This is a genomic window from Clostridium tagluense (assembly GCF_003865095.1).
In the GTDB taxonomy this organism is placed as follows: domain Bacteria; phylum Bacillota; class Clostridia; order Clostridiales; family Clostridiaceae; genus Clostridium_AD; species Clostridium_AD tagluense.
Window position 1 is genome coordinate 168,369 of the sequence record NZ_BHYK01000006.1, and the last position, 46,382, is coordinate 214,750.

A 46,382-nucleotide genomic window follows, 5' to 3' on the forward strand; every position below is an offset into this window, starting at 1 on the left:
CTCTATCCAACTGAGCTAAAGACACTTGTGTATTTATTATATGCCTAAGCATATTGGAGCGGGTAGAGGGAATCGAACCCTCGTAATTAGCTTGGAAGGCTAACACTCTACCATTGAGTTATACCCGCGTATTATTTTTTAATGGTCGGGGTGACAGGGATTGAACCTGCGACCTCATGGTCCCAAACCACGCGCGCTCCCAGCTGCGCTACACCCCGATATACATTAAGTCTTTATAAAACTATTAAATACGCTAAATTTACTCTAACCTCATAAACTTTTGTTTTTAATGTTTTTTTGTGACGACATGGATTATTGTACACCACATATACTAATACGTCAATACTTTTTCAAAGTTTTTCTCTTGAATATTTAAATAAGTTTTACCAAAGCATCTTTTTTTTGTTTTAACACGTAATTAAAGGCTATTAAAAAAACTGTAGTTTTGAAGGTACAGTTTTAAAAAACTATTTACAAAAAAAACTAAATTCTTATTAAATTAGGTCCTATGGATTCCCCCTGGATATCTATAATAGCAAAGCTCGGGGCTGCATCTCTTGGCTCCGATGCGCTGCCAGGATTTATATACCATATCCCTTCTTCAAAATCTATTTTCCCAATATGAGTGTGACCATATAGAACTATATTAGCTCCTGTTTCTAGAGCCTTATATCTTAATTTTAACAATCCTTCTTTTACATTATACCTATGACCATGAGTTAAGAAAATCCTTTTTCCACAAATATCTTCTACCCTATCATAGGGCGTACTTGTAGAAAAATCACAATTGCCTTTCACACTAATTATTCTTCCCTTAAAATACTTCTCTATAATTAATATATCATCTACATTATCACCTAAATGTATAATCACGTCTAATGCCTTTATTTTGCCTGCTAGCTGCTCTATGCAGCTAGCATTCCTATGTGTGTCACTTATAACACCTATACGCATTTAAAATCACCCTCTTTATTAATATTCGACCCTATATTAATTTTTCAAGCTCACTTTTTAATTTATCTAATGCCCTTCCCCTATGACTAATAGAATTTTTTTCCTTAGTGCTTATCTGTGCAAAAGTTTTATTAAATTCTTTCACAAAAAATAGTGGATCGTATCCAAAGCCTTCTTCCTCTCTAAATTCAGCTGTAATCATTCCTTCTACTTCCCCTTGCACTTTTACTATTTTATCTTCATTAACAATAAGTACCATTGCGCAAATGAACTTAGCTTTTCTCTGTGACTCTTTAGCACCATCTAAAAGATATAATAATTTTTCATTATTTGCTTTAGTATCTCCATGAACACCTGCAAACCTAGCTGAAAAAACGCCTGGCTCACCATTTAATGATTCCACTGATAAGCCTGAGTCATCTGCAAGTACCATATTACCATCAGCTATTTTAAAAATTTCACTGGCTTTTATCTCTGCATTGTCCATAAAGGTACTTCCCGTTTCCTCTACATCAATATTAATTTTAGCTTCTTTCAAAGATAATACTTCAAAAGGAAATTGTGATAACATTTCCTTTATCTCTATAACTTTATGATCATTATTACTAGCAACTATTAATTTTTTCATTTTTTTCCTCCTCGTAGTTTCCTAATTGTAAATAACTATATACTAAATAACTCATCTCTAGTAGGTGGCAAAACATCTTTTTGGATCTCATCTGTTACTAATATACCTCTAGATTCAGTTATATTTCCTATTACTGTAGCTTGTATTCCTTTACTAATTAATTCCTCTACTAGTTTTTTTCCACAAGTAGCAGTTATTAACATGCTTCCTGAGGATATAAACTTCAAAGGATCAATATTAAGTCTTTCACAAATTTTAATTGTAATATCACTAATTGGCATTTTATTATTATATACCTTAAAGCCTAAATTACTAGCCTCTGCAACCTCCCACAAGGCTCCAAGCACTCCACCCTCTGTTATATCATGCATTGAATTAACACCAAGCTCTCCAGCTATACGACCCTCATTAACCACACTAATACTATTCACATAGTCTTTTGCTTGTTCTATTTCCTTATGAGTTAAAAGATCTCTTACCCTATCTAGGTGATCATTTACTATAATTGAAGTTCCTTCCATGCATAATAGTTTGGTAACAACAATTTCATCTCCAAGCTTTGCTCCTGAAGTTGCAACTGCACCACATGCTTTTCCTTTACCTATTGCTGTACAGGAAACTACTATTCTATTCACAGCGGCCGTAACCTCAGTATGCCCGCCTAATATTTCCACGTTAAGTTTTTTTGTTTCTTCATCAATTTCTCGCATAATATTTTTTATGTCTTGAAGGGTGGATGTAGGCGGCACAAGAATCGTAACTAAAATACCTACAGGTTCAACTCCACAAGAAGCTATATCGTTGCAGTTTATATTAACTGCCAATTTACCTATATTTTTATCTGCTCCTGTTATTGGGTCAGTGGATACTACGCACTCATATTCGCCAAAATTTATGACACTGCAGTCTTCTCCTATTCCGCTTCTAATTCTTACGTCACCTCTAACAACACTTTTATTATTGTCGATTATTTGTTTTAAATCATCCCAATTTAATTTTCCAATTTTCATATAAATTCTTCCTTTCTAATTTTATAAAACTAGCACATTTTAACAATTGTAATCATATTATCTATATAAGGACTAATTTATGGTGGTGATATTTTGAAATTTCTAGGACCTTTTTTAAGAATCAATACATTAAGCCAAAATAACATAAAAAATCAATTCTTTTACTTATCAAAAGAATCATTAAAAGATATAGTTTTCGACTCTAAATGTGGGATATATATTCCCGCACGGGATTTAAAATCTAAATCTTTTTCTAAGATTGATATTAACACAATTAATTTAAATTCTCCACTTTTATGTATTTATAAAAAAGCAGATGCTAAATTAAAGTCGCAAGACGGCACGTTACTTTGGAATGAAAACAAGGTAAAAAAAGAAATAACCATTAACAGCAATGCCTTCATGACTTTATCACTTTTAGAGCTTGTGGACTATTATAGTAACTTTAAGAACATTGATAATTCCAAATATGCTTTAAGCCCTTTGTACCTTAAGCTATGCAAAGAACAATTAGAATTTTATGCTTCTTATTTTCGAAATAAAGATGGGCTCTTTGTTGATAAAGTGGATTTAACTGATCCCATGAACCAAGAATTTAATTTTGAAAATAAAAACAATAAATTTAAATTTTCTGATCAAGCTTTCATGATGGCTGCTTACTACAAATATTCTTCTTATGATAAAGATAACCTTGAACACGAGTATGAAAAATTTGCTCTGGATATCCTAAATATGTTTATTCAATATAAAGAAGAAATTTATAATGTTTCTTTTGAGGAGCTCAACAAGATATGTCTCGCCTTAAACGTTTTCTACAAATACTCTGGTCTAGAAAAATGCGAAAATTTATTGCTAGATTTTTCAGACTTACTTATAGAGCAATATAATACTAAGCCCTCTATAATTATTAATGCCAAATTGGATTATTCCTGTATGCTTTTTATAAACTGCACACTTTTATATAATAATACTTCATTGCACAAATTTAAAGCCACTAGCGATGATCTATATGAAAAGCTCACAAAATTATATGAAAGTAATAAAGGTATTTTACTAAAGGAAAGTAATGATAAAGAAATAAATTACACTTGTGATGAACTCTTACTATATATGTATAGCTTAATGATTTATTCTAATTTTAATAATGTGGAAGAAAATTCTTATATGCTTCAAGATATTTTTAAACATCAAATAATAGACTCTGGCCTAGTTTTAAGTTGGCCTGATTCTCCTTCTTTAGATAGTACGGAGCACTACAGAAATTTTTCACTAAAATCAGAAGACTTACTCCAAGAAGAAGATTTTAGAATGTCTACTATAGCAACCCCTGAAAGTAATGAGCTAGCGTCTGTCTTCATTAAAAACGTGGTATATAATAAACGAAAAGATACCTTTAAACAAAGTAAATCATCTTTTGATAGCAGTAAAAATATGTTTCTATTCTTCTTAACAATATTTTTCCGAAATCAATAATATTAAATCTGTTTGGCTACAGTAGTTTTTCTTAGATTATGCTAACAAAAGTATATATTGCATAGAATGCGTTAATAAGCTTTAGTAATTCTAATTTATTTTAGAATTACTTAGAGTCATGAATGCATTTTAGCAATATATACTTTTCCTTATAGCATAATATAATAAAAATCGCTTAGTTCCTAATTTCTACTTGGTTATCTCTATTTCCTCTAATCTTTTCACTATATGTTTGAACCCCTTCTGTAGTTTTATTGTTATTTCATTTAAAATACTTTTCAATGCATCCACTAATTTCCCCCCCTTTAATTTTCTTACAACTTGATATGATCTACAACTTCCAATTATATCACAATAGTGTAAAAATGTAATACTTTTTATGATTTAACATATATTGGTGTTAAATTAAAGGTATAAAAACACAGCCTAAGTTTATTGCAACTTTTTAAGGCTGTGTTTTATTTATAGTTATTTTTTAATAAGTTCCACCTTATTAAATCGAGTAATAACGCAATTGTTATTAAATTCATTTAAAGTAAGTTGCCCCCCAACTTCCTCTACTTTGTCACAGTAGCATCCTCTTTATAAGCATAATCAAATATTAAATTCCCACCTTTAGTGGTATAAATATCTTTAACATTTTCTTTCTTACAAATAACTGTATTAACTATGTATACAGGTATACATGGCAAATCTTTTGCTAATATTTCTTGTGCTTCATTATAGAGTTTTATTTTGTTTTTTTTATCCTTCTCTAGTAGCGCACTTTTAATTATTTTATCATATTCTAAATCCTTGTATCCATAAATGTTATAGCTTGAGCTGGATGTCCATCTTGAAAGTAATTTATAAATATCTCCATATTCTTCATCAATTCTTGAGAATAATATATTATAGTCTCCCTGCTTTGTGACTTTATTAAGTTCATCTTTTGCATATCCTTTGCAAACTACATTTACATCTAAATAATCTTTTAAATCTAAATATCCTTTAATCTTTTTAGCTATTTCATCTAAGTTTTCTTTAATGTTTTTAGCTATCTCTTTTGCTATCCTATCATCAAGGTTTTTATTTTCATATACTATAATTAATTCTGCTTTCTTTTCATAGTTGTGGGTCTTTAAATACTCCTTTAAATATTTTGCACCTTTATCTTTACTCCCGAACACATCAAATATCGGTTTACTACTATCCTCATTAACCACGCTAGAAGTGGTATAATTTATTGCTGGAACCGCCAAATCTTTTGATATAGTTTGTATAATAAATTCCTTAGATATTATTGCACTAATTGCATTTCTAAAATTATTATCTTTCACTGTATCTTTAGTATTTAAATTAAAAGTTAGATAATACATGCTCTTTGTAGGCACAGCTATAGTTTTCTTTTTTATATTAAGAGATTTTCCTTCGCTTATTGGTGGACTAACAAATACATCAATCTTCGAGGTATCACTAACCCTAGTAGTTTCAAAGTCTGCTAATGTTTTTTCCTCATCCTTTATAGTTGTAAACAGCATTTCATTGCTAACAATCTCACTTTTCCTCCAATACTTTTCATTCCTTAATAGATATATTTCTCCATATTCATTTATCTCTTTTATAATGAATGGACCGCTATATTGAATGTCTTCGTAGCTATTTTTCCAGTTTCTCTTATTCATATTAGTTTCCCTTAAAGTGAAAACTGGATTACTAAGAATATTTAGAAAATAATCATTAGGACTATTTAGTCTTATCTCTAAAGTTAAATCATCCTTTGCTGAAATAGCAACTTTGTCAGATTTTACTTTTCCCATGCTAAAATCCTTAGCTCCAAATATACAGTATAATTGCTCAGCAAATACATTGTTTTTTTCCAATAGAATATTGTGAAAAAGCCTTACAAAATCTATGGCTTTTATAGACTTTCCATCGCTATAATGAAGGTCCTTTCTTAATTTAAAGGTATACCCTATTTTATCTACTGAAATATCAAATCTTTCTGCCATAGCAGGGACTAATTCTCCATATTTATCTTCACGTACCAACCCTTCAAATAAGGCTAACAACAAATCTTTTTCTCTGACATTATCACTATTTAGCATTAACAAATCTGAAGGCACCTCTCCCAAGTTATAAACTAAATATTTTCTAGAATTTGTAGGCTTTACTTTCTTCTCAACACATCCGCTACTTAACATCATTATAAAAATTAATATTATGCATAATAACCTTTTCATAATTACCTCCAATTGGGTCTTATTAAAAGTATTAACCTTTCATGTATGAAGTAATCATATTTGTAATAAAAAGATTGAAATTCTATTTAAAGTCATGAACTTATGGCTGTTACTGAAAAAACTCTTAATCATTGTGTTAGCTTTTTGTACTTTAATTATGCTATAATATACACATATATATTTACATAATTTATGTAATTAAAAGGTATATAGGGGGAATTTTTTATGCTAATCTTAACTATTAAAATAATTGCTATATGTGCCATGTTAACTTTTATGTTTATCGGAATTTGGGGTTTCATTTTATTAATTAAAATATATGACCAGTTAAGATATAAAAATTATTTAATGGAGAAACTTATACAAAGCACCTCTAAATTATCTTTAACCCATGAAAATATAGCCCAACCTAAAAAGGATATTGAAACTTACGATACTTTCAATCTCACTGAAAAATAAATATTAGACCTTAACATAAAAAAAGACGCCATTTGACGTCTTTTTATTTATAAACTATTATAAATATCTAGGGGTTATTTACTAAGCCCATAAATTAATTTATTGCTGCTGTATCTTTTACTACTGGTGTTGCAGCCGGTTCTGCATTTGGTGCTACTTCCTTTACTACTGGTGATGTAACTAGTTCTGTAGCCGGTACTACTTCCTTTACCACCGGAATATCTTTTGTTGGTACTGGTGTTGGCACTGTTGTAGTTGTTGGTGTTACTATTGGCGTCGTCACTGGTATTGGTTTTGGCGTTGGTGTTGGTGTTGCTGGTGTTGCTGGTGGTGTTGCTGGTGTCAATATGACTTTAATTATTTTGTCTATATCACCATTTAATTTTACTAACTTTGCATTTCTGTCCTTTAATTTTGTTATATGGGCATCTAGAACTTTTTCAAAGTTTTTCTCTCCTTCGTTTATTAACTTTAATTCAATACCTTTACCCAAAATTTTAAACCTTTCTTTTAATGATTTTTTTTGTTCTTCTATTTTATCTATCTTATTTTTTTTCACAACACTTCCTACTTTAATTAGCTTTACATCTATCTGTTTTTTAAGTTCATAATTAGCCATTTCTAGGCCTTTTATTTGATTCTTTTTAAAAGTTATTTCTGTTTTAAATTCTACATTACTTTTAGGCTTTTCCTGATTTTTCCTACCCACTATATTTTTAAGGTTTTGTAAATCAGTTGCTAGTTTTTGTTCTAACTTATTTGGATGTTCTATTATTTTTAGAGTCCTAGCACTAACTGTTAGTGTTGGTACTGTAAATGATGACACTGCAATTGCTATTACTAAGTTACACATTTTTTTATTCATAATAATACTCCCCCTTGTTTTTTGATAGTGTTAACACTATCTTTGTTTTATTTAAAAAAACATTTAAATATTCACATTACATCACCCCCTTTTACCCTTGTAAATCAATTTATTTTTTTAATAGGTTATTTCGATTATATTTTTATTTCTTATCGATTTACTTAAATCCCATACCTTTGATAAAATCAAAGATATGGGATTTAAAGGTACATAATTTAAAAGCTCATTTCTAATAACATCGTTAATATATTCTCTTTGTTCCTTATCTACTTGTCCTAAGTAAAATTATATGCATATATTTATTATACATAAAATCGCAGTTTTTTGCCATGCATTTCACAAGATTTACTTTTGTTACATTATTTATAAGTTGACATTGCTTTTAGGATAAAACAAAAGCACCAGATAAACTAGATGCTTTTTCTTATGCTTTTCAAACTATGTTCATTACTTCGCATATTATCTATTTTAACATATTTACTAATTCCTCTTCAGATATAACTGTAACTCCGAGTTCCTCCGCTTTTGCACGCTTACTTCCGGCATTCTCTCCTGCTACCACATAACTGGTTTTACTCGAAACAGAACCTGCTACTTTTCCTCCGTGCTTCTCTATCACTTCTGTAGCTTCATTTCTCCCCATAGTAGTCAATGTTCCAGTTACAACAAAGGTTAATCCATCAAATCGATTATCCACCTGTTTTAAGTCTTCTACAGCCATATTTACACCATAATCTTTTAACCTGTTAATTATTTCACAGTTTTTATCATCTTCAAAAAATCTTAGTATATTTAAAGCACTTATTTCACCTATATCAGAAACTTCTTGTAGGTCTTCCAAAGATGCATTTTGCAAATTTTCAATAGATTTATAATGATTCATTATTGTTTTAGCTGCTACTTTTCCAATGCTAGGAATTCCGAGACCCGTCATTAGTTTTTGCGCTTCATTTCCCTTTGATTTTTCTATAGCCTCTAGCAACTTATCTGTATTCTTTTCTTTTCCAATTATACCTTGCTCTATAAGTTCTTCTCGATAGTTAAACAGTGAATATACATCAGCAATATCTTTAATATATCCAAAACGAATAAGTTCTTTAACATATGCCGTGCCAAAACCTTTTATATCCATAGCAGTCCTACCAACAAAATTAATAATGTGTCTTTCTAATTGCGCCAAACAATTAGGATTTGTACATTTGATGTCAGCTGTATCTTTTTCACGGACAGTGGGTGCCCCGCATACCGGACAAATTCCAGGAATCTTAAATCTATCTAATTCGCCAGCACGTTTTTCTTTAACTACAGACTTAATCTTTGGGATAATCTCTCCTGATTTGTATACAACAATTGTGTCTCCAATTCTTATATCTAAATCATCTATAAAATCTTGATTGTGAAGGATTGCTCTAGATACAGATGTTCCACATAAACGAATTGGCTCAAATATTGCTGTAGGAGTAATTCTTCCCGTTCTTCCTACTGATACTTCGATATCGATTAATTTTGTTTCTTTTTCTTCTGGAGGGAATTTATAGGCGATAGCCCATTTCGGAACTTTTGAAGTATTTCCAAGTTTTTCTCTCTCCTCCAAATTATCGATTTTTATAACAACTCCATCAATGTCATATTCTAAATTCCCTCTATCCTCTCCGATAACCTGAATAGCATTCCATACTTCATCAGCTGTTTTACATTTCACATAATTCTCAATAACTTTTATGCCTTGCTTTTTTAGCCACTCATAACCTTCTGTATGGGACTTAAATTCAATTCCTTTGATATCTTGAATATTAAAAATAAATAGAGATAATTCTCTTTCCTTTGTTATTTTACTATCCAACTGTCTTAATGTGCCTGCAGCGCAGTTTCTAGGATTGGCAAATATTTTTTTATCTAATAACTCCTGCTGCTGATTAACCTTATCAAAGGCTTCATTTGCCATATATACTTCACCACGAATTTCCAGGTATGGAATAGGGTCTTTTAACTTCCGTACAACATCCTTAATTGCTTTAGCATTTTCAGTGACATCCTCACCTTGAATGATTCCATCACCGCGAGTCACGGCTACGGTTAAAATGCCCTCTACATAACGCAGTGCCATTGACAAACCATCAATTTTAAGCTCAACAACAAAAGTTGGACTCTCTAGTTCTACAATCTTTTTATTTACATAAGCATAGACTTCTTCTTTGGTAAATACGTCTTGCAAACTAAGCATTGGGACATTATGTTTTACGAGTACCCCAGCTTTCCTTTTAGCGTTTCCACCTACTCTTTGAGTTGGCGAATCTGAGGTGATAAGTTCTGGATGCTCTTTCTCTATTGCTTTAAGCGTAAGCATTAATTGATCGTATTCATAATCTGATATTTCCGGATTATCTTCGTTGTAATATCTATCACTGTGATATTTAATTATCTTTTTTATTTCGTTAATTCTATCTTCCACACTCATACACTACACCCTTTCCCATAAAATCTAAACCTTACCACTGCGTATACCAAATAAAATAACTAGCATACTCACTAGTTATTTTATGAAACATGTTTTATAACATTTCTATAGGTGCCTTATCTAATACCAACTTTTTTATCCCCATATTATCAAAGGCTATTGAGATTAATGTGTCACCATTTGAACTTGATATCGACACAATGGTGCCTATTCCAAATTTACCATGTTTAACTTTTCTACCTATGGTAGCTTCACTTTTCATACTTTGCTGTTGCAGATTACTACCTTGCGTCGTAACTGATAGGTACTCTTGCGTGTTAGTATTACTCTCTTCAGCATTTGAACTCATAAGTCCATGAGGATTATACTTTTGTGGCGCCTTAATTTTATTTCTTTTTAAGACTTGCACAGTCCTATTTTTATTTCCCCCGATAATTTCTTTTAACCCTTCTGAGATTTCACTTATAAAATCAGAAGGAGCGTACCCAACAGTTCTTCCAAATACCATCCTACTTTCTGCAGATGTTATATAAAGCTTTTCTTCTGCTCTTGTTATAGCAACATAACATAGACGCCTTGATTCTTCCATTTCCGTAAAGTTGTTAAAGGAAGACATTCCTGGGAATATACCATTTTCCATACCAACCATGAATACCACTGGAAACTCTAAACCTTTTGCACTGTGAACCGTCATCATTGCTACAGTATCTACAATTTCATCAGGATTCTCAGGATTCTCTCCACTTGACCCTAAACTAACCCCTTCTAAGAAGGCTAAAAGTGATTTATCTTCTGAAGTTCTTTCAAATTCTACAGCATCTGATACTAATTCCTTTATATTTTCTACTCTGCTCTCATCCTCTGGTTCCTTAGATGTTTCTAATTGCTTTAAATATCCTGTATCACTCAAAATAGACTTAATTAACTCAGATACAGTGATTTCATCCTTTTTAGCCATAAAACTATTCATAAGACTAACAAACTTATTTATAGATGATGTATTTCTGGTGGTCAGCGACGGTATAAACTCCACATCTAAAATAGCACTATACATACATTGGTCTATATCAGTTGCAAACTCTTGAATCTTTTGAATAGTTGCATCACCTATATTTCTTTTAGGTACATTTATAATTCTTTTTAATGCAATATCATCAAGAGGATTATTCATAAGCTTTAAATATGCCATTATATCCTTTATTTCTTTTCTATCATAAAACTTTAGTCCTCCTACTATTCTATATGGAATTAAAGACTTCCTAAAACTTTCCTCAAAAATACGAGATTGGGAATTCATCCTATATAAAATTGCAAAATCCTTAAAGCTCTTATTTTCTTCCTTCATAATTTCCTTAATCTGACTTGCTACAAAATTTGCCTCATCCCTATCTGAAAATGCTCTATACAAATTGATTTTGTCTCCACTTTCTTTTTCAGTCCTTAGTGCTTTGTCTTTTCTCTGCGAATTATTTCTTATTACTTCGTTAGCTGCCGTAAGTATATTTCCATAAGATCTATAATTTTGCTCAAGCTTAACCACTTTTGCCCCTGGATAATCACTTTCAAAATCTAAAATATTAGTAACATCAGCACCCCTCCATGCATAGATGCACTGATCATCATCTCCAACTACGCATATATTTTCCTTTTCATCTACTAAAAGCTTTATAAGCATATACTGTGCCTTATTCGTATCTTGATACTCGTCTACCATAATATATCTAAACTTTTTATGGTAAAAATCTAAAACATCCTTATTATTTTTAAGTAGTTCTACTGCTTTAAAAATCAAATCATCAAAATCTAGTGCATTATTACCCTTTAGCTTTTTTTGATAAAGAACATATATATCAGCAATTTTATTTTTCCTAAAATCATGTTCATTTTCTTTTTTATATATTTCCGGAGAAATTAGTTCGTTTTTAGCATTTGATATTTTATTTAGAATTTCTGAATCTGTTAAATCTTTTTCATTTATCTGAAGCTCTTTCATACACTGTTTAATCAAACTTTTCTGATCATAACTATCGTATATAGTAAAGTTCTTATTATATCCTAGTTTATCTATTTCCCTACGAAGTATCCTAACACAGCTAGAGTGGAAGGTAGAAATCCACATATTATCTGCTATATTACCTACAAGCGCACGCACTCTATCCTTCATTTCACCAGCTGCTTTATTCGTAAAAGTTATGGCTAAAATTTGCGAAGGGTATATATTTAAATCTTGAATCATATGGGCAATTCTATAAGTTAAAACTCTAGTTTTTCCAGAGCCCGCACCTGCCAAAATGAGTAGCGGACCATCCACTGTTATTGCAGCCTCACACTGCTCTTTGTTTAATAAATTTTCTAAATCCATAAAAACACTCCTTATATATATTATATTAATACTAGATACATCTAGCATTACTTATGTTTCTCTCAAGACGCATTTAAACAAATAATAAGTTAGTATACTATTTGTTTATTTGCAACAGACATACCTATAATTATATCACAATGTGTGTAAACTTAAACAATTTTAAAAATAGAGATGGCTAATTTATGTTCACTCCTTTAACGACATTTCATAAGGGAAGCCAGATACTTTTATATATGAGTGCTCCTACTATAATATATAAAAAACTTCAGCAAGAGCATAAATCTCCTTCTGAAGTCGTTAATATTGTGGCATCGAAGATGATCCACGGCTACGCAAGTGATGATTAACCTTAGTTATACTGAGTAAATATATGTTAACCATCTCTTTTTATACCAATCTATAAGGCACATCAAAATAAATATACTTATTTTTTTAATTTCAAGCGTTCTAATATAAGTTTATACCCATCACTACCATAGTTTAATGATCTATTTATTCTACTTATTGTGGCGGTACTTGCACCTGTAGTACTAGCTATATCCAAATAGGTCCTTTTTTCTGCTAACATTTTCGCTACCTGAAGTCTTTGCTCAAATGCTTGAATTTCATTTATAGTGCATATATCCTCAAAAAATCTATAGCACTCTTCCTTATTTTGCAGGCTTAAAATACCATCAAAAAGAAAATCCATATCTTCACTTTCTAATTTAGAACTATATTCACTCATCATCCTTCACCTCTAATAATCATTGATTACTTTAAACAATTTTAACATTTATATTATATTTATACTATTAAAATTTAAAAAAATCCAAAAAAATCACATATCCTACAAGTATTTTGCCTCATTCAAGTGATTTTACAATTCACTGTGAAATAAAAAAATGCAGTTTATTAAAAATTATTTAAATAAACTGCTACAAGCCCAAAATATTTATTTGAATGTGCCTAACTGTGATTTAGATAATTATATTATTTAACTAAATTTAACATAACCGTAGTTAAAATAAAGCAAACTGCTGAGACTGCTGTGATTCTTGCTAGTACCGATTCTGCAGTTTTTGTTTTATTTTTTGCAAAGAAAGTCTCAGAACTTCCTGCTATAAGACCACTTAATCCATTTGATTTACTAGGTTGCATCATAACTGAAACAATTATAATAATTGATGTTATAACCTGTAAAACTGTTAGAAAACTATGCATGTGAACACCCCCCTATTCATGGAATACAACATTATTTTAGCATACTCTGAGGTAGCTTGCAATAAAATGCAAGAGCATAGCCTATAAAGACTATACTCTTATTTAGCATTGATTATCTTTTGATGTTATAGAATGCTTTTATCCCTCTATATTCAGCCATTTCTTCTAGTTCTTCTTCTATTCTTAATAGCTGATTATATTTAGCAACTCTTTCGGTTCTAGCTGGTGCACCAGTTTTAATTTGTCCTGCATTCACAGCTACAACCAGGTCTGCTATGCTCGTATCTTCTGTTTCTCCTGATCTATGAGAAACTACTGCAGTAAATCCTGCCCTTTCAGCCATTTCTATAGCATTTAATGTTTCAGTAAGTGTTCCTATTTGGTTTAATTTTATAAGAATTGAATTTGCAGTTTTTCTTTCAATTCCCATTTTTAATCTATCAGTATTAGTTACAAATAAATCGTCTCCAACTAATTGAATTCTATCTCCTATTTTATCAGTTAAGTACTTCCAACCTTCCCAATCTTCTTCAGCCATTCCATCTTCTATAGAAATAATTGGATATTTGTTAACTAATTCTACATAGTAGTCAGCCATTTGCTCTGGAGTTAATATTCTTCCTTCTGAAGATAAGTTGTATGTTCCATCTTCAAAGAATTCAGAAGCTGCTGGGTCAAGAGCTATATATATATCTTTTCCTGGAACATATCCTGCTTTTTCTATAGCTTCGATTATAATCTTTATAGCTTCTTCATTTGATGATAAGTCTGGAGCGAATCCACCTTCATCACCAACACCAGTAGCGAGGCCCTTAGATTTTAATAATGCTTTTAATGAATGGTAAACTTCTGCACTCATTCTTAGCGCTTCGCTGAAAGAAGTTGCTCCAACTGGCATAATCATAAACTCTTGTAAGTCTACATTATTGTCAGCATGGCTTCCACCATTTATAATGTTCATCATTGGAACTGGTAAAACTTTAGCGTTTACTCCACCAATATATTGATATAATCCAAGACCTAGTGATTCAGCTGCAGCTCTAGCGCAAGCTAGGGATACTCCAAGAGTTGCATTAGCACCTAGTTTGCTCTTATTGTCTGTTCCATCAAGAGCTATCATTGCTTTATCTATAGCTATTTGATCATATACATTCATTCCAATTAACTCTTCAGCTATTAAATTATTTACATTATCAATAGCTTTTAAAACGCCTTTTCCGTTATATATATCTTTGTCTCCATCTCTGAGTTCTACGGCTTCAAACATACCAGTGGAAGCTCCTGATGGAACTGCTGCTCTTGCTACTGTTCCATCTTCCAGAGTTACTTCAACCTCAACAGTTGGAAATGCTCTTGAATCTAAAATTTGTCTTGCGTAAACATCAATAATTTCAATATAGTTCTTCATATATTATTACCTCCAATTTTTTTTATGTTATTATTTTCTAAGTTAATAGAATACTCCACTAGTCTTTGAAACTATTTGTTTAACTTAGATAATATAATAATCTTATTTATTTTTTAATGTTAATCTATGATTAATGATTTTCCTGTCATTTCCACCGGTACAGGCAGACCCATAACTGAAAGCATTGTAGGTGCCATATCTGCTAAGATGCCACTATCCTTTAGTTCTTTACTATGGTTTGAAATATAAGTAAATGGAACTAAATTCGTAGTATGTGCTGTCATAGGCTTTCCTGAGGAAAAGTCAATCATTTGCTCAGAATTTCCATGGTCTGCAGTTATAAATATACTACCATCTTTCTCTAGAACATTTTTAACAATTTTACCAAGACATATATCCACTGCTTCTATTGCTTTTTTAGCAGCTTCAAAATCTCCTGTATGACCTACCATATCTGGATTAGCAAAATTAAGTATAATCATGTCATAAAGGCCCGAATCCAATCTTTTTAATAATTCCTCGGTAACCTCATAGGCACTCATTTCTGGCTTTAAATCATAAGTAGCTACCTTAGGTGATGGAATAAGCGCTCTATCTTCATTGGCATTTGGAGCCTCAACTCCTCCATTGAAGAAGAATGTAACATGAGCATATTTTTCAGTTTCAGCTATTCGGAGCTGTCTTTTGCCCATTTTACTAACATATTCTCCTAGTGTATTGGTGAAACTTTCTGGTGTATATGCCACATCAACGTTTTCTAGGGACATATCATATTGAGTAGTACATACATAGTTTAAATTTAGTGTTTCTCTTTCAAATCCAAGGAATACTTTATCATTTATTGCCCTAGTAATTTCGCGAGCTCTGTCTGGTCTAAAATTAAAGAATATAACACTATCATTATTACTTATAGCGGATACTGGTTTATTATTCTCCATGATAACCGTTGGAAGAACAAACTCATCTGTCTTATTATCATGAAAAGCACGTTTAACTGCTTCTGCCGCTGATGTACTCTCTTCACCTTTAGACAAAACCATAGCATCATATGCAAGCTTAACTCTTTCCCATCTCTGATCTCTATCCATAGCATAATATCTACCACTTACAGTAGCAATTTTCCCCACACCTATTTCATTCATATATTCTTCGAGTTCTGCTATGTATTCCAGCGCTGAACCTGGTTGTACATCCCTGCCATCTAGGAAAGCATGCACATAAACCTTTTTAGCACCTTTATCCATAGCAAGCTTTAATAATGCCTTTAAATGATTAATATGAGAGTGAACTCCACCATCAGACAACAATCCTAAAAGATGTATTGAAGAATTTGCTTTAATAGCTTTATCTATAGCACTATTAAAAGCAGGATTTTTAAAGAAGTCTCCTTCCTTAATTTCTTTTGTTATCCTTGTAAGTTCTTGGTATATAATTCTACCAGAACCTATATTTAGATGACCAACTTCTGAGTTTCCCATCTGACCCTCTGGTAGTCCTACTTCTAGGCCACTTGCCTTCAATTTTGTACTTGGATATTTCTTTAATATTGCGTCATAGTTTGGTTTATTTGCAGAGTATACTGCATTTCCATCTAAGTGATCTGATAATCCAAATCCATCTAAAATCATTAGCATTACTGGTTTCTTTGGCATTTTTGTTCCTCCCACCCGCTTTGTTTCTAATATATATCTGTTTATTTATATTTTAATAGTTTACTATTCCTGCAAAATCTTCTGCTTTAAGACTAGCTCCTCCAATTAATCCACCATCTATATCTGATTTGCCCATTTGCTCACTTATAGTTGATGGTTTAACTGAACCGCCATATTGGATTCTAAGTTTATCCGAAACATCAGATCCAAACATAGCAGAAACAGTCTTTCTTATAAATCCAATTGTTTCATTAGCCTCATCTGCAGTTGCAGTTTTTCCTGTGCCAATAGCCCATATTGGTTCATAAGCTATAACCAATTTTTCCACTTGCTCTCTTGTAAGTCCTGCTAAATCTAACTTTATTTGATTATCTAATACTTTTTCTGTAATATTTGATTCTCTTTGTGCAAGAGTTTCTCCCATGCAAAGTATAGGTGAAATGCTATGATTATAAGCAGCTTTAAGTTTTTTATTTACACTTTCGTCTGTTTCATTGAAATACTGTCTTCTCTCACTATGGCCAATTATAACATAATCAACGCCCATATCTTTTAACATTCCTGGTGAAACTTCACCTGTAAAAGCACCATTTTCCTCGAAATGCATGTTTTGAGCTCCTACTTTTATATTTGATCCCTTAGCTGCTTTTATTACTGCATCTAAGCATAAAAATGTAGGACAAACTACAACTTCACATTGTGCATTTTTAACTAAAGGCTTTATTTCCTGGATTAAACTTACAGCTTCACCTACAGTTTTATTCATTTTCCAATTACCTGCAATTATACCTTTTCTCATAAAAAACCCTCCTAATTATTGCTTTGTGATATATGTGAAATATTAATTGTTATCTCCCTCGTTTGTCTTTAAAAAGACTTTTGAGGAAGGCAACAGCTAATATTAATTTATGACTTTAAAATAAAAATTTTTATTTAATTATTTGTTTGTAAGAGCTTCGATTCCTGGTAACAATTTACCCTCTAAAAACTCAAGAGATGCTCCACCACCTGTAGATATGTGAGTCATTTTATCTCCAAATCCTAATTGGTTAACTGCCGCTGCACTATCTCCACCACCTATTACAGTAGTTCCGTCAACTTTTGACATGCCTTCTGCTACTGCTATAGTTCCTTTTGCAAAATTTGCAAATTCAAATACTCCCATTGGTCCATTCCAAATAATAGTTTTGGCTATACTTATAGCACCTTTGTAAATCTCACAAGTCTTAGGTCCAATATCAAGTCCCATATATCCATCTGGAATATTTTGATTATCAGTAACTACAGGCTTTGCCTCAGCTGAAAATCTATCCGCAACAATATGATCCACTGGTAATAAGAATTTAACTCCTTTTGCCTCCGCTCTTTGCATCATATCTTTAGCATATTCTACTTTATCTTCTTCAACTAATGAACTTCCTATAGAATAACCACCAGCTTTTAAGAAAGTGAAAGCCATTCCTCCACCAATTATTAAAGTATCTACCTTTTCAAGCAAATTAGCAATAACATCTATTTTATCTGAAACCTTAGCTCCACCTAAAATTGCTACAAAAGGTCTAACTGGCTGATCTACTGCTTCTCCTAAGAATTTCAATTCTTTTTGAATTAAGTATCCACATACTGAAGTCTCAATAAACTGTGTTACCCCAACTGTAGAACAATGAGCTCTATGAGCCGTTCCAAAGGCATCATTTACAAATATATCTGCAAGAGATGCCAGTTCCTTTGAAAAATTCTCACTATTTTTAGTTTCTTCTTTTCTATATCTTGTGTTTTCTAATAACAAAACATCTCCGTCTTTCATTTTTGCTACTTCAGATTTCACATTATCACTAACTACATTTGAATCTGCCGCAAAAACTACTTCGGATCCTAACATTTCACTTAATTTCTTAGCAACTGGTGCTAGTGAAAGTTCAGGTCTTGGCTCTCCATTTGGTTTTCCAAGGTGTGAACATAAAATAACCTTTGCTCCATTTTTAATTAAATAATTTATTGTAGGCATAGCACCTACTAATCTATTTACATCAGTGATTGCTCCCTCACTTAATGGTACGTTGAAATCACATCTTACTAACACCTTTTTACCTTTAACCTGGATATCTTCTATGGTTTTTTTATTAAATTTCATACACATTCTCCTCTCATATTGTTTATTATGCAAAATCTTTTTAACTTATAATAATTGTACTTGTATCAATTATTGTTTGTGATAAATTTTAAATGATGTAATTATTAAAAAGGCTTGGTTCTATAGATTAACTATAAAACCAACCCTTAATATTTTACTTACTGTTTGCTTACAGTTAATTTATAGTTTGCTTACAGTTTTATAGTAAAATTAATTTTATAGTCTGTCTGCAACATATTTAGTTAAATCTGCGAGTCTATTTGAATAACCCCATTCATTATCGTACCAAGCTACAACTTTAACCATGTTATCTCCAATAACCATAGTTGATGGTGCATCAACTATAGAAGATCTTTCGTCTCCTCTAAAGTCAATTGAAACCAATGGTTCTTCGCAGAATCCAAGAATTCCTTTCATTGTAGTTTCAGCAGCAGTCTTAAACGCTGCATTTACTTGCTCTACAGTAACATTTTTTGAAAGTTCACAAACTAAATCTGTGCATGATACTGTTGGAGTTGGAACTCTTAATGAGAATCCATTTAATTTTCCTTTTAATTGTGGTAGCACAAGTGCTACCGCTTTTGCAGCTCCAGTTGTAGTTGGAATCATTGATTCACAAGCAGCTCTTGCACGTCTCATATCGCTATGTGGAGCATCTAATAATCTTTGATCTCCAGTATATGAATGAATTGTAGTCATAAGACCCTTAACTATTCCAAATTCTTGATCTAAAACTTTAGCAAATGGTGCTAAGCAATTTGTTGTGCATGATGCATTTGAAATTATGTTATGTTTAGCTGCATCGTACTTTTCTTCGTTAACTCCTAGTACTATTGTTATATCTTCATTTTTTGCTGGTGCAGATATAAGAACTTTTTTAACACTTCCACCTAAATGAGCATTTGCTTTAGTAGCATCTGTAAAGAATCCTGTAGATTCTATTACTATTTCTGCTCCAAGTGAATTCCAATCTATATTTTTTGGATCTCTTTCTGCGAATATCTTAATTTCTTTTCCATTAACAACTATTGAATTTTGTTTAGCTTCTACAGTTCCGTTAAATTTTCCATAAAGTGAATCATATTTTAAAAGGTGAGCAAGTGTTGCAGCATCTGTTAAGTCATTAATTCCTACTACCTGTAATTCTGTAGCATAGTTTGCCACTAGTGCTTTAAATACATTTCTTCCTATTCTACCAAATCCATTTATTCCTACTTTTATCATTTTGACAAAACCTCCTAAATTTTTAAAAATAATTATATGTAAATATATAATTTTTCCTTCTACAAAATCATTATATAGTTTACTCTGTTTTCTCTATAATATTTATAATTTCTTTTGCAGCTGCTTCATCAATTATTAAAACGGTACTTGAACGATTGATTTCAGTGGCTATGATGGCCCTAGCTTTATTTCTTCCAGCTGCTACTGCAATTAGAGTTTTTATGTTTTTAACATCTTCATTTTTCACCCCAATAGTAGGTGTAGAATGAACTATTTTACCTAATTCATTGTAATAATGGCCAAAAGTCTCTCCTACAGCACCTAATTCTTCTAGGTCTCTTATATCTTCTTCCGATAGACCTCTTTTCCTAGCCATGTCTGTAGCAATACCTATACCATAAATAAGAACCTCAGCACTTCGGATCTTATCAATTATGCTTTTTATTTCTTTTTCATTTAATATAGTTTCTAGTGCTACATTGCTCAAATTATCCGGGGCATGAAGTAATTCATAATTGCCACCAATTTTATCTGCAAGCCTTGCCACTAATGTATTGGCTTGAATTTCTACATTTCTTGCCATACCACCTCTAGCCGGAAGCACTAAAATATTACTATATTTATTATTTTTAGTAAAGCCATCTACAACTTGTTTAACTGTTAATCCACCTGTTAATGCAATTATACTATTATCTTTAATAATATCCATAGCATAAGTGGCAGCTGCCTTTCCAAGTTCTTTAAGCACACTTTTATCATTGTCTACATCTCCAGGAACAACTATAACTTGGTGAATATTCAAATGCTTCTCAATAAACTTTTCGATTTGAGACAATCCTTTAATTTCATGAATAAATCCTTTTAACTTATTTATAATTTCTTCCCCATCAGCTGTTATAAACATGCCTGATGTATTAACCTCAATTAAATTCTGAGATTTTAAAAAGTTTATTTCATTTCTTACTATTCTTTCACTTATATTCATGTCATTTGCCAAAATTCTTCGTCCTATAGGTCCATTATAATATATCACTCTTAATATATCATACCTCTTTTGGAGAAGCTCTATGAGTTCTGGAACTACCTTTTGTTGTAATTTTAATATGTTCTGCACTTAAACACCTCTATGGACTTTTTAAGTCCCAGCTTATATTTTTTGTTCCCACTTACATTATAAATGAAATACCAACTTTTTTAAATTAGTATTTGAAAAAAACTTGTTAACATTGTGTTAACAAGACTTTTAAAAGTAATATTTCACTTAAAATCTTTTTCGTTTACTGGAACTCTTAATTTGGAGTTCTTCTCTATATTTTGCTACAGTTCTTCTTGAAATATTCATCCCTTCTATATTTAATCGATTACAAATAATTTGATCTGATAAGGGTTTTTTTTGATCTTCCGTGTCAACCATTTCCTTAATAGCACTCTTAATATTAATTGTAGATATATCTTCTCCACCTATGACTGACGCAATTCCATTAGTAAATAAATCTTTTATTTTAATGACTTTACCACTATTCACACTAACATATTTTTCTCTAATTGCACGACTTATAGTGGATTCATGCATTTCTAAATTGTCAGCAATTTTTTTAAGTGTCATTGGTTTTAAGTATTCGTCTCCGTTATCGAAATACTCCTTTTGAACTACTAAAATCTCTTCTAAAACTCTATATACAGTATTTTTCCTTTGTTCAATACTTTTAATAAGAAACATTGCACTATTAAGTTTTTCTTTTACATATTCTACTGCTTCTACGTCTTTTCCATTTTTAATAATTTCCTTGTACATTGAATTTATATTCAATTTAGGTAGCATATCTTCGTTCATAGAAATAAAATATTGCTCATTAATCTTATTGATATAAGCATCAGGTACAATATATTTAACCGTCTCTCCAGTATAAAATCCTCTTGAGGGCTTTGGCTCTAAAGTTTTTATTATGTCTACATATTTTTGAACATGAGGAATCGTTATTTTTAGTTCTTTAGCTATGATATTATATTTATTTTCTGCCAATAATTCTAAATGCTCCTCAATTATTTTATAAATATTTTCATCATTATTGCCCAGGTTATATAATTGAATTTTCAAGCATTCTCTTAAGTCCCTAGCTCCTATTCCCTCCGGCTCCAAAGATTGAATAATTTTAAGTGCATTTTCAGCCTGTTCATTTGATATTGTAAGCTCCTTGCATATGTCAGATAATTTTACAGATAAATATCCTTTTGCGTCTAAATTTTCCACCATGTATTTACATATATCCAGTGTTTCAGGTTTTTCAGTTAATTCTCCTATTTGCTCCACAAGATAATCTTTAAGAGATTTTTCTTGTGCAATATAATAAAAAGGAGAAACTTCTTCACTTTCAGACTTTGCACTATAATTTTTTATTTTATAATCGTCTTTTTCAAGATATTTAATTATTTCTTTATATTCATTTGTTTCAGTGTTATTATTTTTAGGATTTTGTAAATCTCTTTCTTCAAGCACCGGATTTTCTTGCATTTCTTTATTTACATATTGACCCAGCTCGTATGCGGACATTTGAAGAAGTTTAACAGACATCTGCATTTCTTGTGTCATTATTAATTTTTGTTCTTGGATCAAATTCAAAGCAAAATTAATGTTCATTTTATCATCACCTCATATAAATCACCTTATAAATATTATAACATAGCATAGACTATAAATATAGATTATGTCTTAATGCACATTCTATTAAAATAAAAAAACCTTAGCAAAAGCTAAGACTTTTTATTTTTAAAATTTTATCTTGATCCTTTATCATAGGGTTTTCCACTAGCCAAAGGCCCTGTTGTTTTCCCAACAAATCCTGCAAGTGCAAGCATAGTAAGTACATATGGAATAACATCATATACTTCTGAAGGTAAATTCCAGCTAAGCCCCTGTGCAAAAATACTAAATGAATTACCAAAAGCAAATAGTAAACTAGCACCAAGCGCTCCAAAAGGCTTCCAATTACCAAATATAACGGCCGCTAAGGCAATAAATCCTTTTCCTGCAACCATTCCTTCTCTGTAAAGCGGAGCAGAAGAAAGTGATAATGCTGCTCCACCCAATCCTGCAAGCATTCCGGATATTATAACACATAAATATCTTATTTTATAAACATTTATTCCTAATGTATCAGCGGCCTTTGGATGCTCTCCTACAGCTCTAATTCTTAGGCCCAATGGGGTTTTATATAATACATAGTGTGACACAAATACTAAAATAACTGCTACTATAACAAACCAGTTTAACTCAGCTATTAATTTACCTATTATTGGTATATTTTTAATGCCCTCTGGTATGTTATATGAAAGTCCTTTTACTATATCTGTTTGGCCACCCTTGCCACCAAATAGCTTAAATATTAAGAAACTAGCAAGGGCCGTGGCAAAAAGATTTATAGCTGTACCGGAAATTACTTGATCTGCACGCAAATGTATACTGAGCACTGCATGTATTAACCCCAAAACCCCACCAGCTATAACTCCGAAAAGTATTCCTACTACAGGACCAAATAGAGAACTTCCAAATACCGCAAAGAAAGCACCTATTACCATCATGCCTTCAAGGCCTATATTAACCACCCCTGATTTTTCAGAAAATATACCACCCAGAGCTGCAAAAATTAGAGGCGTTGCTATTCTTAGAGTTTGGGCTAACAAATTTATTAAAATAATACTACTCATTTGTAATCGCCCCCTTCTTTCTCTTTTCAGAGAAGTACTTAACAATATAATCTGTAGCTACAAATGTAATAATTATAGCTTGGATTAAATAAACTATGTCTTTTGGTATTCCATTTAATTGAAGAGTTCTAGCACTACTATTTAAAGTTCCGAATAATAGTGCCGAGGCTATACATCCAACAGGATTACTCTTGGCAAGTAGCGCAACTGCAATACCATCAAAACCATAAGAGGGAAGCGCCATAAAGTCTTTTACATTATGAAGAACACCTGCAATCTGTGTTGCCCCACCAATTCCTGCAATTGCACCAGAAATCACCATAGCTAGTATTGTATTTTTTGCTACATTAATTCCACCATATTCTGCAGCATGTGGATTTATGCCAACAGCTCTTATTTCATATCCAACAGTGGTTTTCCATAATAACCAAAATATAAAAATAGCCACTGCTATAGCAAGGAATATACTAATATTAGCTCCACTACCGGACACGAACCTAGGTAACTGAGCACTCTCTTGTATAGTTGCCGTACTTGATTTACCTGCCACTCCAAAGCTAGTTCTTAATATAAAGAAATTAGCGAGTGCCATAGATATATAATTCATCATAATTGTATTAATAACTTCATGAGTACCTACTTTAGCCTTTAAATATCCAGGTATAGCTCCCCATAATCCTCCGGCTACAGAGCCTGCAAGAATAATTAGTAATATATGAATTACAGGGTTTAGGCCTGGAATAGTTCCTACAAAAGCTGCTGCTAGCATTCCTAGTATAAATTGACCAGCAACACCTATGTTAAATAGTCCACATTTAAATGCTACTGCATTTGCAACCCCTGTAAATATTAATGGAGTAACTTCTGAAACAGTAACAAAGGTTACTCTTGGATTACCAAATCCACCTTTATATATAAGTCCAAACAAATCGCCTAAAGCCGAAAAGTACTGTAATATAGAATATCCTTTTGCCCACATTACAAAGAACACAGCAACAAAAATCGAAACAATTATAGAAAAGAAAGGAAAGGCTAGCGCTTTAAGGGCACTCTTTGCCGTATTAACAAGTTTACTGTCTTTACTTTTAGCTTTATTCATTATCTTTAACTCCTTTCAGTGTTTCACCAAGAGTACCACCAGCCATAAGTATACCAAGTTTTTTCTCTGTGGCATCACATCTATCTAGTATATCTACTATTTTACCATCATACATTACCGCTATTCTATCTGATAATGCTAGTATTTCATCGAGCTCTAAGGACACTAATAAAACCGCCTTACCCTTATCACGTTCACCCACTAGTCTTTTGTGAATATATTCAATTGCACCAACATCAAGACCTCTTGTAGGTTGTGCCGCTATTAACAATTCTGGATCCTTTGAGATTTCTCTAGCTGCTATAAGCTTTTGTTGATTACCACCTGATAGTGCCTGCGCGTTTACATCTGCATTTGGAGTTCTAACATCAAATTCTCGAATAAGCCCATCACAGTGTTTTCTAATTTCACTATAATTCATAACTATACCTTTACTAAAAGGTGCATTTTTATGAATTCCAAGCACAGAGTTTTCAACTAGAGAGTAATCTAATATAAGTCCTCTTTTATGTCTATCTTCTGGTATATGGCCAACACCTGATGACATAATAGCTCTTGGCGACTTACCATATATATCCTTACCATTTAAAGTAATACTTCCGCTCTTCGGCTTTCTAAGTCCAGTTAAAACCTCTAAAAATTCAGATTGACCATTGCCATCAACACCAGCTATACCAAGAATTTCTCCCCCTTGTACTGTTAAATTCAAATTATCTACAGCAGGTAATCCTCTTTGATCATTCGCACAAAGATTTTCAATTTTTAATATTTCTCCTCTAATCACAGCAGGCTGTTTGTCCACAGTTAAATTGACTTTTCTTCCTACCATAAGTTCGGCTAATTCGTCTATACTTGTTTCTTTAGTCTTTACTGTTCCAGTAACCTTACCTCGCCTTATTATAGTAACTCTATCACTCATACTCATAACTTCTTTTAATTTATGAGTTATCAGTATTACTGATTTTCCTTCTTTTTCAAGATTTCTAATTATAATCCCTAGTTCCACAATTTCTTGAGGCGTCAAAACTGCAGTAGGCTCGTCTAATATTAGTGTTTCAGCACCTCTATATAACGCCTTTAGTATCTCTACTCTTTGTTGCTGTCCTACAGAAATATCTTCTATAACTGAATTTGGATTAATAGCAAAACCATATTTTTCAGAAATCTCTTTAACATCATGTATTGCTTTGTCCATATCAATTTTAAAGCCTTTTTTAGGTTCAATGCCTAAAACTATATTTTGCGTTACAGTAAAGTTATGTATAAGCATAAAATGCTGATGAACCATTCCTATGCCAAGCTTTATAGCATCATTTGGAGTATTTATATTCACTAGGTTACCGCTTACATAAATCTCGCCTTTTTCTTGTTTGTATAGACCATAGAGAATATTCATGAGAGTTGTTTTTCCTGCACCATTTTCACCAAGAAGAACATGTGTTTCCCCTCTTAATAATTCGAAATCTATATTGTCATTGGCAATAGTACCTGGAAAAACCTTGGTTATGCCTTTCATTTCGATTACTTTTTCCATTTGATTTCCTCCTTAATAAAAATTAAATCACCACCTGTAGAGGTACAAATACCACTATTTGTAGAAAGAGCTAGATGTATTACATCTAGCTCTTATTGCATACTAAAAATCACAAGCCAGTAAATAACAAATTTTTTATTTAAAACTCATTACTCCTTTTCTATCTGATGGAACAACTATTTCTCCAGCTATAACCTTATCTTCATATGTTTTAACTAAAGTTAAAACATCCTTTTGTACATTTTTAACAGATGTTGGAGCTATTCCTACGCCTTGTTCTTTTAATCCAAGATTAATAACTGCGCCACCTTTAAATGCGTTTTTAACTTGAGCTTTAGATTCATTGTAAGTTGCTGTATCAACTCTTTTCATCATACTTGAAAGTATAACGTCAGCATATACTGGAAGTGTTAACGCTTGATCTTTATCAACACCGATTGCCCAAACTACTTTTCCGCCATCTTTTAATTCTTTAGCAGCTTTAAATAAACCAATTCCAACTCCACCTGCTGCGTGATAAACTACGTCGCAACCACCTTGATATAAAGATTTAGCTAATTCATATCCTTTATTTGTATCATCGAAACTATCTGCATATTTTACAGTTGTTCCTGCACTCTTACCATCTGCGCTTGTTAAACCTTTAGCAGCTTCTGGATTAACTGCCTTAACGCCAGCTGCAAAACCAGCTTCAAATCTATTTATCATTTCACCATCTTTTCCGCCAATAAATCCAATTTTATTAGTTTTAGTGGTTTTTCCAGCAATTACTCCCATTAAGAAAGATCCTTCTTGCTCTTTAAAAACAATTGATGCTACGTTTGGTAGTTTAACAACTGAGTCTACAATTGCAAAGTTTTTATCAGAATGGTTTTTAGCAACTTCTTTCATTGCATCAGACATTTGATATCCAATAGCAAAAGTTAAAGCTGATCCCTCTTCAATCAATGATTCTAAATTAGCTGTATAGTCTTCTTTCTTTTTAGATTCGATAGCTTTGTAATTGAAACCGTCTTCAGCCTTAGCCTTATTAACCCCTTCATTTGCTGATTGGTTAAATGATTTGTCATTTAATCCGCCTTCATCAGTAGAAAGTCCTATCATCATAGTTGATTTTGCTGTTTCAGTTTTTGGTGCTTCAGTCTTTGGTGTTTCTACCTTCTTAGTTCCACAACCTACAAATAATGTTGCAACTACAGCCACTGCTGCAAGTACCGCAACTACCTTTTTCTTGTTCATAATAATTTCCTCCCCATAAGTAATTAATTATTTTCGCTCTTCATGTTAGTATTCTATAAAAATCAAAAAAATCCTTTTTATTAAAAAATTTTTTTAAATTTTTTATACGTATTCATTCAATTATCAAATAACGTTTTTATTTATTATTTTATTCTATATAAGATATAATAATGTGACATAAATTAAATTATATATGAATTTTTTATTAATAGCAACTAATTGTTAGGTGATAAATGTATTTATATTTTTTTCATGTTTTTTTGTAAGATAATAGAAAAACTCTCACCAAATAGTTTAGTGAGAGTTTTGTTTTAATTTAAGTATACCCTAATTCATAAATTCAGCTTTTTTAAGAATTTGAATAGCTTTATCCGATTCATCTTCCGGAACTAAAACTACTGGTCCTGTACATCCCATGCCACTTTCTGAATAGATTCCCTCTTTCCATAGTGATTTACATGCATCTTCGAGTTCAAGTATATCTATTCCAAGGATAGGAAATGTAACAACTCTTTTCTTTGGCATTTTTACTTCTTCTTCCGTATCTAGCTTTTCTACCTTTTTAATAACCTTGTTTATGGCTTCTTTTAAACCTGATTTATTAGCACTCGCAAATTCATCTCTTGCCTTATCCAAAACAGTATTTTGGGCACAAATAGCACAGTATTTTAAAGCTTCAGCTATTAATGGCGCTCCTGATGCTCTTGAAACTATATTTACAAGCTTATCATAATTTTCTCCAATACCAGGTCCATATCCAGCACCTACTGTCTCGTAATTGCCACCAGTCGTGAAAGAAGCAAAAGTTTTAACTAAAAGGTTACCTGTTAATGAATCACAAACCATAACATCTGGTGTTCCTGCAAGAAGGTCATTCCCCCTCATAACAGCCCCACCACCAGCTCTTAAAGAATCTGCAAATTTAAAATCATATCCATTATTTTGTATTTCTTTTAATATTCTTTCAACTTGTCTTGCCCCATCTAAATTTAAAATTCCAACAGTTGGATTTTTGATACCTGTAGCTTTAGCTGTAGCAATACCAGAAATCGCATTAAGTACCATACCTTCTACTCTGTTAGTAGATGCAGTTCCAGTAGTAGTCGCGAGTATCATATCACTACCTTTACCTGGTGTTACTATCTTTCCAACTGTAGACACTCCTATAGGAAAATCAAAATGTTGAGTTACACATCCACTCAAATTTCCATTTTGTAATAATTCTGTCATTTTTTTATGACCTTCCTCAGCAGTTGCAACTTCTATAATTTCAAAATCTGCATCTACCTTTGGTCCTATTAAAACAATTTCAAAATCATCATATTTATTTTTAGCTAGTTCTGCAGCTTTTACCATTTCGCCTACGCCATGTTCGCTACCGAATGTAGTTAATCCTATTCTAACACTATTTTTAAATTTTCCGCTTTTTATGCCACTGGCTATATCATTAAATACTTCAGCAATCATTTGTTTAACTACGTTTTCACTCATATCTACACCCCTTTTCTAAGCGACAAATTAAATCATTATTCATTATTTATTCATTTTTATTTATTAAATATTCAGCAAAATCTTTCATAGCATCTCCAACCATAGCTTTAACTTCTTCTTTGCTAATTCCTGATTCCTGCTCTACTTTTCCTGGATTTTTCTCAACTAAAATTGAAATTCCATCAAATAAGTTAGTCATTCTTCCGAGGAATAAACTTCCCTTACCAATTACCATAAAGTTTTTCAAAACTCCTGATTTTATATGTTCTATTCCATGTCCAACAATAGGTGCTCCTGATGGTATATGCCCTTGTGTTGGCGCATATCCTGGGTATCCATGTTGTTTTATAAAGCTCGGTAATTCTTTTCTATCCAATTGCCCCTTTTTAACTGCAAGAGCTCCAATCATTTTATAATTTTGTGTAGGTACATCTCCAGCTCCTGCAGGCTCAGTTATATCTGGAGTTTGCATTTCTGGTGCATATTTATCCACATCTGTGATTTTCATTCCAGCGGCAGTTAATGGATCAAGTACTAATGCTTCAAGTACAGCTTGAGGTGCTGCTCCATGTCCTATAGTATGTTTTCCTATTATATCAGTTCGAAGTATCGGGCTAACTCCATCATTTTCTGATACAAGAATAGCAAAGCCACCTAAACAATCTTCAAGTATAGATAAACCCTTTTTAACATGATCTTTACCATTCATACCGAGTTTTGCAGTAGCTCCTCCAGCAACAACAAGTACGTTTTTAAATATACCTGATTTAACTAAAGAAGCAGCATTTACTAGAGCATGAGTTGGAGCAGCACAAAATCCTCTTATATCTGAACCTGTTGCGCCAACAAGCCCTACTACTTCGCCTATAGATTTAGCTAAATTTCCGCCACCTCTTTGGTTCATATCACCTACAGCCTCTTCAGAACATTCTAATATATACCCAATTTCTTCTATTGGTATATCTAAGTTACTAACTAAGTGAAGTCCAGCCAAAATCCCTGATGCTTTAACAGCTATATTTTCTAGCATATAATGAGCTGCAAGGTTTGGATCAAATTCATGAGCTCGTCTTACGCAACCTACTAATTCTGTTCCATTATATAGACCCTCTGCACCACTATCGCAAACAAGACTTCTGATTTTTTCTATTTCCTCGCCAACTATTTTTTCTACTTTACTAGCTAATAGTGGGTGCTTTAATAGTTTTTCTTTTACACTTTCTGCAAAAGAATTTTCTAATAATACAAGATCAAATACATCTGAAATTTTCATTAAACCATAGAATTCATCCTGTGGCATAATTTCACCAAATTTACCAAATCTATTTGCATTCTCGAGGTTTTTGCCGTACCAAGGTCTTGGCATTTCGGCTAACTGCTCTGGAGTTATGTTTCCTATATATGTTTGGTTTGGGGCATATGCCACAACCTCTTCAAATCCTCTTAAATGACTTTTCATATCTCTTAAATATTCGGAATCTGGATTTGTTTCTCTCTCTAATGTTTGTGTAGTTCCATTGTGAATTACCATATCTGGAGTATTGACTAAAATATAAGATGCTTTTTTTATAACTGGGAAATTCATAATCACTCATCCTCCTTATTTGCTTTTTCAAGTACAAACCTTAATTTAATATATGTACATTAATTTTATTTTTTAAAATTTTAATGCACAATCCACAATATAAACTTTTTTAACCAAAACTTAATTGGTTACTTTTATAAAATTAAACTAAATTGTACATTGTGCATTGTGCAAGTACAATGTGCATTGTGCAAGTACAATGTGCATTGTGCTGTGTATAAATATATCTTGTACATTATAAATCACATAAACAATTAGGGAACTTAAAAGTCCCCTAATTTATTTATTACAAAGTAAACTTAATCTTCAAACACCTTTTGACCATCTACAGGAGTCTGTAGCGCCACTAATGCTTTTTCTACTAAGTGTCTTCTTAATTTAAACTCATCTTCCTTGGTGAGTGCTGGGTTTCCAAGTGGGTGAGGAATAGCAATTGTAGGTATAATTCTATTAGCACCAACAGTTACTGAAACTGGAGTAATAGTACACATATGAACTACTGGAAGTCCAGCTCTTTCTATTTCTTTAACTAACGTTGCACCGCAACGTGTACAAGTTCCTCATGTTGAAGTTAATATAACTGCATCTACACCGTCCGCAATTAATTCTTTAGCAGTATCTTCACCAAATTTCTTAGATGATGCAACTGCTGTACCATTACCTACTGTTGAATAGAAATATCTGTGTAATGATCCTATTTTGCCTTCTTTTTCTAATTGTCTTAATACATCTACTGGAATAACTCTATCTGGATCTTCATTAGCATATACTGGATCGTGTCCACCATGTGCTGTTTCATGAGTTTCAGACGTCAAGTCCATTATTCCTTCTATGTCATATTTGCATATTTTAGAAGCACTTGAAGATTCTATATGATCAGGGTTTCCTTTTGGAACAATACCACCAGAGGTAACTATTGCTATTTTAGCTTTAGTTATATCAAGTATAGGAGCATTTGGTTCAACTCTATCAAAAGTAGGCATTTTGAATTCTGTTACAAATTCTTCTCCCTTTAACTTCTTAACAAGCATATCAACCGCTCTTTTAGAACCTCTCTCACTGGCGAAATAATTCTTTCTTATGCCTCTTTCGATATAATTATCTTCAGCCGGAGTTCCCACTTCTTCACCTTTAGCGAGTTTTAATGCAAGTGCTGCCATCTTAGGTAATGCATCTCTCATACCAACTGCACTGTTTCTAGTTGAAACTATATAGACTTGTTTTTTATACATATCAGCACCTGGATTTTCTACATACATTCCGGTCATTACTGGTATATTTAATTGCTCTTTCACAGCTGTTGCAACAGCTCCACAAGCAATACCATATCTTCCTGCATTAAAAGCAGGACCTGCTATAAACAAATCAGGATTGTATTTTTTCACCATCTCGATTATTTCAGCTTGAGCTTCTTCTATGTTTTCAGCAAAATATGAGTCACCACAGATTATAGTAGCAACTATTTCTGCTCCACCTTTAGTTAACAAGCCATTTAGTCCCATACCTGGTCCTACAAAGCCTTCTCTAACCTCTGGTTTAATATTTGCTTTTTCTTCTCCGCCTATTCCAGCGTAAAATTGATTTATATAATGTACGATTTTTAACAAGTATTTCTCCCCCTTTCTAACGGGAATTGACAATTTTATTTTAACTATATTGATATAAGTTAACTTACAATTGGCAATCTTATGGTATTTATACTAGTGTATTTATACTAGATTATTTCATCTAATTTAAGTTTATAATTTTAAACAGTATATTTTGAAAATTCTTCTCTAATTGGTTTTACTTCTCCAATTATTTCATCTACTTCTAAAACCATTTCCATCATTCCACATTGCTCTTCATAAACTGCCTCATCACATTGATCTTTAATTTCTGGTTCAACTATGTGATATACTGCAAGTCCTAGTGCAATTCCAGCCAATGGTCCAGCGTATGTTGGATCTCCTGCTGCTACTGTTTCTGCCGAAAGTCCTGATGCTTCAGCTTCAGCTCCTCCAATAATTACTACCATATTTTCAGCGCCAAACTTTTCAGTAAGGTCTTTTACTCTTTGTTGGATCTCCAGATCCATAGCTCCTGCGGCTGTTCAGACAAAGCATTCTGTTGATGCAAATACTACTTCAGCTCCAGCAGATTTAACGCAAGCTTCTATTGCTGGTCCTGGTATTCCATCTCTATCACCAATAGCGATAACTTTTTTTCCTTTTAACATTTTCATCTTCCTTTCTTGTTTATATTTATTTTCTAGTAACTATAATTTAACTCTATACCTATATAATTAAATAATTTTAGTATCCTCTAGCTGTTAAATTATTAAATCCAACTTCACTAGTTGCACCAGTTATAACTTGAATTTCAGCAAAGATAGAACCATCTGCTCCTAAACTTCCCATGTGGCCACCAGCTATTATATCAGCAGCTTCCATATGTCCAATAATTTTTTTCATTGGAGGAAGTGTAATTACTTCATTAGCATTTCCACCAGTTACAACTGCATCACCATGTGGTGTTGAGTCAGCTAGGGATTGAGAACTTCCATCTTGGCCAGCATATTCATCAGTTAAAAGTACAGTTTTAACTCCTTTTGCAGTTATCTTATTACAATTCATAACAAGGTCAGCATCTGGATTACCAAAACCTTCTTCTGAAATTATAGCAGCATCTGCTCCTATGAATTCAACTAATTTTGCAACCATATTTGATGATCTTTCTTTATCTGCTAAGTATACATTTTCATTTGTTATTATACATCCCATAAAGTTAATATCCTTGCCATGTCTCTCATATAAATCTTCTATTATTGGATGATTCATATGCACGTAACTTGGGTTTTTGTCACAAGCCGAAACACAGTTACCACTTACTATTGCTCCATCAAATATTTCTGTTGGATAGATAAAAGTAGGTATTATCTTTTTAGCATCTACTCCATAAACATAAGTATCATGTAATAAACCTTGTGTTTGAAGCATGTACACATACACTACTTTTGGCAATTCAGGGTATAGTTTAATTTGCTGGAGTAATGGCAATGTTTCAAATGTTTTTATTTCATCTGGTTCAATTTTCTTACCAGCTTCTCCAAGATAAACAGCAGCTTTAAAACCTACCATTCTTACAGCTTCTTCATGCTCATGTTGTAGTATTCCCTCTTTTGGCTCACAAGTAATTACTAAGTTGTTTGTTTTTGAGAAAGGTGTATATTTAGCTCCTTCTCCGCACATATCAACTATTCCTTCTTGGAATCCAACGATTTTACCAGTTGTTATAACAGCTGCTCCTTTAAGAACGTGAGTTCTTCCTGAACCTACTGTGTCAACTTTGTTTATAAAACCTGGGAATATTCCACCACCACCACTAACTTTAACTCTTGGTTCTATTACGTCTTTTACTGGAATTATTCTAACCTCTTCACCGGGTCTTGCTATGTCGAATTTAATCGTTTCCAGTCTTTCGTCTCCTGAAACCGCTTTTAATAATTCATCTTGATTAACATAAAGAACTCCACCCTCAACCTTTGTTTCTGGTCCAAACTGAATATCTTTAATAAATATGTTTCCTATTTCTAGACGCAAAACAATCACCTCCTATGATATTAAGTATATATATCTAATAGCTTATAGCTTTTTTACTATAAGCTTTAGTACCAAATTATAATGTATTATAATAATCTTTTATAAAGTTTTCTACATCATCTAATGAAGAAATTTTATCTGGTGTTATTGTAGCTACTTTTTCTCCACCCTTATATAAAATCATTGTTGGAAGTCCTAAAACTCTTTGAGCTATAGCTGTTCTTCTTGCTCCACCAATGTTTAAAGAAGCGAATTTAATTTTATCTGAAAATTTTTCTTCTAGAGCATGAACTCCTGGCATAAGTTCTATGCAGATTTCACATTTATCTCCCCAAAAATCTACAAATACTGGTTTTTCAGATTGTAATACTTCTGCTTCAAAATTTTCTTTATTTAATTCTACCATTACTAATGACCTCCTAAAATTTTAATTGTAATTGTTTCATATATATATTTAAAAGAATTATGCCTTTTATTTAAAAGGATAATACCCTTTATATAAGCTAATTAAATTTTTCTTCAATGTAATGTTCAGCATGAGTCGCTGCTATTGCACCATCTGCCGCTGCTGTAATTACTTGTCTTAATAATTTTTCTCTTATGTCTCCTGCTGCATATACTCCTGGTATATTAGTTCTCATCTCTTCATCAGTAATAACGTCGCCTCGCTCTGTCATATTAATCATACCTTTAAACAATTCTGAAATTGGAAGATATCCTACAAATACAAAACATCCATCTACTTTTAAATCACTGAGTTCTCCAGTTTTAACATTTTTTAAAACTAAACCTTCTAAAATTTCTTCGCCCTTAGCTTCCTGTACTACTGTATCCCAAATAAACTTAATTTTTGGGTTTTTAAAAGCTTTTTCTTGAAGTGACTTAGCACCACGAAGTTCATCTCTTCTGTGTATTACTGTAACACTTTCACCAAATTTAGCTAAATATATAGCTTCAGACAAAGCTGAATCTCCGCCTCCTAGCACTGCAATATCTAAATCCGTAAAAAAGTCAGCATCGCAAGTTGCACAATAAGAAACACCTTTACCTCTTAGTTCAATTTCATTTTTAAATCCACCAAGTCTTGGGTATGCTCCTGTAGCAATTATAATTGTTTTAGCTTTATAAGTTTCTTTCTTACACTTTATTACTTTAATATCTCCTTCAAGCTCAACTTCAACGACTTCTTCTTTAACAAATTGTGTTCCAAATTCTTCTGCTTGCTGTTTCATTCTTTTACTTAATGTTGTCCCTGTACATTCTTCAATGGAACCTGGGTAATTATCTAATTCATCTGTTGTAGTTGCTTGTCCACCAAATTTTGCTCTTTCTATTATTAAAGTATCCATTCTTGATCTTGATGCATAAAGTCCAGCAGATAATCCCGCAGGACCTCCACCAATAATTATAGTATCATAAATATGTTCCATAGCTATATCCTCCTTATTTTTCATATGTCTAATTTATTGCATGATCTATTAAATCAAAATCTATAAGTTGAAAATCCAACAATATCTTTTCATTCCACTGAGGTGTTTTAAAATCTTTTAAGAATTTCTCTGTGGTCATGATGCTCTCTTCTATTATAGATAACGATTGCAAGTCAACTCCACTTAATTTTTCTTTTGATATACAAATAGTTCTATAAGGCGTTTCATTCGGCTTTATACTGCTCATTAAAGGATGTGTTAATAATTTATGGCCTACATGTATATTATCCCTAACTTTTTTCAAAATATCCATCATGGTTCCTTCAATAAATACTACCTTATATTTAATCTCAAATTTTTCTTTTGACATTGGATTATTTGTTACAATAATTAATGGTTCTATCAATTAATCCCCTCCTTATAGTTCTCTAGGAGAAAACAACTGTTAATTGTTATCCAACCTACATAACACATATTTTAGCACAACAAAAAAGACAGATATAAAAGCCCCTTGTGCCCTTATACTCTGTCTTTTAACCTGAGAGGTTTACTCCGTCGGTGCTATTCGCTTTCCAGAGGCATGTCCATTTTCGGTACCTTTTGCCTGAGAGATTCATGTTGCATAGGCTGCAATACTTACTCCTTCGGCTATCTTAAAAGGGTTAATTTTTTACATTAAAAAATCTATCCCGTGATAATTTAAGATCATCTCCCTAAAACATCATCCATTTCAATATTAAATTATTTCTGTAAATCTATCACATATTTACAGTATACACTACTTTTTTCACATTAACCATAATGTTTCGAATATTAACTATTTTAATTATCTATAGTTGTGATTTATATATCAAATAGTTTGTTATTTTTTTATCATTTGCAAATCAGATTAAATATCTTTGTGAAACCGATTAAATAATAGTATAATTTCATTTAATTAAATATATATATACATTTTTTAGTCTCATAACTCTTCATTGTTATACTTTTAACTTTATCCCTCTCTGCTTCCCTATGGGATGATATAAGAATTATTAATTACTAAATACTCTAACATATAAAAAAATAACTAGTATATATACCAGTTATTTTAAGATTCCTTATTTCATCTCGGGAAATCCGACTTGCCTAAGAGCTTCATATGTTGTAATAGCAACAGTATTAGAAAGATTGAGAGACCTAGTAGTGGTATTTATCATAGGTACTCGTATACACCTTTCAGGGTCACTATCCCGAACACTATCTGGAAGTCCTGATGACTCACGCCCAAAGATTATAAAATCACCTTTTTTATATTCTACTTCTGAATATAATTTTGAAGCCTTTGTTGTAGAATAGTAGAAGGTTGCATCTTTATATTTTTCCCTAAGTGCCTCATATGAATCATGTATCTCAAGATCTAGAAACGGCCAGTAATCTAACCCGGCTCTCTTCAGTTGTTTTTCCTCTAAACTAAATCCTAATGGTTTTATAAGATGAAGTTTGCAGTCAGTAAGCACGCAAGTTCTTCCAATATTTCCAGTATTCTGTGGTATTTCCGGTTGAAATAAAACTATATTTAAATTCATAAATTACTCCTCCTTGCACCGCTAAGCAGTACAACACTATTATTAATTATTTTGATCCAATGATATAATTATATACTGTCATATTACTTTAGTAAAGAAGTAGGCGACTATTATCCGCCCGTGTTTACTAAACTATAATAGCTTTTCAATTATCTCAGCTCTTTTGTATGCCCTATCTGTTATTTCTTTTGGATAAGACATGTATTCTAAAAGTTTAATGGCATTTCTTGTTTGAGAAATTCCTTTTTTAATCTTATAATCAAAGCTTAAGCCCTTACCCGTATCAACAGTTTCACTAAAATAGTAAAACTCATAATTTTCTTTTAAAATATCCGAGAGTTCTCTATCATGTGTAGCTACAATTGAAATACTTTTTCCACGGTTTATATATGTTAATATTTCCGCTGACATAGAAATCCTCTCTATGGGATTTGTGCCCCTAAATATCTCATCTATAGGGCAAAATACCGGCAGATCCTTTTCTAGTGCTTTAATTATTCTATGAATTGATTCTACCTCTGCCATAAAGAAACTTTTCCCCTTTGTTAAATCGTCACTGGGGCTAATTGATGAAACTATATTGAAAAAAGGAGCCTGGTACTCTTTAGCTAAAACAAAATAAAAGCTTTGAGCCAAAATCATATTTACTCCAAGCATTCTTAAAAAGGTAGACTTACCAGCCATATTTGTACCTGTAAGCACAATACCTCCTTTTTTTATACTAATTGAATTGCCAACAGCATTCTCTATAAGGGGATGTATTCCTTCCACTATATTTAACGTAATTTCTTTTATAAAAACAGGTTTTACATACTGCTCCATTAAATCATGTTTATAGCCAGAAATAGAAATTAGTGCTTCTAATTCTCCGACTATATAGTAAAGGTCCATTAAAACTTCTTTTTCTTCTTTTATTTTGTCAGATATAGAATAATAAGCACTTTCTTCTAAGAGAAAGAGCACCGAAAGAGGTTCAAATAATCCTGCCCACATATTTATAAATCCTATTAATCTTGTTCCCCTGTCTATCCCCTTTATAGATTTAAGTATTCCTGATATTTTATCCCTATAATAATCAATATCACCATTATTTATACTTACAATTTTTTTAGCTGCTACAATATTTTTTCTTAAATAGAATATTCCATTAGTCTTAATAGCCTTTACTTCTCTAGTGTTAATATTAATATTAATATAGCTTAGTACAAACAGTACTATCATAAATTTCACATTTACAAATATTGCGAGCAATATTAATGTTAATGGAACTATTTTACCTAGAAAAGTATAGATATAATATTTAGCCTTACTTATTGTAAGATCATTTTCTATCATATCTAAAAAACCATTTTTAAAATCGTTATTTAAGTTAAAGAAAATGCACTGAAGACTCTCCCTTAATTCACTATTTTCTTTAAATAATTGAATTAATCTCCCTCTTTCTTTTAACTTATCTTCCGACCTTAGTGGGTTTCTTAGCATTGAATATAGTGCTGCCTCTCCCGAACTGCTATATGCCCTATCCAATTTTTCATATATTTTATTCATATCCAAATCCGACCATGTTTGGTTGTCTAAGGTGTAATCATTTTTTTTACTCATATCAAAGAATTTTCTAATCTTCTCAAAACTTCTTGACTTGTCCATATCTTTGCTATAATCATTTCTTATTAATCCTAAAACTCTTTTATTTAGGTATTCCTTTAAAGTATTTAAAAACATTTTTCCTATAGTCAAGTTAATTCCCTCCTGTAGCCTTTCTATACATTTACTATTCCAATTGTACCATAATATAGGGTTTTCTCAAAAAAAATCGTCCCATTATTTACTTAATAATGGGACTTAATGTTACTATTCAGCCTCTATATATTGTTACTTATTAACCTTATAATTTTTTATTGTTTATCCATATTTTAATATCCTTTTCACTAAAAGTTCCATCTGCTACTTTTAAACCAAGCTCAATTAATTGTTTTTGAGAATATTTTATATTAATTTTATTTAATTTCAATAATAAAACCATTACTGAAACCCCTATTCTTTTGTTCCCATCAACAAAGCCATGGTTTTTAATAAGTCCATAAGTAATAGCTGAAATCTTTCCCTCTATTTCCCAATATAAATCAATTCCATCAAAAGTTGCAGAAGCTCTATTTAATGCACTATCAATTAAACCTAAATCTCTTATTTCCTTACTTCCACCAGTCTCATGAACTATCTTTTTATGAAATAACAATATATTATCCATATCTATATTTTTCATTATTTGCTTAGCTCCTCGAGCGCTTCCTTATTCTCCACAATAATTAAATCCATCATACTCTCAATATTTTTTCGATTCCTTTTTTTTAAAAAATCAACAAAATCTATTACTTCTATTTTTTTATCTTCTGGAAGTGTTTCAAAATCCTTTATTAGTTTTTCTGCTAAACTCATTAACTTCACCCCACTTTATAACTCTTTATATTGATTATATACCATAGTAAAATAAAATACTCTCATATTTAATAAATTTCTTATTTACAGTGGATATGGAAACATTAAATCATCTCCTGAGTCACTGCAATTAACGATTTCAGAAGACGATTTACCCTCTTTTAGGACGCAATAGAATATCTTAAATTTCTCCATACTAAAAATTACTTAATTCGGTTCAAAATCGGATGATTTTCTTTCAATTCTAGCAAATCCCATAGGTTCCCATATAAATCTTTAAATACTGCAACCATTCCATAGGATTGCTCTTTGGGTTCTCTCACAAATTCTATTCCCACTGAGATCATTTCATTATAGTCTCTCCAAAAATCATCAGTATTTAAAAACAGAAAAACTCTACCGCCTGACTGATTGCCTATAAATGGATTTTGCTCAGCTTTAGAAGCTCTAGCAAGCAATATTGTGGTACCGACTGATCCAGGTGGAGCTATTACTACCCATCGTTTATCTTGTTCTGGCTGATAAATATCTTCAATTAATGTAAACTTAAGCTTTTTAGTATAAAACTCTATTGCCTCATCATAATCTTTCACAACTAGAGCTATATGAACTATTGATTGAATCATTTTTCCAACTCCTCTTAATTTTCGATTTTCTTATTTAAGCTATATTTTAATAAATAATAATGCCCATAAAATATAACGGTACTGTGTGTTCTAGTCTAAACCCATCTTCCATCATTTCATATTCTTGTCTAGCAAAATCACTCAATTTCTCTCCGTTCGATAATATAGATTCAATAAACTATTGCGTCTTTATTACATCGCAATTAAATTTTATAAAAACTTCCAATATTCGTTAAATCGCATAAAAATTATAGCCATTTCGAAAATTAGGTGTTTTTTCTTGGATTATGCTAACAAAAGTATATATTGCGCAGGATGCATTTGAATAAGCCTTAGTAATTCAAAATTTATTTTATCTGCAACTGCGTACAGAAAAATGCATGTTTGAGCGTCAGCGAGTTTGCATTTTTTAGCAGATGCAGATAAAATAAATTTTAGAATTACTTGGCGAAGTGAAAGCATTCCAGCAATATATACTTTTAGTTAAAGCATAATCCAAGAAAAACTGTTATACCTCTAACACAAATTTCTCAATAACCTTTGCTACCCCATCACAATTATTACTATCAGTAATATACTGTGACGCTTTTTTTACAGCATCATTTCCATTTTCCATAGCAACTCCAAGTCCAGCAAATTTAATCATAGACAAATCATTTTCACTATCCCCTATACAAATAATCTGCTTACTATTTATTCCATAATAATCTCCTAAAATCTTAACCGCATTCCCCTTTGATACTCCCTTATTCATAACTTCAAGATTATCAAAGCGGGAACTTACCACTTCAAAATCTTCCATGCCTTTTAGTTGATTTTTTGCATTCTGTAATTTTTCTAAATCCTCATCTACTGCTATACCCTTAAAAATTTCACTCTCATATTTCTCAAATATCTCATCCCAATCCTCAACAAGGACTATTTCAACCTGCTTATCCTTAGGTAAGGTTTTATTAACTTCCTTATAAAAACATGAAGAGTGTATTAATTTCTCTGTAAAAACTATATTGCTGGTATAATAGTGTGGATATAGACTGTACTGTCTAAACACTGACAAAAGTTTCTTACATTTTTCTACTCCTAGAGTTGACTTATAAACCACTTCATTTCTGTCTTTCTCCCTAATATAAGCTCCATTTGAAGCTATCACTGGAGACTTAACTCCCAAAAGTTCTGAAAAAAATTCTGCTGAAGTGAAAATTCTTCCTGTACATACCGCAATTCTTACACCTTTTTCACTTGCCAATTTTATAGCTCGAAGGTTCTTCGCACTAATAATTTTTTCATCATTTAATAATGTACCATCCATATCGATGCATATTAATTTATAATCCATATTTTTACCTTCCTTCTTATGTATTTTGTTCAATCTATCTTAAGTTATAGAAAATATACTAGGTTTATTATTTAAACATACCTAAGTACTTATTCAATAAATACTGGAACCTTCCTTCATATTTTTTTAAATATATCTCCAAAAATTCATAGTATTCAACATTATTCAGTGTCGCCTCTGAATGTTTGCTATAGTTCTCCTCATATGCCCCGTTAACTAAAATTTTCATTTTTTCTTTAAGCCCCAAATTCCTTATCCCACTTACAAACTCTAAGTCACCTTGATATTCAGGTTTAACTATTCCTACTTCCTCTAGTCTATAAATATAATAATTATATAGCGGTGCAATTTTTTTAGATTTTAATAGCTTACTGCGCCTTTTTAAAACTTTAATAATTCTCATTAACATAAATAATATAATTGAAGTTAATATGTTCATTGCCTTAATCTGTGAATCTGATAATACCCCTACCTTGCTTTCGGAAGCTCCTTCTCCGAGGCCTGTATCATCTATAATATTTTGAGGTTTATGAATGGTATTTACACCATTACCTCCACTATTATAAATATTTTTTTGTTCTTTTTCCAGCTCCTTTAATTTTCTTTTCATATCTTCTGAGGCAGTAGGAGATGCATCCACTATTGTCCACATATTTGAATATTCCAAGGTTCCAAGTAACACTTCAGACCAAGCATGGGCATCAGAATTAGAGACATTATACAATCCAGTAGCATCTTTTTTATCAGGCGTTTTAAATCCCTCTACATATCTTGCAGGAACTCCAGCAATTCTAGACATAACAGTCATTGCTGTATTAAAATAAGTACAGTACCCCTTTTTTTCCACGAACAAAAAATAATCAATAAATTCACTATTTTCAGGCACCACTGAAACCTGTAAATCATAAACATAATTTTTTGTTAAATACTTCTTAATTTCCAATACCTTTTCTATGCTAGTATTAGAATCTTTTGTAATATCCTTAACTAAATCGTATGTCCTTTGAGAAATATTTTTTGGCACCTGAAGATACTCACCATAGTTTCTTGCCACTTCAAAATCCTCACTGTTTCTAAATGAAAATTTTTCTTCTATAAGGGTATTTTTATCACTCAGTATATTAGCATTCTTAGGTTTAGGCTGTAACAAATAATGCATAGGCATTTCATTCGTTTCAATATTATTTTTAATCTGAGAGACTTTATTTCTATAATCTCTTACATCTTCAATAGTATCAATGATATCACTATATTTATAGAAATCTACATTATACGGTTTTGTAACTGTGCCTTCACTTAAAACTGTAGGTGATTTATCATAAAACAGTATTTTCTCAGCAACACCTACATTAAATGCATAGTTAGGTACAAATATTGTATTAGTTTTAAATTTTTTATCTGGATATATAATTAGTGAATTTTTCATATCCATTGATTTTTTGCCATAATTTAAAAATTCCATGTTTTTACTGTCAATTTTCTTATAATAACTTTCATTAGATTTGGTCCACTTATTTCCATCATAAAAATCCAGAGCATTCCCCTTTAAATAATAAGGCTTATCACTTTTGACCTTAAATACATCTTGATAATTTAAAGAAATAGGTCCTCCTAATCTTTTATCATTATTGCTGTAACCAGAGCTTGACAACTTATATCTATCTTTATTTGCCGTAGAAGTCTGGGATTCAGCAGGTGCAAATTTATTTTCAAAATAATTACCCAAATAAGTAAATTCATGACCTTTATACTCCTGTGGTAACATAATAGATACTTTCGAAATTACTAATGATATTATAAGGGCATAGATTAAAATCGGAACAAATTTTAAAGATACCTTTACACCCTCATCCTTATACTTCTGAATCCTTTTAATGTAGTCCATAATAATAAAACTAAATAAGGAAATAAAAATATATATAAATAAATAATCTTTGACTGTAGTATAGCTAGCAGAAAACCATAATGCAATAACTGCAGCAAGAGTTACTGTTAATATAAATTTCTTCATAAATCTAAAAGTTACCCATAAAATTAAAGCCGTAGTCAATGGAATTATTAAGATAAATATAATTTTATATTGATAAAAGTAAGTAGTAGCCTGCTCATATATAAGGTCATTTAGATTAATTATATTTTTAAAGATATATTGGTTTATTATACCATTAACAAATTTAACTTTTTTAAAATAATAGGCACCACCTATAATAAATATAAACAATGTAAATAATACCTTATACCTCCCTTTTTTAAGCAGGTAGTCATAAAACCAATAAATAAAAAAGCCCATTAACAGCAGCAAACTTGTAAATCCATAATTGAAATTCTCAATATATATACCTTTTTCTAGAAGTCTTAAAATAAAGTTTAAGTTTACATATATCAGAACTATGTATATGAGTTTTTCCTTTATCCATTTCATTGCTTCACCTTCTCTATGACTTGCTTGAAATTAATGCAATCTATCCCAACATTTTTAAGAAGTTCAACATTTTTAAGAAAATTCACATTTTTCAAATTGTTAAAAACTTTTCCATGGTAGAATACATTAACTCTATATCCCATCTCTTTTAAATTCATAAGCACATCTCGCAAACTATCATCAACAGCTATGCTTACAATTCCTATCCAATTTCCTTTAGGTATATGTCGCAAATTTGATTTTATAAAGCTAGTAAATTCTAAAGTTCCATCACTTTTAGATTTTAAAAAGTATTCCATTAGTCCTAGAAAAGCTTCCTTAGACTCTACCTCTATATTTTTTTGCTCTTTTGCATTTATAAATAACTTAGTTCTTATTCTATTATTCACCATATATTTTGCCAGTGATACTGAGAAATCCACCATATCTTCCTCAATAATTTCAAATAAATCACTACCCAAATTGTCAATATGCATATTCATAAACAAGTTACATTCTTTGCCTGAAATTGAATCAAAATTCTTCACATACAATTCTCCATGCTTTGCACTTAATTTCCAATGTACTTTTTTAAGATTATCTCCTGTATTATACTTTCTTATGTCTTTAATTAGTGTAAAATCATCAATCCCACTCTTACTATTAATACGATTTTCATAACAATCTCGCCCACTTAAACTTATATTACTTAGATCATATACCTTAGGATACACCTTAATATAAAGTTCCTTGTGGATGTTTTTAACTGATTTTAAAATACAAAATAAATCACTAGCTTCGAGAGATATATCTCCAAAATCATAAATTCCTCTTTTCGTAAAAAGTATTTTATTTTTAATCCATACACACTTGTCCCCACCTAGAAAAATCAAGTTCCCTCGGTATCCTTCTATTAGTGACCGTAACATTATGCTTTGCACGTAAACATAAGGAGTAGGTATTATCCCTAAATTTTCAGCTATTATCGTAAAATTGGCAATATCTCCCACATTATAAATTTTACTGTCATATCTCAGTTTAGCATTCAAACTCTTTTTAGCTATGCACATATAAATTATTCCTAAAATTATGCTAAACGTGAATACATAAAATATTGCATATGGTAGGTTGCCTCCTGATAGAAAAGCAAAAATAAAAGCCACTATACTCAAAAATACTATTTTTTTATTCACCCGTGTCATACTACTTAACCTTAGGAACTTGAATAGTTTTTAAAATATCTGAAATCACCTGCTGCGTACTATAATTATTAGCTCTGGCAGATGAGGTCAAGGTTATTCTATGACTTAAGACAATCATTACATTTCCCCTTATATCCTCAGGTATAATGTAATCTCTTCCATTTATAAGTGCAGTTGCTTGTGCAAGTCTTTGTAGTGCTAATGATGCTCTTATGCTTCCTCCTAAAAGTATAAAACTATTATCCCGAGTAGCATTAACTATTTTAACTATATATTCATTTAACTCTTTTTCAACGTGAATCTCTCTAACCTTTTTCTGTAAATATATAATATCATCCTCTGTGGCTACAGCTTCTAATTCTTCAATAGGATTATTTTGCCTATATAACTCTAATATATCTACTTCAGCATCTGAGTTAGGGTACCCTATACTTACCTTAATCATAAATCTATCTAGTTGTGCCTCTGGCAATGAAAAAGTACCTTCATACTCTATAGGATTTTCTGTGGCTAAAACCAGAAAGGGTTCTTTTAGCTTATATGTAATTCCACCTTCCGAAATTTGTTTTTCTTCCATTGCCTCAAGTAGTGCAGACTGTGTTTTAGGTGATGTTCTATTTATTTCATCTGCCAGTACTATATTAGAAAAAATAGGTCCTTTTTTATATTCAAACTCCATAGTTTTTTGGTTATATATAGACACTCCAATAATATCCGAAGGCAAAAGATCCGGTGTAAATTGAATTCTACTATAAGATAAACTTAGTGACTTTGCTAATGCTTTTATAAGTGTGGTTTTTCCTACCCCCGGAATATCTTCAATTAAAATATGACCATTAGCTAATATTCCTTTTAGTATATTGTATACTTCAAGTCTCTTACCTAAAATAACTTTTTCTATATTATCTGCAATCTTATGGACTAACTCTACTTCATTTGTCATGATATATCCCCCTTACCCTGATTTGAGCTTTCACGGAAACTCATTAGCTCCTATGATTACTCATTTCTAGTATCATTAATTTTTGTTGATTCCCCCATTTTTTCTGCATAAAACACTTGACAAGTCTGTAAAAATTTGAAAAATACCTCCT

Annotated in this window: 39 protein-coding genes, 2 tRNA genes and 1 riboswitch; of the genes, 2 read left to right on the top strand and 39 right to left on the bottom strand. The window is 31.6% G+C overall.

What is annotated here, in order from left to right:
* Positions 1-54: 54 nt before the first annotated feature.
* From Ctaglu_RS07475 to Ctaglu_RS07495, 5 genes are all read right to left on the bottom strand, one after another.
* Positions 55-128: transfer RNA gene (locus Ctaglu_RS07475), tRNA-Gly, on the bottom strand.
* A gap of 14 nt (positions 129-142) precedes the next feature.
* Positions 143-218: transfer RNA gene (locus tag Ctaglu_RS07480), tRNA-Pro, on the bottom strand.
* Positions 219-483: 265 nt separating this feature from the next.
* Positions 484-954 (bottom strand): metallophosphoesterase, encoded by a 471-nt coding sequence (locus Ctaglu_RS07485; protein WP_124999609.1) that lies wholly within the window; start codon positions 952-954, stop codon positions 484-486.
* Between the two features lie 31 nt (positions 955-985).
* Positions 986-1,582: an XTP/dITP diphosphatase gene (locus tag Ctaglu_RS07490; protein ID WP_124999611.1), complete on the bottom strand. Its 597-nt coding sequence runs from the start codon at positions 1,580-1,582 to the stop codon at positions 986-988.
* A 35-nt stretch (positions 1,583-1,617) separates the two neighbouring features.
* Entirely contained in the window at positions 1,618-2,592 is a 975-nt protein-coding gene (locus Ctaglu_RS07495) for an AIR synthase family protein (RefSeq protein ID WP_124999613.1), read from the bottom strand.
* A 93-nt stretch (positions 2,593-2,685) separates the two neighbouring features.
* Between Ctaglu_RS07495 and Ctaglu_RS07500 the strand changes: the two genes are divergently transcribed.
* Positions 2,686-4,065 carry a hypothetical protein gene (locus tag Ctaglu_RS07500; RefSeq protein ID WP_124999615.1) on the top strand — a complete coding sequence of 460 codons (1,380 nt, stop codon included), beginning with the start codon at positions 2,686-2,688 and terminating at the stop codon, positions 4,063-4,065.
* 557 nt (positions 4,066-4,622) lie between these two features.
* Here Ctaglu_RS07500 and Ctaglu_RS07505 read toward each other — a convergent pair.
* Positions 4,623-6,287: a peptide ABC transporter substrate-binding protein gene (locus Ctaglu_RS07505; RefSeq protein WP_124999617.1), complete on the bottom strand. Its 1,665-nt coding sequence runs from the start codon at positions 6,285-6,287 to the stop codon at positions 4,623-4,625.
* A gap of 225 nt (positions 6,288-6,512) precedes the next feature.
* Between Ctaglu_RS07505 and Ctaglu_RS07510 the strand changes: the two genes are divergently transcribed.
* Positions 6,513-6,746 (top strand): hypothetical protein, encoded by a 234-nt coding sequence (locus tag Ctaglu_RS07510; protein ID WP_124999619.1) that lies wholly within the window; start codon positions 6,513-6,515, stop codon positions 6,744-6,746.
* A 94-nt stretch (positions 6,747-6,840) separates the two neighbouring features.
* Here the strand turns inward: Ctaglu_RS07510 and Ctaglu_RS07515 are convergent, their stop codons facing one another.
* The 33 genes from Ctaglu_RS07515 to Ctaglu_RS07675 all read right to left on the bottom strand — a co-directional run bounded on the left by Ctaglu_RS07515 (position 6,841) and on the right by Ctaglu_RS07675 (position 46,231).
* Positions 6,841-7,611 (bottom strand): hypothetical protein, encoded by a 771-nt coding sequence (locus Ctaglu_RS07515; RefSeq protein WP_124999621.1) that lies wholly within the window; start codon positions 7,609-7,611, stop codon positions 6,841-6,843.
* A 463-nt stretch (positions 7,612-8,074) separates the two neighbouring features.
* Positions 8,075-10,069 (bottom strand): NAD-dependent DNA ligase LigA, encoded by a 1,995-nt coding sequence (ligA, locus tag Ctaglu_RS07520; RefSeq protein WP_124999623.1) that lies wholly within the window; start codon positions 10,067-10,069, stop codon positions 8,075-8,077.
* 94 nt (positions 10,070-10,163) lie between these two features.
* Positions 10,164-12,431, bottom strand: coding sequence for a DNA helicase PcrA (gene pcrA / locus Ctaglu_RS07525; RefSeq protein ID WP_124999625.1), 2,268 nt, complete (start codon positions 12,429-12,431; stop codon positions 10,164-10,166).
* A 427-nt stretch (positions 12,432-12,858) separates the two neighbouring features.
* Complete coding sequence (locus Ctaglu_RS07530; protein WP_124999700.1) at positions 12,859-13,161, bottom strand: YerC/YecD family TrpR-related protein; 303 nt, start codon at positions 13,159-13,161, stop codon at positions 12,859-12,861.
* 245 nt (positions 13,162-13,406) lie between these two features.
* Positions 13,407-13,637 (bottom strand): preprotein translocase subunit SecG, encoded by a 231-nt coding sequence (secG, locus tag Ctaglu_RS07535; RefSeq protein WP_124999627.1) that lies wholly within the window; start codon positions 13,635-13,637, stop codon positions 13,407-13,409.
* Positions 13,638-13,749: 112 nt separating this feature from the next.
* Complete coding sequence (gene eno / locus Ctaglu_RS07540) at positions 13,750-15,045, bottom strand: phosphopyruvate hydratase (RefSeq protein ID WP_124999629.1); 1,296 nt, start codon at positions 15,043-15,045, stop codon at positions 13,750-13,752.
* A 119-nt stretch (positions 15,046-15,164) separates the two neighbouring features.
* Positions 15,165-16,697 (bottom strand): 2,3-bisphosphoglycerate-independent phosphoglycerate mutase, encoded by a 1,533-nt coding sequence (gene gpmI, locus Ctaglu_RS07545; RefSeq protein WP_124999631.1) that lies wholly within the window; start codon positions 16,695-16,697, stop codon positions 15,165-15,167.
* Between the two features lie 52 nt (positions 16,698-16,749).
* Complete coding sequence (gene tpiA, locus Ctaglu_RS07550) at positions 16,750-17,496, bottom strand: triose-phosphate isomerase (protein WP_124999633.1); 747 nt, start codon at positions 17,494-17,496, stop codon at positions 16,750-16,752.
* A 138-nt stretch (positions 17,497-17,634) separates the two neighbouring features.
* Entirely contained in the window at positions 17,635-18,831 is a 1,197-nt protein-coding gene (locus tag Ctaglu_RS07555; RefSeq protein ID WP_124999635.1) for a phosphoglycerate kinase, read from the bottom strand.
* 216 nt (positions 18,832-19,047) lie between these two features.
* Complete coding sequence (gap, locus tag Ctaglu_RS07560) at positions 19,048-20,055, bottom strand: type I glyceraldehyde-3-phosphate dehydrogenase (protein WP_124999637.1); 1,008 nt, start codon at positions 20,053-20,055, stop codon at positions 19,048-19,050.
* Positions 20,056-20,134: 79 nt separating this feature from the next.
* Positions 20,135-21,169 (bottom strand): sugar-binding transcriptional regulator, encoded by a 1,035-nt coding sequence (locus Ctaglu_RS07565; protein ID WP_124999639.1) that lies wholly within the window; start codon positions 21,167-21,169, stop codon positions 20,135-20,137.
* Between the two features lie 147 nt (positions 21,170-21,316).
* Positions 21,317-22,687, bottom strand: coding sequence for an RNA polymerase factor sigma-54 (gene rpoN / locus Ctaglu_RS07570; protein WP_185732621.1), 1,371 nt, complete (start codon positions 22,685-22,687; stop codon positions 21,317-21,319).
* Between the two features lie 143 nt (positions 22,688-22,830).
* Positions 22,831-23,760, bottom strand: coding sequence for an ABC transporter permease (locus Ctaglu_RS07575; protein ID WP_124999643.1), 930 nt, complete (start codon positions 23,758-23,760; stop codon positions 22,831-22,833).
* Positions 23,753-24,859 (bottom strand): ABC transporter permease, encoded by a 1,107-nt coding sequence (locus tag Ctaglu_RS07580; protein WP_124999645.1) that lies wholly within the window; start codon positions 24,857-24,859, stop codon positions 23,753-23,755. Before Ctaglu_RS07580 ends, Ctaglu_RS07575 begins: the two co-directional genes overlap by 8 nt.
* Positions 24,852-26,393: an ABC transporter ATP-binding protein gene (locus tag Ctaglu_RS07585; protein WP_124999647.1), complete on the bottom strand. Its 1,542-nt coding sequence runs from the start codon at positions 26,391-26,393 to the stop codon at positions 24,852-24,854. The genes Ctaglu_RS07580 and Ctaglu_RS07585 overlap by 8 nt, the downstream gene beginning before the upstream one ends.
* Positions 26,394-26,528: 135 nt before the next feature.
* Positions 26,529-27,632 (bottom strand): BMP family lipoprotein, encoded by a 1,104-nt coding sequence (locus tag Ctaglu_RS07590; protein ID WP_124999649.1) that lies wholly within the window; start codon positions 27,630-27,632, stop codon positions 26,529-26,531.
* Between the two features lie 327 nt (positions 27,633-27,959).
* The gene (gene grdD, locus Ctaglu_RS07595) at positions 27,960-29,123 is read right to left on the bottom strand and encodes a glycine/sarcosine/betaine reductase complex component C subunit alpha (RefSeq protein WP_124999651.1); all 1,164 of its coding nucleotides are present in this window, start codon (positions 29,121-29,123) and stop codon (positions 27,960-27,962) included.
* A 46-nt stretch (positions 29,124-29,169) separates the two neighbouring features.
* Positions 29,170-30,708 (bottom strand): glycine/sarcosine/betaine reductase complex component C subunit beta, encoded by a 1,539-nt coding sequence (gene grdC / locus Ctaglu_RS07600; protein WP_124999653.1) that lies wholly within the window; start codon positions 30,706-30,708, stop codon positions 29,170-29,172.
* 299 nt (positions 30,709-31,007) lie between these two features.
* Positions 31,008-32,315 (bottom strand): glycine reductase complex selenoprotein B, encoded by a 1,308-nt coding sequence (gene grdB, locus Ctaglu_RS07605; protein WP_124999655.1) that lies wholly within the window; start codon positions 32,313-32,315, stop codon positions 31,008-31,010.
* Between the two features lie 140 nt (positions 32,316-32,455).
* Positions 32,456-32,932: a glycine/sarcosine/betaine reductase complex selenoprotein A gene (grdA, locus tag Ctaglu_RS07610; protein ID WP_124999657.1), complete on the bottom strand. Its 477-nt coding sequence runs from the start codon at positions 32,930-32,932 to the stop codon at positions 32,456-32,458.
* Between the two features lie 70 nt (positions 32,933-33,002).
* A complete protein-coding gene (locus Ctaglu_RS07615) occupies positions 33,003-34,289 on the bottom strand; it encodes a glycine/sarcosine/betaine reductase component B subunit (protein WP_124999659.1) in 1,287 nt (428 codons plus the stop codon).
* A gap of 76 nt (positions 34,290-34,365) precedes the next feature.
* Positions 34,366-34,695, bottom strand: coding sequence for a thioredoxin family protein (locus Ctaglu_RS07620; RefSeq protein ID WP_124999661.1), 330 nt, complete (start codon positions 34,693-34,695; stop codon positions 34,366-34,368).
* 97 nt (positions 34,696-34,792) lie between these two features.
* Positions 34,793-35,719 carry a thioredoxin-disulfide reductase gene (gene trxB, locus Ctaglu_RS07625; protein WP_124999663.1) on the bottom strand — a complete coding sequence of 309 codons (927 nt, stop codon included), beginning with the start codon at positions 35,717-35,719 and terminating at the stop codon, positions 34,793-34,795.
* 28 nt (positions 35,720-35,747) lie between these two features.
* Positions 35,748-36,125, bottom strand: a complete 378-nt coding sequence (locus tag Ctaglu_RS07630; RefSeq protein ID WP_124999666.1) for a GrdX family protein — start codon at positions 36,123-36,125, stop codon at positions 35,748-35,750.
* A 175-nt stretch (positions 36,126-36,300) separates the two neighbouring features.
* Positions 36,301-36,421: riboswitch (glycine riboswitch) on the bottom strand.
* A 398-nt stretch (positions 36,422-36,819) separates the two neighbouring features.
* Positions 36,820-37,287: a tRNA (cytidine(34)-2'-O)-methyltransferase gene (locus Ctaglu_RS07635; protein ID WP_124999668.1), complete on the bottom strand. Its 468-nt coding sequence runs from the start codon at positions 37,285-37,287 to the stop codon at positions 36,820-36,822.
* 132 nt (positions 37,288-37,419) lie between these two features.
* Positions 37,420-39,009, bottom strand: a complete 1,590-nt coding sequence (locus Ctaglu_RS07640) for a MutS-related protein (RefSeq protein ID WP_124999702.1) — start codon at positions 39,007-39,009, stop codon at positions 37,420-37,422.
* Positions 39,010-39,172: 163 nt separating this feature from the next.
* Positions 39,173-39,550: a type II toxin-antitoxin system death-on-curing family toxin gene (locus Ctaglu_RS07645; protein ID WP_185732617.1), complete on the bottom strand. Its 378-nt coding sequence runs from the start codon at positions 39,548-39,550 to the stop codon at positions 39,173-39,175.
* Positions 39,550-39,723, bottom strand: a complete 174-nt coding sequence (locus tag Ctaglu_RS07650) for a DUF2281 domain-containing protein (protein ID WP_124999672.1) — start codon at positions 39,721-39,723, stop codon at positions 39,550-39,552. Before Ctaglu_RS07650 ends, Ctaglu_RS07645 begins: the two co-directional genes overlap by 1 nt.
* Positions 39,724-39,926: 203 nt before the next feature.
* Complete coding sequence (locus Ctaglu_RS07655) at positions 39,927-40,349, bottom strand: VOC family protein (protein ID WP_124999674.1); 423 nt, start codon at positions 40,347-40,349, stop codon at positions 39,927-39,929.
* Between the two features lie 508 nt (positions 40,350-40,857).
* On the bottom strand, positions 40,858-41,685 hold the full coding sequence (locus Ctaglu_RS07660; RefSeq protein ID WP_124999676.1) for a Cof-type HAD-IIB family hydrolase: 828 nt from the start codon (positions 41,683-41,685) through the stop codon (positions 40,858-40,860).
* Positions 41,686-41,752: 67 nt separating this feature from the next.
* Positions 41,753-44,107 (bottom strand): transglutaminase-like domain-containing protein, encoded by a 2,355-nt coding sequence (locus tag Ctaglu_RS07665; RefSeq protein WP_124999678.1) that lies wholly within the window; start codon positions 44,105-44,107, stop codon positions 41,753-41,755.
* Complete coding sequence (locus Ctaglu_RS07670; protein ID WP_185732618.1) at positions 44,104-45,156, bottom strand: DUF58 domain-containing protein; 1,053 nt, start codon at positions 45,154-45,156, stop codon at positions 44,104-44,106. Before Ctaglu_RS07670 ends, Ctaglu_RS07665 begins: the two co-directional genes overlap by 4 nt.
* A gap of 133 nt (positions 45,157-45,289) precedes the next feature.
* Positions 45,290-46,231: an AAA family ATPase gene (locus Ctaglu_RS07675; protein ID WP_124999682.1), complete on the bottom strand. Its 942-nt coding sequence runs from the start codon at positions 46,229-46,231 to the stop codon at positions 45,290-45,292.
* Between the last annotated feature and the right edge of the window lie 151 nt (positions 46,232-46,382).

Coding starts and splice junctions, on each gene's coding strand:
- Ctaglu_RS07635 (WP_124999668.1), bottom strand. CDS start 37,287: ATGAATTTAAATATAGTTTTATTTCAACCGGAAATACCACAGAATACT.
- Ctaglu_RS07650 (WP_124999672.1), bottom strand. CDS start 39,723: ATGAGTTTAGCAGAAAAACTAATAAAGGATTTTGAAACACTTCCAGAA.
- eno (WP_124999629.1), bottom strand. CDS start 15,045: ATGAAGAACTATATTGAAATTATTGATGTTTACGCAAGACAAATTTTA.
- Ctaglu_RS07580 (WP_124999645.1), bottom strand. CDS start 24,859: ATGAATAAAGCTAAAAGTAAAGACAGTAAACTTGTTAATACGGCAAAG.
- Ctaglu_RS07645 (WP_185732617.1), bottom strand. CDS start 39,550: ATGAAAAATATAGATATGGATAATATATTGTTATTTCATAAAAAGATA.
- Ctaglu_RS07485 (WP_124999609.1), bottom strand. CDS start 954: ATGCGTATAGGTGTTATAAGTGACACACATAGGAATGCTAGCTGCATA.
- Ctaglu_RS07620 (WP_124999661.1), bottom strand. CDS start 34,695: ATGGTAGAATTAAATAAAGAAAATTTTGAAGCAGAAGTATTACAATCT.
- pcrA (WP_124999625.1), bottom strand. CDS start 12,431: ATGGATTTAGAAAATTTATTAAACAAAGAGCAGTGTGAGGCTGCAATA.
- tpiA (WP_124999633.1), bottom strand. CDS start 17,496: ATGAGAAAAGGTATAATTGCAGGTAATTGGAAAATGAATAAAACTGTA.
- ligA (WP_124999623.1), bottom strand. CDS start 10,069: ATGAGTGTGGAAGATAGAATTAACGAAATAAAAAAGATAATTAAATAT.
- Ctaglu_RS07655 (WP_124999674.1), bottom strand. CDS start 40,349: ATGATTCAATCAATAGTTCATATAGCTCTAGTTGTGAAAGATTATGAT.
- Ctaglu_RS07575 (WP_124999643.1), bottom strand. CDS start 23,760: ATGAGTAGTATTATTTTAATAAATTTGTTAGCCCAAACTCTAAGAATA.
- gap (WP_124999637.1), bottom strand. CDS start 20,055: ATGATAAAAGTAGGAATAAATGGATTTGGTAGAATAGGAAGAAATGTA.
- Ctaglu_RS07590 (WP_124999649.1), bottom strand. CDS start 27,632: ATGAACAAGAAAAAGGTAGTTGCGGTACTTGCAGCAGTGGCTGTAGTT.
- Ctaglu_RS07490 (WP_124999611.1), bottom strand. CDS start 1,582: ATGAAAAAATTAATAGTTGCTAGTAATAATGATCATAAAGTTATAGAG.
- Ctaglu_RS07640 (WP_124999702.1), bottom strand. CDS start 39,009: ATGTTTTTAAATACTTTAAAGGAATACCTAAATAAAAGAGTTTTAGGA.
- trxB (WP_124999663.1), bottom strand. CDS start 35,719: ATGGAACATATTTATGATACTATAATTATTGGTGGAGGTCCTGCGGGA.
- Ctaglu_RS07510 (WP_124999619.1), top strand. CDS start 6,513: ATGCTAATCTTAACTATTAAAATAATTGCTATATGTGCCATGTTAACT.
- Ctaglu_RS07665 (WP_124999678.1), bottom strand. CDS start 44,107: ATGAAATGGATAAAGGAAAAACTCATATACATAGTTCTGATATATGTA.
- Ctaglu_RS07530 (WP_124999700.1), bottom strand. CDS start 13,161: ATGAGTGAATATAGTTCTAAATTAGAAAGTGAAGATATGGATTTTCTT.
- grdD (WP_124999651.1), bottom strand. CDS start 29,123: ATGAGTGAAAACGTAGTTAAACAAATGATTGCTGAAGTATTTAATGAT.
- Ctaglu_RS07670 (WP_185732618.1), bottom strand. CDS start 45,156: ATGTGCATAGCTAAAAAGAGTTTGAATGCTAAACTGAGATATGACAGT.
- Ctaglu_RS07505 (WP_124999617.1), bottom strand. CDS start 6,287: ATGAAAAGGTTATTATGCATAATATTAATTTTTATAATGATGTTAAGT.
- grdC (WP_124999653.1), bottom strand. CDS start 30,708: ATGAATTTCCCAGTTATAAAAAAAGCATCTTATATTTTAGTCAATACT.
- Ctaglu_RS07675 (WP_124999682.1), bottom strand. CDS start 46,231: ATGACAAATGAAGTAGAGTTAGTCCATAAGATTGCAGATAATATAGAA.
- gpmI (WP_124999631.1), bottom strand. CDS start 16,697: ATGCCAAAGAAACCAGTAATGCTAATGATTTTAGATGGATTTGGATTA.
- Ctaglu_RS07495 (WP_124999613.1), bottom strand. CDS start 2,592: ATGAAAATTGGAAAATTAAATTGGGATGATTTAAAACAAATAATCGAC.
- Ctaglu_RS07555 (WP_124999635.1), bottom strand. CDS start 18,831: ATGAAATTTAATAAAAAAACCATAGAAGATATCCAGGTTAAAGGTAAA.
- Ctaglu_RS07515 (WP_124999621.1), bottom strand. CDS start 7,611: ATGAATAAAAAAATGTGTAACTTAGTAATAGCAATTGCAGTGTCATCA.
- Ctaglu_RS07660 (WP_124999676.1), bottom strand. CDS start 41,685: ATGGATTATAAATTAATATGCATCGATATGGATGGTACATTATTAAAT.
- Ctaglu_RS07585 (WP_124999647.1), bottom strand. CDS start 26,393: ATGGAAAAAGTAATCGAAATGAAAGGCATAACCAAGGTTTTTCCAGGT.
- secG (WP_124999627.1), bottom strand. CDS start 13,637: ATGCATAGTTTTCTAACAGTTTTACAGGTTATAACATCAATTATTATA.